A 44770-nucleotide genomic window follows, 5' to 3' on the forward strand; every position below is an offset into this window, starting at 1 on the left:
CCTAGGCAGAGACTCCCCCTCGCTGCGCTCGGGCGCGGGCCGCTTCGCGGCCCGAAGCCGGCCCTTTGGGCCGGTTGGGCCTTCGCTTCGCTCTGGCCTAGGTAGAGATGCTGCCTCGCTGCGCTCGGCGCAGGGCCGCTTCGCGCCCCAAAGCTGGCCTTCCGGGCTGGTTGGGCCTCCGCTTCGCTCCGGCCTTGGGCAGGGACGCCTCCTCGCTGCGCTCGGAGGAGAGCCGCTTCGCGCCCCAAAGCCAGCCCTCTGGGCTGGTTGAACCTCCGCTTCGCTCCGGACCTAGGCAGAGATGCCGCCTCGCTGCGCTCGGCGCAGGACCGCTTCGCGGTCCGAAGCCGGCCCTTCGGGCCGGTTGGGCCTTCGCTTCGCTTCGGCCTAAGGAAAGATCCCCGCCTCGCTGCGCTCGGCGCAGCGCCGCTTCGCGGCCCAAGGCCGGCCCTCTGGGCCGGTTGGGCCTCCGCTTGGCTCCGGGCCTTGTGGAGAGGTGCCGCCTCGCTGCGCTCGGCGCAGGGGCGCTTCGCGCCCCAAGGCCGGCCCTTCGGGCCGGTTGTGCCTCCGCTTCGCTCCGGCCTAGGCAGAGACACCGCCTCGCTGCGCTCGGCCCTTGGGCCGCTTCGCTCTGGCCTCGGGGAGGGACTCGGCCTTGCTGTGCTTGAAGGAGCTCGGCTTCGCCTCCGAAAGCCGCCCTTTCGGGGCGTTGGGCCTCTGCTTCCTCCGACCTGGGAAAAGACCCCGCCTTGCTGCGCTCGGAGGAGCTCAGCTTTGTGGCCCGAAGCTGCCCTTTCGAGGTGGTTGGGCCTTCGCTTCGGCCTGAGGAAAGAGGCCGCCTCGCTGCGCTCGGCTTTGGGCTGCTCCGAGGCCAACCGGCCCTTCAGGCCAGTCGGCCCTCCGCTTCGCTCCGGGCTTGGGTAGAGCCTCCGCTTCGCTGCGCTCGCCACCGCAAGGCCGGAGGCCTAGAAGTCGGCCCTTCGGGCCGGTCTGGCCAAGACAGGCACCAGCCACCGCTTCGCGGTGGCTGGTCAGTTCGCTTCGCTCTCTGACCTGCGGGGAACCCGCTTCGTGGCTCCCGGGTGGGCTTCGCCCTGGGCGGGCCGCTGCGCTCCCCTGCTCCGGGCCGAGCTCTTGCCCCCTCCGCCCGGCACCTCCGCTGCTACCAGCCGCCCGCGAAGCGGGCCCGGGGCCAACGGGACAGGAATAGTGAGAAGCAGCTCTGACAAACCGTCTAAAGGCCTCTGAACTGGGCTGATCGCCGCGGATGTTCCCGGAGACGAACGGCGGCACAGGACCACACTCGCCTTCTGGTCCTCCCCGACTCCCCACCCAGCACGAAAACAGACCTGGCTGACGAACTGTTCGAGAAGTTCAGAACGTCGCCCCAACAGATTCAGAGGGCCTCACCCAGAACCACTGAATAGCGCTCGGATTCTCGTTCACCTGCTGCTGAAGAAGAAATCCGGGCTAGCCGTACAGGGGACTTGCCCGCCTTATATCCGAGTCACGCAACCTCAGACAGCAATCCGGCCGCCTCCGGCCACGACTCCGTGTGAAGCGTTCGCGGGTCCGCCCGCCAGCCACCTTGGCGGCCTTCTGATCAGGCACGAAACAGAAATTCGCGAGAGCTCGACCCCGGCGCCCGTAGATCTCACAGGTACCCCGATCCACCCCGCAGCCCGGCACCGTGCCGGCCCAACCGAAGGGACACAACCACCATGACCACCACCACAACCCAGACGACCGAGACCAGCGCTCGGGCCATCGAAACGAGCTCGCAGGAGCTCGCACGGCTGCGGCACCAGCGGCTCGTGCTCCTCCTGATGCTCACCTTCGCCCTCGCGATGCTCGGCACCATGCTGGCCGTCGGGGCAGCACTCTTCGTCCGGTGGGCGCCGGCTTGGGCGGACCCGTTCGCGGTCGGCGCCGCCACCCTCGCCGTGTTCCTGACCCTGGCACTGCCCGTCCTGCGGTACCTCTGGCGCCAGTAGGACACGCGGTACACGAGCCCGGCCCAAGCTGTGGAGGGGCTCGGTGTCGGGGATCTCGCTGCTGCGGACGATCGCCGGCGCATCCTCGCTGCCGAATGCTGCCTCTTCGTTCCTGTGCCGCGGTTTCCTAGCCGGCGCTGTGGGCGTTCAGGACGGCTGTCAGGTAGGGCATCGAGGTCGGGGCGCAGCCGATCAGCACCGTGGCTTCAGTGTCTCGGCACTCGGCCACCTGCCAGCCGTGCTGCACCAGGCGGGAATCCGTGCGGGTTCTCGGTCGGACCCGAACCAGCTGCCATCGGGCTGCGGGGAGTGGGCTTCGATGGAGGTCCCTGAACTCCGTCGGCGTGGCATGGAGCGTGGAGCCCGTGGCCCAGAGGAAGACCAACGCCTCATCTCGGCAGTACGGTCGGTCGCCGAGGACGCAGGCGACGAAATTCACCTCTGTCCCCTCCGTGAAAGCCCGGGCCTTCCTCTTGGCCCTGCGGCCCTCATGACCCCACGTCAGCAGACCGCCGAAAACGAGCTCCAGCAAGAAACCCAGCACGCGGCACCCCCGTCTGCTTCACCCTGCGGTTGGATCCAAGCAGGTGCGATCGAAGAGCGCACTCCTCCTTGAGGAGGAGTGCGGGACACGGTCCTCTGCGCGCGTGCAGGAGGCAGGATCTTCCCTGGTGGGGTGCTTCATTTTGGTGTGCGGATAGGTTCGGGAGCCCGGCCACGCTGCCGGGTGGCCCGCCCCGTGTCGGCCCGGGGCGGCCGGGTGGGGCAGGTCAGTAGCGGACCCAGAGGGTGGTGAGGTCCGGGCGGGCGGGGCCGAAGGGCTCGCAGAAGAAGACGGGGCCCCAGATGTTGTAGCCGGCCCGGCCGGCGGCCACGCATTCGGTGTACGAGGCGTGGTTGCTGCGCGCGTAGAAGCCGGTGCCGGGGACGGCCTCGGCGGTGCCCGCGGCGCCGAGCGCGAGGGCGCCGGCCGTGAGCGCTGTGGCGAGGGCGGCTGCTGTGCGGCGGTACATTGCATGTCCTCCTGAAAAATGCCGGGATGCCCGGCAGGGTGCCTGACGATGCGATGTGGTGCGGTAAGTGCGGGCTGCGCAGCCGGACATGAACGTACCGTCACGGACCAGGGCACACAATAGGTCTAGGCCAATCTGTCCTCCGGAGCGGAGAGGCTCACCACGTCACCGTGGCGCCGCTCCCGCGGCGCGGAGGGCGTCGATCGTTTCGGGGTGGGGGCCGGTCATCGCCCATTCGAGCGGGGTTCGGCCCGTGCCGTGATCTTCGCGGAGGTTGGGGTCGGCGCCGTGGGCGAGCAGGGCCCGGACGGTCTCGGTGTGGCCCCAGCAGGCGGCCGCGCACAGGGGTGTGCCTTCCGTGCCGCGTCCGCTCTCGGTGTCGGGCAGGGCTCCGGCCGCCAGCAGGCGCAGGACGTTGTCGGTCGCTCCGTTGACCGATGCCGCGTAGAGGGGTGTGGTGCCTTCGGAGTCGGTGGTCCGCGGGCAGGCTCCGGACCGCAGCAGCTCGGTGACGCGGGTGGGGTCGCCGAACATCGCCGCCTCGACGAGGCGCTTGGACAGTTTCTTCTGCCGTCGTCTGTTCACGGGCGCTCAGGCTAGTCGACGGGTACCGGGCACCGGTCCGGTCACGTGCCGGCCGTCGAGCTGGGGGGAGGCGCGATCGGGTCGGGTGTCCGCTGCGCCTGGTGGTGGTTGGCGATCAGCACCAGCGCGACCAGGGCCGCGACCGCCACCCAGCAGGCGGGGGCGCTCCAGCGTCCGTGCGGCCCGCGGCGGCGTACGAGGCCCGTGCGCGGTTCCGTGTGCCGTCGCGTGTGCATCCTGCCCTCCGTCCAGCGGCTACGTCTCTTCCGATCAGGTTCCCGGGGGCGGGGGAAGTTCGCTTACGTTCGCGGAAGTTCGGTGTCTTCGAGGCTCTGAACTGCGCGAATGCGCACGTGGCCCGGCGAACGAACGGTTCGGGGCGCAGCGTCTTCTCCGACCGTACCGCCCTGACGTTCCGGAAAGGGATCACCATGCATACCCGTGCCACTCATCGGGCCGCCGCGTTCTGGAGGAGGCTGCACGGCGGCGTCCGCCTGTTGTGCCTGCTCATGATCGGCGTCCTCGCCCTCGGGGTCGCCGCCAACGCCGCACCCGCCTCCGGCTCCAGGCGGTCGGCCCATGACGCCTCACCCGACCGCGTGGGCTCGCTGGTCTCGGCGGGGACCGAGGTGTACGCCCTGGCCCGCAACGGGACGGAGGTGTACAAGGCCACCCGGCAGGACTCCTGGGTGAAGATCAACGACGGTGTCCGGGAGATCCACGGCGGGCGCGCGGGGTTGTTCGCCGTACTGACCGGCAAGGGTGACATCGCCCGGTACGACGGGGGCAAGTGGGAGACGATCGGTGCTCCCGGGGCCGAGTTCGCCGTCACCGACGACGCGTTGTACGGGCTGTCCCTCGACCGGACCTCTCTGCACCGGTGGACCCGGGACGCCGGCTGGTCGACCGTCCGGCTTCCCGTCGAGGGTCGTGTCGAGCGCATCCACGGCGGTGGGGCCGGGCTGTTCGCCGTGCTGCCGGGCGGGAAGGAGGTCGCCCGGTACGCGGACGGCGCCTGGCGGACGGTCGGCGGCAACGGGGTCGAGCTCGCCGTCACCGGCAGCGCGTTGTACCGGCTCTGGGCGGACGGGTCCGTCGCCGAGTGGACGCCCGGGGGCGGCTGGCAGAACATCGCCGACCGGATGCAGCACCTGTACGGCGGTGGTGAGGCGTTGTTGGCGACCGCCCCGGGGAGCGGCGTCGTGAGCCGGTTCGATGCGGGCACGCGGAAGTGGAGTGTGGTGGGTGGACCCGGCGAGTCCTTCGCCGGCACGTCCGACGGGTGGGTGTACGGAGTCTGGCCCGGCGGCGCCGGGGTGTCGCGCCGTGGCCTGCTCGGCGACTGGTTCGCGATGCCCAGGCTCACCGATCCCGGTCCGGCGCTGCCCGCCGAGCAGAAGGTGCGACGGCTGAACGAGCTGACGGAGCCGGGTGACAAGGCCACGGTCGCCTGGATTCGGGCGCGGAGCAGTCACCTCGCCGGCGAGCCCGACCCGTACGCCTTCCGCTGGGAGAAGACCGAGTGCAACGTGATCGGGAACTCCCTGCACACGTTCGGGATCGAGTTCGAGTCCGCGTGTGCCCGCCACGACATCGGCTACCGGGGCTACCGCGACGCACTGGGTGAGGAGGGCTTCCGCAAGGGTGTCGCGGGGGTCACCGGGGTCGGCATCGCCGGCCCGAAGAACCGGGTGGACGAGGTGTTCAAGCAGGACCTGTACCGGGCGTGCGCCAACGGGCCCGAGCGCGGCGGCCGGTACGGCGGTCCGCCGAAGTCTCCGGGCTACGACTTCGCGTGCCGGCAGGCGGCCGACAAGGTGTGGTTCGCCGTGGTGGCCCTCGGCTGACCGACGGCGGGGGTGTGGGGCGGGGGTGGGGCGGGCACGGGTCCGTCGCGCCCCCGCCGGCCGGTGTGGCGGGGGGCACCATGACGGGGTGCGGAGTGGTCGTCGGAACCCATGGGTGCTCCCCTCGGTCGCCCGGTCGTCAGCAGTGCCGATCGCCCGTGGGCCTTGGGGAGGCTACGGAGCGGGGGACTCCTCGATGTGTCGTTCCAGGCGCTCCTTCGCGGGGCGCGGATCGGCGAGGAGCCCGCGTGTGGTGCGGGCGACTTCCGCCAGCGCCGATGTGACGATCAGTGCCGCGAGGATCCTGAGCGGCCACCACCCCTGCTCCCACGCCGCCATGCCGCTGACGGCGACCAGCAACCACCAGAGCGCGGTCTTCCTGACCCACAGCTCGATCCAGTCCCCCACGACGCGCCTTCCCACTCCGTCGTCTCGGGCCGCGACGGGTACGGAGCAACTCTAGGCCGCCGCTCGACGGGGGTCGGACCGCCCCGGTGGGCCGGGGCGGTCCTCGTGCGGTGTCAGAGGGGGCGGACCTGTTCGGCCTGCGGGCCCTTGGGGCCCTGCGAGGTGGAGAACTCCACCCGCTGGTTCTCGTCCAACGACCGGTAGCCGGTGGAGTCGATCGCGGAGAAGTGGACGAAGACGTCCGGTGTGCCGTCGTCGGGGGCGATGAATCCGAAGCCCTTCTCCGCGTTGAACCACTTCACAGTTCCCTGAGCCATACCCGGGCCTTCCCCGTCAGGAGCCGGCGTCTGCTCGCGCCGGTTCGCAGCGCTGATCCTCCCCCGCCCCCTCGGGGCCGAAACGGGCGGATGGCGCGAGGGCCGTCGTGCCCTCGCCGGTGTCGTGGTCGCCCGTGCGCGCGTACGCGATGTCGGTGCGGGCGTTGTCCACGTGGAGGTGGAGGCGTCCGTCGTCCGGGCAGCGCAGGACGACGGTGAGGGTCCGGGTGCGGTGGTCCTCGGTGAGGAGGCGGGCGATGGCGACTTCGAACACGCGGTGGCCGTCGGGGCAGTGGGTGGAACCCGCGGGCGCGGTGGAGGGGTGGAGGGTCCAGGGGAACTGGCCCGGGAAGCCCTCCTGGACGCCGTCCGGTACGCCCATGGGGAGGCAGCAGCCGAAGCAGAAGAGCTCGCCGTACGCCGCCTCGAACTCGTCGGCTTCACACCAGCGGCACACGAGGCGCAGGACGTCGAACGGGGCGTGGGGGGCGTCGGTGCGGGCCGCGCGCTCGGCCAGCGTCAGGAGGGCGGCGTGCCCCTCGGGCCCGGTCCGCGGTCCCTCGCTCCATGTGCCCGTGTCCCCCATGAAGCCGATCCTCGCACGTCAGGCCTGTACGTTGCGCATCATCCGTCGCAGGACCTTCAGGGTGGTGACGTAGTCGGCGTCGTCGATGCCCTCGTGGATGGCCTCGCGGATCGCGGGGCTGTGCCGGGAGAGGTCGACGCGGGCGCTCTCGCCCCGCTCGGTGATCGACAGCCGGCCTTCGGCGTCCCGGGTGAGCCAGCCGCGCTCCACGAGCGGTCCGGCCTCCGCCTCCAGGTCGTCCTCGGCCCTGAGGTAGGAGCTCATCGCCTCGTGGAGTTCGGCGATCGTCCTGCCCGGGCCGTGGGGGTGGAGGTCGTTCGGGGAGAGGTTGCGCAGCAGCCAGAACTGGGGCTGGGTGAAGCCGTGTTCGGCCTGGCGGGCTCGGGTGAAGGCGATCAGGGCCTCGTAGGCCATGCCGGTCCAGTAGGCGGCGGGCTGGGCGGCGAGCTGCGCGTCGGTCAGGGGCGCTTCGGTCAGGTGCGTGTTCGTCATGTGAGGTCTTCTCCCCCGGGCCGTTCTTCGCTGGTGGGATGAACGTATGACCTTGAGTTTGGTTGAGGTCAAGGGGGTGGGGTGGGGGCGGGGTCAGATGTGGGCGGGGAGTTCGATGAGCGCGGTGGTCGGGCCCGCGGGCGGGCTGTCGAGGGTCAGGGTGCCGTCGACGGCGGTGAGGCGTTCGCGCAGGCCCGCGAGGCCGGTGCCGGCTCCGATGCGGGCGCCGCCGACTCCGTCGTCGTGGACGCGCAGGCGCAGCCGGCCCGCAGTGAGTTGCGCGTGGACGGAGGCCCGGGTCGCGCCGCTGTGCTTGCTGATGTTCGTGAGAAGTTCGGCCACGCAGAAGTACGCCACGCGCTCGATCACCGCGTCGGGCCGTTCGGCGACGTCCACCTTCAGGGCGACCGGTACGCCGGCCTGGGACGTGAGGCGGGGCAGGGCGTCGGCGAGGCCCAGGTCGAGGGCGGCGGGGCTGATGCCGTCGATGAGGCGGCGCAGTTCGGCGATGGCCGCGTCGGTCTGGGTGCGGGCGCGGGCGACGAGTGCGCGGGTGCGGTCGGTGGGCGGGGCCTCGCCTTCGAGGGTGTCGGCGTCGAGGGTGTCGGCGGTCAGCGACAGGGTGATGGCGATGGCGACGAGTTGTGCCTGCGTGCCGTCGTGCAGGTCCCGTTCGACCTGGCGCAGGCTGCGGGCGCCTTCGGTGAGGGCGGTGCTGCGGGCCCGTTCGAGGGTGTGGACGCGTCGTTGGGCGGTGGTGGGGCCCAGCAGGGTGCGGGCGAGGCGGCGGTGGGCGTGCAGGACGGCGCGGGCCGCGAACGGGGTGACGGTCAGGGCGATCAGAGCGGCCAGGAGGGTGGCCGCGGCGGGGCGGGGCCCGGGGTGGGTGGTCAGGACCCACACGAGGGACCAGACGGCGGCCACGGGCAGGCCGACGGTGGCGGCGAGGGCGAGGACGTCGAGCGGGAAGCGGAGCATCAGGTACAGCACGGCGCGCCAGGCGGTCGTGTCGGTGAGGCTGTCGCGGATCCAGCGGATCCGGCGGTTCCCGCCCGGGGCGGCGGGCGGGATCGCGGGGGCTTCGACCGGCTCGTCGAGGAGGGCGCGGATCAGCCGGGCGTGGGCGCGGCCGAGGTGGCGGGCGCCCCGGAGGCCGACGGCGAGGAGGGGCAGCCCGATCAGGGTCAGCGAGAGCAGGCCGCCGACGTAGAGGACGGCCAGGACGTAGACGATGCCGAGGAGGGACAGGGGCAGGCCGGCGAGGGCGTACGCGAGCGTGGCGGGGCGCGGCGTGCGCCGGGCGGGGGTGGGTGAGGGGGCGGTGGCGGGTGGGGGTGCGAGGTCGGGTGCGGCGGCGGGGGCGGGCGCGGCGGCGGGTGGGGGTGTGGTCATGCGGCGGCCGCGGCCGAGACGGGGGGTGCGGAGGTGGCCTTCAGGCCGGTGAGGAGGATCGTGGCGGCGGTCAGCGCCATCACGCCCAGGACCAGGGTGGCGGAGGTTCCGGGGGCGACCGTGGGGAGGGCGCCGTCGGTGGCGGCCACCGCGAAGGCGACGGCGGGGGGTGCGGCGACCAGGAGCCCGAGGAGCACTCCCGCCAGGGCGGTCAGGGTGGCTTCCGCGCCGAGCATGCGCAGCAGTTGGCGTCGGGTGGCTCCGATCAGGGTGAGCAGTGCGTACTCGCGGCGCCTGGCGGCGGTCAGCGAGACGAGGGTGTTGACGGTGGCGACGGTGCCGAAGCCGGCGAGCATGGCGAGTTCCACTCCGCGCAGCCAGACGTCGCTCTCGGCGTACGCCCCCGGCGGGGCGACCTCGCGCAGGGTTCCCGTGATGGCGGCGAACGTCGTCGAGAGCCCGACCAGCAGGGTGATCGGTACCACGGCGGAGGACAGCCGGTGGGCGTGGCCGCGCAGGTTGTCGGCGGCGAGCCGGCCGCCGGCGTCGCCGCGGTGGCGGCTGCCCGTCAGCCGGAACGGCAGGCCGAGCAGGACCATCGCGAAGCGGGCCAGGAAGGGGCCGAGGAGTCCGACGGCGACCAGGAGGAGCAGCGAGGTGAGGAGGGCGGCCTGGGCGGCCTTGTCCAGGGGCTGTCGGGCGGTGAACGCGCACAGGAAGCCGGCGCCGGCGAGGACGAGCGTTCCCGCGACGGCGCGGAGCGGGCCCGATCGGCCCTGTTCGGCGGCCGTTTCGGCGGCGGCCTCGGAGGGCCTGCCGCGGACGGCGCGCCGGGCGGCGAGGCTCGCGGCGCCGACGGCGACGAGGAGGGTGGCCGCGGTCGCGATCAGGGCGGGGAGCGGCGAGGAGGGCAGGCCGGCGGTGGCGGGGGCCAGGCCGCGGGCGGCGAGGGCGGTGAGGAAGGCGTCCGCGCCCTGGACGCCGAGGGCCCAGGCCGGTGGTGAGACGAGCAGGGTCATCAGGAGCACCTGGCACCTGACGAGCCGTTTGACCTGGGCAGGGGTGGCTCCGGTGGTTCGCAGGAGGGTCATGTCGCGGGCTTGCCGGCGCAGGGAGAAGCCGAGGGTGTTCACGACGACGAACAGGGTCATCAGCATCGCGATCTCGCCGAACGCCCCGCCGATCATCGCGAGGCGGCCGTCGCCGCCGCCGGCGACGGCCGTGGCGATGAGGGAGGCGAACAGGGTGATGACGGTGACGGAGAGCAGGAGGGCGGTGGCGGGGCCGGCGAACGACGCGGGCCGGGCGCGCAGGGTTCCCAGGGCGAGCCTCAGCATGCGAGCCCGCTCAGCTTGTCGGCGACCTGTGCGGCGGTGGGGCGCAGGAGTTCGTCGACGAGGAGGCCGTCGGCGAGGACGACGACGCGGTCGGCGAAGCTCGCCGCGAAGGGGTCGTGCGTCACCATCACGCAGGTGCGGCCCTCGGCGTCCACGCGCTCGCGCAGCAGGCGCAGGACGTCCCTGCCGGTGGAGCGGTCGAGGGCGCCGGTCGGTTCGTCGGCGAAGAGGACGGGCGGACGGGCGTACAGGGCGCGGGCGACGGCCACGCGTTGTTGTTGCCCGCCGGAGAGGCGGCCGGGGCGCTCCCCGCCGCGGTCGGCCAGGCCGACCTGTGCGAGGGCGGCGGTGACGGCGGCCCGGTCGACGCGGGTGCCGGCGAGGCGGGCGGGGAGGGCGACGTTCTCCTCGACGGTCATGGCCGGCATCAGGTTGTACGACTGGAAGATGAACCCCGCCTCGGTACGCCGCAGGCGCGCGAGGCGTCGTTCGGGCAGGGCGGTGATGTCCGTCGGGCCCCAGTGGACGGTGCCGGTCGTGGGGCGGTCCATGCCGGCGACGCAGTGCAGCAGGGTCGACTTGCCCGAGCCGGAGGGGCCCATCACCGCGGTGAACGTACCGGGGGCGAAGGTGATGTCCACGCCGCGCAGGGCGTGGACCGCGTCGCGGCCGCGGCCGTGGGTGCGGTGCAGGTTCCGGGCGTGGAGGGCGGGGACCGGTCGCGGGGCGCCGGCGTCGGGCCCGGTGCGGGGGGCCGCGTGGGAGGCGGTGCGGGGGGCGGTGCGGGTGGTGGCTTCGGTGCTCGGTGACATGCTTCGATTCTCGAAGGCGCGGTGCGGGCGGACCATCGTGCCACCGCCCGTCTTCGGGGTTCGGATATCCGCCCCCCTGGGGGTGGACGTCAGGGTCCGACCTCGCGCAGGTAGGCGACGACGGCCTTGACGCGGCGGTTGTCCGCGTCGGTCGGCGGCAGGTCGAACTTGGTGAACACGGACGCCGCGTGCTTCTCCACGGACCGCTCGGAGACGACGAGGAGCGCCGCGATGGAGCGGTTGGAGTGGCCCTGGGCCATCAGGTCCAGGACTTCGCGTTCGCGGGCGGTCAGCCGGTCGAGCGGGCGCGTACCGCTGTTCAGCATGCGGCTGACGATCTCCGGGTCGAGGGCCACCCCTCCGGCGGCCACCCGGCGCAGGGCGTCGAGGAAGTCGGCGGTGGCGGCGACGCGTTCCTTGAGCAGGTAGCCGATCCCGGAGGCGTCGCCGGCCAGGAGGCGGGCCGCCCAGGACGGTTCGGCGTGTTGGGAGAAGACGAGGACGCCCACGTCGGGCTGGTCGGCGCGGAGCCGGACCGCGGCGCGGATGCCCTCGTCGGTGTGGGTCGGCGGCATGCGGATGTCGACGACGGCGACGTCGGGGCGGTGTTCGGCGGCGGCGGCGAGCAGTTCGTCCGCGTCGCCCGCGGTGGCGAGGACCTCGCAGCCGCGGGCGGTCAGCAACTCCACCATGCCTTCACGGAGGATCACCGAATCCTCGGCGATGATCACTCTCACGGCACGCTCCCCTGGTCACCGAACAGGTGATCCATTCAATCAGAGCGCGGACCGGGGTTCGGGGTCGGGCTCGGGTTCGGCAGGGGATTGCCCGCGCAGGAGGCGTCGGCGGCCGGCAGGCGGCCCCGCAGGAGGTGGTCCTCGACGTACGCGTCCACGCACGCGTTGCCGTTCTGGTGGTTGCCGTGGTCGCCGCCTTCGACGGTGATCAGCCGAGACCCCGGCAGGGCGCGGTGCGCGCCCAGGGCGCTCTCGTAGTGGGTCGCGGGGTCGCGTCGGGAGTTCAGCAGGAGGACGGGCGGTGCTCCCGCGGGGCCGCGTCCGCCGGGCCCGGTGGCGGGGTCGGGCCGGGTGGGGTGGTGGTCGGCGGGGCGGGGCCAGGCGGCGCAGATCGACGCGAACGTCAACTCGCGCGCTCCGGCGAGGGGATGCGTACGGGTGTCGGCGGCGCTCTTGTCGATCCAGTGGCGGGTGTCGCGCGTCCAGGGGTCGTCCGCGCAGACGTAGGAGAAGAAGGCCGCGGCGAAGTCGGCCGCCATCGGGTGGCGGAGCTTGCCGGCGAGGGCCTTGCGGACGCCGGGGTCGGCGGTGTCCGGGTCCCTCAGGACGCCGAGGAGGAGGGCCAGGTCGGGGAAGCTCGCGCCGTTGTAGACGAGGCTCGCGGCCGCCGCGTCGAGGTGGTTGGCGGTGACGACGGTGCCTTCGAGGTCGAGCGGGTGGGCGCTGAGCGCCGCGCGGATCCGCTCGAAGGAGGCGCCCGTCTCGGCGGGGGTGCGGCCGTGGTGGTACGTGGCGTCGTGGGCGGCCAACCACGGCAGGAAGTCCTGGTCGAAGCGGCGTTGGAAGCTGAGGGGCTGTCCCGTCATGAACCGTTCCCAGGTGCCGGAGGGGTCGATGACGCTGTCGAGGACGACGCGGTCCACGCGGTGCGGGAAGCGGTCGGCGTAGCGGGCGCCGAGCAGGCTCGCGTACGAGGGTCCGTAGTAGGAGATCCGGTCGACGCCGAGGAGGGAGCGGTAGAGGTCCAGGTCGCGCGCGGCCTGGTCGGTGGTGAGGTACGGCAGGAGTGCGCCGGAGGCGCGCCGGCAGTCCCGTACGAAGGCGTGGGCGCGGGCGACGGTGTCGCGTACGGCCCGGGGCGAGCGGTCGCGCAGGTCGCCGCTGGTGAACAGGGCGTCGACGGCGGCCTGGTCGGCGCAGGCCACGCGGGTGCTCGCGCCGATGCCGCGCTGGTCGAAGCCCGCGATGTCGTAGGCGGCGGCCAGGTGGGGTGCGTACGAGGCCAGGCCGGCGGGGCGGGCGAGGCCGGAGGCGCCGGGACCGCCGGCCGCCACGACGAGGACGCCGCGTCGTGCGGCCGGGTCGGTGGCGCGCAGGCGGGACACGGCGAGGGTGAGGGAGGGGCCGGAGGCGGGCCGGTTCCAGTCGCGGGGCACCGCCATGGCGGCGCATTCCAGGGCGGTGGTGGGCGGGCCGGGGGCGCAGGGGGCCCAGTGGAGGCGTTGGTGGGCGTAGCGGGCGGGGACGGGGGGCGCGGCGGCGGCCGGGTGCGTGGGGGCGGCGGTCGCGGGTGGGGCGGGGAGGGTGAGCAGGCCGATGAGGGCGAACACGGTGAGCAGGGTGAGACGGGCGCGGAGGGTGAGACGGGCGCGCGGGGCGGGCGGGGTCGGTCGTGCGGGATTGCTGAGGGCGTGCATGCGGAGTCGGCCTCCCCGTGGGAGCGGATGCGGTCGCTCCCAGCCTGTCGGCCGCGCCGGCCGGTCACGATCCCCCTGGGGCCCGTCCGCGGGGTGGTGCCGGTGCCACCCCGGGGCCCCGAGGGGGTGCGGTCACTCCGTGCGCAGGGCGGCCAGGCGCTGCTCGAAGGGCACGATCCCGAAGCCGGCCGACGCGTCCACCGAGGTGATCGCGCCGGTCGTCGAACGGGGGGCGATCGCGGCGGTGGTGTCCACGTCCGGGGCGGTGTCCCGGGGGGTGGGGACCGCAACCGGGGTCGGGGTGGGGGCGGTGCGGGTGGTGGGGGCGGGGGCCGCGGGAGCGAGGAAGCTCGCCAGTTCCGCGCCCGCGCGGGCGATCCGTCGGTCCAGGCCCTCGTCGCCCCAGTCCTCCGAGGCCGCGTACACGGCGGTCGGCGGTACGACCGCGCGCAGGTAGGTGAACAGCGGGCGCAGGGCGTGTTCGGTGACCAGGGAGTGGCGGGCCGTTCCGCCGGTCGCGCCGAGGAGGACGGGTTTGCCGGTGAGGGCGTCCTTGTCGATGACGTCGAAGAACGACTTGAACAGGCCGCTGTAGGAGCCCGCGAACACCGGTGTCACGGCGATCAGGCCGTCCGCGGCGGCCACCGCGTCGAGCGCGGCGGCCAGCCGGTCGGAGGGGAATCCGGTGACGAAGTGCCGGGCGATCTCCGTGGCGAGGTCGCGCAGTTCGATCACCTCGGGCTCGGCGTCGACGTGGTCGAGGGTCGCGGCCGCGAGGCGGTCGGCGAGCAGGCGGGTGGAGGAGGGCGAGCTCAGGCCCGCCGAGACGATGACGAGCTTCATGCCCGCGGCTCCCGCTTCGTGGTCTCCCGGGCCGCTTCCACGCGGGCCGAGTGGGTGGGCGCGTCCGGTACGCCGGCCGGGCGCAGGTTCGCGAACTCCTTGCGCAGGACCGGTACGACCTCTTCGCCGAGGAGGTCGAGCTGCTCCAGGACGGTCTTCAGGGGCAGGCCGGCGTGGTCGACGAGGAACAGCTGGCGCTGGTAGTCGCCGGCGTAGTCCCGGAAGGACAGGGTGCGCTCGATGACCTCCTGCGGCGAGCCGACGGTCAGGGGCGTCTGGGAGGTGAACTCCTCCAGGGAGGGGCCGTGCCCGTACACCGGCGCGTTGTCGAAGTAGGGGCGGAACTCGCGCACCGCGTCCTGGGAGTTGCGGCGCATGAACACCTGGCCGCCGAGGCCGACGATGGCCTGCTCGGGGGTGCCGTGTCCGTAGTGGGCGTAGCGCTCCCGGTAGAGGTTGACCATCTGTCGGGTGTGGGAGGCCGGCCAGAAGATGTTGTTGTGGAAGAAGCCGTCGCCGTAGTACGCGGCCTGCTCGGCGATCTCCGGGGAGCGGATGGAGCCGTGCCACACGAAGGGCGCGACGCCGTCCAGCGGGCGCGGGGTGGAGGTGAAGGACTGCAGCGGCGTACGGAACTTGCCCTTCCAGCTGACGACGTCCTCGTCCCACAGGCGGCGCAGGAGGGCGTAGTTCTCGATGGCGAGGTCGATGCCGTCGCGGATGTCCTTGCCGAACCAGGGGTAGACCGGGCCGGTGTTGCCGCGGCCCATCATGACGTCGACGCGGCCGTCCGCGATGTGCTGGAGCATCGCGAAGTCCTCGGCGATCTTCACCGGGTCGTTGGTGGTGATCAGGGTGGTCGAGGTGGAGAGGATCAGCTTCTCGGTGCGGGCGGCGATGTAGCCGAGCATCGTGGTCGGCGAGGACGGGACGAACGGCGGGTTGTGGTGCTCGCCGGTGGCGAAGACGTCGAGGCCGACCTCCTCGGCCTTCTGCGCGATGGCGAGCATCGCCTTGATGCGCTCGTGCTCGCCGGGTGTGCGTCCGGTCGTCGGATCGGGCGTGACGTCGCCGACGGTGAAGATTCCGAACTGCATGGCTCCCCATTCCCAAGATTGTTTACAATTCAACTATACCCCGGAACGGAAGGGCCGGGCGACGCATTCCCGGGACGGGCCCGGAGGGGGTGACGCGACAGGCCCCCGTCCGGTCGGACGGGGGCCTGTCGGTCGGACGGGGGCCTGGCGGGCGAACGGGTCTCACTGGCGGGCGCGGCGGGCCGGGCGGGGGGCTTCGGCCGGTGCGTCCAGGGGGCCCTCGGCGAGGGAGGCCAGCGCGCGCAGGAGGGTCTCGCGGTCGGCGGGGGCGAGGGAGGCCAGCGCCTCGGCGTGCACCTCGTCTACGATGCGCCGGCTCGTGACGCTGAGGGCCGCCCCCTTCTCGGTGACCGAGATGATGCGGGCGCGGCGGTCCTTGGTGGAGGGGCGCCGTTCGGCCAGGCCCGCCTTCTCCAGGGCGTCGACCGTGACGACCATCGTCGTCTTGTCCATGTCGCCGATCTCGGCCAGTTGGATCTGGGTCCGCTCCTCCTCCTGCGCGTGAACGAGGACGCAGTGCATGCGTGCGGTGAGTCCGATCTCCCCCAGGGCCGCCGCCATGCGGGTGCGCAGGGCGCGGCCGGTGTGGTCCAGGAGGAAGGAGAGGTCGGGCTGGGTTCGGGTGGACGCCATAGCGGTCATGCGTCGAGTCTAACAATTCGATCCGTTGAATATCGTCTGCAACGAAACCATCTGCTACGGTCTCACTCAGTTGCCCGCCGACCGCTCTGGCGATGCCTCGAACGGAGAGTCCTGTGCCCGCTGTTGCCCCCGCCTCCCCCGCGACCGGGGAAGTCCCCGCCTCCTCACCCGCGCCCTCACCCGCGTCCCCGTCGATCCCTGTTGCCGCTGTCACGGCTCCCGGGGCCGGGGCCCGCGGGCTGCGCTCGCGCTGGACCGCCCTCGGCGTGCTCTCCACCGGCATGCTGATGACGGTCCTCGACGGCAGCATCGTCACCGTCGCGATGCCCGCCATGCAGGACGACCTCGGGTTCACGCCCGCCGGGTTGAGCTGGGTCGTCAACGCCTACCTGATCGCCTTCGGCAGCCTGTTGCTGCTGGCCGGCCGACTGGGCGACCTGATCGGACGCAAGCGCGTGTTCCTGGCGGGGACGGTGGTGTTCACGGCCGCCTCGGTGCTCGCCGGGTTCGCCGGCTCCCCCGCCCTGCTGATCGCCGCCCGGTTCCTCCAGGGCATCGGCAGCGCGATGGCCTCCGCGGTCGGACTGGGCATCCTGATCACCCTGTTCACCGAAGCCCGCGAACGCGCCAGGGCCATCGCCGTCTTCTCCTTCACCGGGGCGGCCGGGGCCTCCCTGGGCCAGGTGTTCGGCGGTGTCCTCACCGACGGGCTCGGCTGGCACTGGATCTTCTTCATCAACCTCCCCATCGGGCTCGCCGCCCTGCTCCTCGCCCTGCCCGCGCTCCCCGCCGACCGGGGCCCGGCGAAGGGCGCCGGGGCCGACGTACTCGGTGCGCTGCTGGTCACCGCGGGGCTGATGCTCGGCATCTACACGGTGGTCGAGGTGGAGCGGTACGGCTGGGCCTCCGCGCACACCCTCGGCCTCGGGGTGCTCACCCTGGCCCTGCTGGCCGGCTTCGTCCTGCGCCAGTCACGGGCGCGCACCCCGCTGATGCCGCTGCGGATCCTGCGTTCGCGCACCGTCGTCGGCGCGAACCTGGTCCAGATGCTGATGGTGGCCGCGCTGTTCTCCTTCCAGGTGCTCGTGGCGCTCTACCTCCAGAAGGTCCTGGGCTACGGGGCCGCCGCGACGGGCCTGGCGATGCTGCCGGCCGCCGTCGTGATCGGCGCGGTCTCGCTGGGCCTCTCCGCCCGCCTGGGCGCGCGGTTCGGTGACCGCAGGCTGCTCGTCGTCGGTCTCGCCCTGCTCGTCCTGGCGCTCGGCCTGCTGACCCGGCTGCCGGTGCACGCCTCCTACGTCTCCGACCTGCTGCCGGTGATGCTGCTCGCCGCGAGCTTCGGCCTGGCCACGCCCGCGCTCACGAACCTGGCCATGTCCGACGCCGGGGAGGAGGACGCGGGGCTCGCCTCGGGCCTGTTCAACACCACCCAGCAGATCGGCATGGCGCTCGGCGTGGCCGTACTGTCCACCCTCGCCGCCTCCCGCACCCGGACCCTGGCCGCCACGGGCCGCGACGCGGCCGAGGCCCTCACCGGCGGCTACCACCTGGCGTTCGCCACGGGTACCGGCCTGTTGGTCGCCGCGATCGCGCTGACCGGGATCCTGCTGCGGGAGCGGGGGTCGCGCGATGCCTGACGGTGCGGGGCCGGGGGCGGGGCCTGGGCCGAGCCCGGGTCCGGGCCCGCGGCCCGCACCGTCGTTCCCGGGGCGTGGTCGATCCCGGGGTGGCGCGTGCGGGTCACAGGGTGTGGGCGGTGATGTCGCCGTAGGCGGTGGTGGCGTGGATGTCGAGGGCCGCGCCGGAACCGGTGGTGTTGGCCAGGGCGTTGTGGACGCGGCCGTAGGAGGTGCCGGCGTCGAGGGTGGCCGAGACGCCCGCCGCCGCGCCGACGGTGATCGCACCGTGTTCGGTGCGCAGGTTCACCGCCCCGCGCACGGCCTCGGCGACGTGGAGGTCGCCGTGGCGGGTGGTGAGGGTGGCCGGGCCGTCGAGGCGACCGATGCGGATGTCACCGGCCTCCAGACCCACCCGGGCCCCCGCGACCTCCTCCAGGTCGACGCGGCCGTGGGCGGACTCGACGACGACCTCGCCCAACCGGCCCACCCCGCGCACCTCGGCGCTCGCCGTCCGGGCCTCGACCCGGGAGCCGGCCGGCAGGTGCACGGTCACCTCGACCTCGCCCGCGTCCTCGCCGAAGAGGCCCTTGCCGGACTTCTCGGCCCGGACGCTCAGGATCCCGTCGGCGTACTCGACGCCCACCCGCTCGGCCGCCTTCACGTCACGCCCCTTCGACGCGTCCGCCGGCAGCACCTCGACCGAGACCTCGTCCCGCCCGACGGCCACGAACCGCACCCGACCCGCCGCGACCTCCAACACGGCGGTCACAACAGCGGCGGCGTCAGCGGTGGCAGCGGCGTCAACGGTGGTGGTGGTGAACTGCATGGTGTCTTCCCCTTCTCTCGCGGCGGGCACTCTCCGGCCCGCCGCTTTCCGATGAAGGAAAAGCTACGTTGCGTTCGAAGATTCGGCAACATATTCATTGCGTCGTATCCATGTTTACACAGTTCAAAGCAGGTATTTCGTTGCAACTAGTCGAGAGCTAACGCAATGAACTTACGTCAGGGGATTGCAATGAACTGTCAGTGAACGCTATTCGGTCGTTGTGAGGAGGTGGGGTTTCGGCGGCCGACCGAGGCCGCGGCTTGATGAACCAGGCGCCGAGGAAGGCGGCTGCCGCGAGGGCCGCGGCGATCAGGAAGGCGGCGTGGGTTCCCTCGGCGACGGCTTCCGCGTAGGCGGCGCGGACCTGTTCGGGCAGGGCGGCCAGGCTTTCGGCGGACAGTTGCGCGTGGCCTTCACCGCCGGCGGCATCGGCGCTCGGGGCCGCGCCCCGTACCCGGTCGGTGAAGCCGATGCCGGCGAGGGAGACGCCGAAGGAGCCGCCGATGGTCCGGCTCAGGGTGACCGTGGAGGAGGCCACGCCCAGGTTCATCGTCTCCACGCTCTCCATCGCGACCGAGAGGGTGACCTGCATCAGCAGGCCCAGTCCGGCGCCGAAGACGGCCATGGAGAGGCCGGTGGTCAGGCGGCTCGTGGTGGTGTCCATCAGCGAGAGGAGGAAGGCCCCCGCGAGCAGGAGCGCGCCACCGATGACGGCGTACAGCCTGAAGTCGCCGCGCTCGGCGATGAGTCGGCCGGCGAAGGTGTTGACGCCGACCAAGGCGAGCAGGAGGGGCAGCATCAGGATGCCGGCGCCGGCGGCGGAGGCGCCCTGGACGGTCTGCTGGTAGATCGGCAGGAAGGTCATCGCGGCGACCATCACGAAGCCGAAGAGGAAGGCGACGACGTTGGCCCGGCTGAAGTTGGCGCTGCGGAAGATGTCCAGGGGCAGGATGGGCGCTGCGGCCCCGCGCTCCACCGCGAGGAAGGCGGCGGTGCCCGCCACGGCGACGACCGCCAACCCGATGACGACGGGCGAGGTCCAGTCGTAGCGGGTGCCGGCCCAGGTGGTGATGAGGACCAGGGCGGTGATCACGGCGGTGAGCAGGGCCGCGCCCAGGTAGTCGACGGGGGCCTGCGCGCGCTTCTTCGGCAGGTGCAGACCCGTGGCGATCGCGAGGAAGACGATCAGCCCGAGGGGCACGTTGAGGTGGAAGCACCAGCGCCAGCCGAAGTGGTCGGTGAGGAAGCCGCCCGCGAGCGGGCCGCCGACCATGGCGGCGCCCATGACCGTGGAGGCCATGGCCTGGAACCTGCCCCGCTCGGCCGGGGTGATCAGCTCGCCGATGAGGGCGAGCGCGCCGACCATGAGGCCGCCCGCGCCCAGGCCCTGGAGCACGCGGAAGCCGATGAGTCGTCCCATCGACTGGGCCAGGCCGGCGACCACGGAGCCGGCCAGGAAGAGGCCGATGGAGGTGAGGAAGACGGTCTTGCGGCCGTACATGTCACCGAGCTTGCCCCAGACGGGGGTGGAGGCGGCGGTCGCGAGCATGTAGGCGGAGGCCACCCAGGACAGGTGTTCCAGGCCGCCCAGCTCGGCGACGATCGTCGGCATCGCGGTGCCGAGGATGAGGCTGTCGAGTGCCGCGAGGAGCATGGCCACCACCACGGCGCTCATCACGAGCAGGTGGCGAGGACGCGGGGGCGTGCCGGCGGGCGGGCCGCCCCGGGCGGGGTCGTGCGCCATGGTGGGTTCCTTTCGGACGGGATCAGTGCCGCGCCACCTCTCCTTACTTACTGACCGGACGGTAAGTAGAGTGGGCGACTGGGAAGCTAGGACATTTACTGACCGGCCGTCAAGTAGAATGGCGACCCGGAGCCCGCACAGGAGGACCCCATGCCCGGCAGACCGACCGCCAGGACGAACACCCGCGAGAGGATCCAGGAGGTCGCCCTGGCGCTGTTCGTCGAGCGGGGTTACGAGAAGACCTCGATGCGCGAGATCGCGGAGGGCCTCGACATCACCAAGGCCGCCCTCTACTACCACTTCAAGGCCAAGGAGGAGATCCTGCTGTCGATCTCCCAGGGTCTGGGCGCGCCCGTCGACGAACTGATCGCGTGGGCCAGGACCCGCCCCCGGACCCTGGAGACCAAGCGCGAGGTCCTGCGCCGCTACAGCGAGGTGCTCAAGGACGCCACCCCGCTCTTTCGCATCATGCAGGAGAACCAGGCGGCGCTGCGGGCGCTGGGCATCGGGCAGACCCTCAACGACCGGGTGGCCGCGGTCGCGGAGCTGCTGTACGAACACGGGGCGTCCGTACGCACCCAGGTGCGACTCTCGGACGCCCTCGTGAGCGTCCACTTCGGCGCCTTCTCCCTGCACGCCCTGGCCGGCAGCCCCGAGGAGAAGCGCCTGGCCCTCCTGGAGTCGGCCCTGGAGACACTGGATTCGGTGTCCGAGGAGTGCGGCTGAGCCGACCGCGCGCGCTCAGCCGCGCACCGGCCGGCAACGGACGGCTTCCTCAAGGTCCGCCACGATCCGCGCGATGGAGCCGACACCGAGGCGGCGCACCTCCATTGCTGCCCCACCGCGTGTATCGGGGCCTCCGGGCGGTCGGCGACGCTCCGATCATCTCCGGCACAGCACGTTGCGCGGCAGGCTCGGCTCCAGCAAGTGGATCACGACGGCGCGGGGGCGGCTTCCGTCTCGGGCGTGCCTGACCTCGTACGGGGCGACGATCCCTCCATCGGCGGCACCGGTTCCGGAACTCGTTTCGGTACAGACACGTCTGTCAAAATTCGGGCTCACGATTCGGGCAGGAAAATTAAGGGTCTGGTCTGCCATGGCTCAACAGGAGCGCGGGAAGCGTTCGAGGCGGGCGATCCTGGAAGCCGCCGCCCAGCTGTTCGACGAGTGCGGGTACGAAGCGGCCGGCACCAACGAGATGGGTTTGATCGGACGGCTGCGCCTGGAGCTGCCGCCCGAGCCCGCGAAGGCCTGATCCGCCCGGGGCCCGTCACCGCGCCGGCTCAGATCGGGTCAGGTCGGGTCAGGCCCGTCGCGGATCCGGTTCCACCGACTCGAAGAGCGGACGCATGACCTCCCACAGCCGGGTCGAGGTCTTGTCCTCCCACCAGGCCGGGTCCGACCTGCCGAGGGACTCGATCCCCGCGGCCACCACCACGGCCAGGTCCGCCAGGTCCGCAGCCTCGCCCGTGGAAGCGGTCGCGTTCGCGTGCGTGGCGACGACGCGCTGACGCACCATGGCCAGCAGTTCGTCGCGCAGGCACGGTCGGGCGTCCGAACCGTCGGCTGCCAGCTGCATGCCCGCGCGCACCACCTTCTCGTTCCCCATGGCCGCGCCCAGGGCCGTGAAGAATCGCTTCGGCGCGTCCGACTCGGCGCCGTCGAACGCCTCCTCCGTGAACGACCAGGCCCGTGTGCGGGCCTGGTCGTAGACGGCGGCCGCCAACGACGCGGTGGAGGGGAAGTGGTGGTAGAGGGCACCTCGGGTCACGCCCGCCCGGTCACAGATGTTCACCAGGCCCGCGTCGGCGACGCGACCGTCGGCGATCAGCTCCGCCGTCGCACGCACGAGGGCCTGACGGGTCTGATGGGACCGTTGCGTCATGGGGTTGCACCCGCCGTCTCTCGCTCGATGTGTCGACTCTCCGACAACCCCCGCTACACACTTTGGTTGACGGTGCAACTAAAATCATACAGGCATGCCTGTTTCGCCCTACCCCTTCCGGTGGCACTTCTCACTTCTTTCGCACCTCGCGTTCCGAATGGCGGGACACAGGTGGGTAGTTGGCTCATATCGAACCCTTCGCTCACCTGCGAGACGGGTTCTGAATCAGACCGATCTGTTTGGCAATGCCGATCTCGGCCCTTCACCCCCGCATCCGCCGTCGGGGAGCCCGGCTCAGCGGCGGGTGCGGCGGCGGTGGTTGGCGTCGGTGCGGTAGAGGCGCTGTTCGGTGGCGGTCAGTTCCAGCGCCGCCGCGATGCCCGGCCGCGCACCGACCTTGATCAGGTACTTCCCCCGGCCCGGGTGGTGGCGGGCGCCGGCGCCTTCGATGTCGATGGCGTCGACGGCTTCGGTGTCGGCGGCGGCGTCGGTCGGGGCGATGTCGAGGCCGGTGGAGGTGGCCGAGGACCAGGAGCCGATCATCATGCGTTCCTGCTCGGTGAGGGAACGTTTGCCGGTGACGCGGCGCAGTTCCTCCTCCGAGGAGGCCCCGATGACCCAGGTGTCGCAGCGGTCCATCAGGCCCCGGGCCTTGGCCCGGTCGGCCTCGGTGGGCAGGGCCTCGACGTCGAGGAGCGAGTGGGTGACGTAGATCGTGACGTCGTCGGTGGTGCGGTTGAGGCGCGAGATCGCGTCCATCGCGTCGACCAGGCCCGGACCGGAGCGCAGGGCCCGCCACATCTCGTCCATGGGCAGGACGAGTTTGCGGTCCATCAGCCCGATGGAGCGGGCCGAGTCGATGGAACTGTACGTGTACGCCCAGGTGGCGATCATCCCGGCGGAGACCACGTCGTTGCCGCGGGCCCGCAGCGCGGAGATGTCCACGGACACGGCGGGCGCGTCGATGTCGAGGGGCGTGGTGGTCGGGCCGTCGAAGAGGCCCTTGAGCGGGCCGCCGATCAGGTTGTCGAGGCCCGCGACGACGGAGCGGGTCAGATCGCGGTAGCGCTCTCCGTCGGCGGCGAGTTTGCCGCGCAGTTCCTCGGGGGCGGCGCGCAGGACCTTGACGACGTCGGCGACCACGGGATCACTACCGGGAGGTTGCGCGGCGGAGGCGACCTGCACGGCGGTGTCGAGGGCGGAGCGTTCGATCTCGTCGGGGGTGCGGCCGAGGCCGTGCTGGGTGGACAGGAGCGCGACGAGGGTCTCCAGGCGGCGGCCGTTGAGGACGTCGAGGAGGGCCCGGCGGCGGTCGGCGGGCAGGGTCCGGGCGCGGTCCTTGAGGGGGCCGGAGTCCAGGGGGTTGAGGCGGCCGATGCCGTCGCCGATCCGTACGACCGAGCCGCCGAGCTCGGCGACCAGGGTGGAGTACTCGCCCTTGACGTCGCCGGGGACGCACACCATGTGCCCGTACGCCGAGTAGACCAGGCAGACCCGCTTGACCAGCGCGGACTTCCCCGCGCCCGGCTGCGACATGACCCACATGCCGGGGTTGGTCGTCAGCTTGCCGGTCCAGCCCGACGGGTCGACGCAGACGAGTTCGCCCGTCAGGACGTCCCGGCCGACCGGGACCCCGCGCGGCGGCAGGCCCGAGCCGAGGAGGAACGGGTAGAGGCCGCCGGCCTGGGTGGTGGGACCGGTGTGGACGGTGCCAGCGTCCTCGACGGGAGCGCGCCCCCCGAACCGGCCGCCCCAGCCGGGGCGGGGCGCGAAGCGGCCCCGGAGCCTGCGCCGGTGGCGGCGTTCGTCGCGGCTCGGGAGGGTGTCGGCGGGCAGGAGCAGGCGCCGGGGGGTGCGCAGGACCGGCGGCTTCGGCTTGCGGGTCATCGGGGGCACCGGAGGAATCGGGGGAACAGGGGGGATCGGGGGGATCGGGGGTCTTCGGCCTCGGTCTTCAGGGGGTCACCGGTCCTTGACGAGGGGGTGGTAGCCCAGGGGGATGCCGGCCGCGAAGACGGCGGCCTGGGCTCCGTACGCGGGGCGCATGCGGATGCCGCGCATCGCCTTCACCGCGCGTTCGAGTTCCTGGCGGGCGGCGGGCAGGTCGGCGGCGGCGCGTGCGGTGACGGTGACCATGAGGGTCCAGTCGACGACCTGCGCGCCGCCCGCCATCTGCGCGGCCGCCTGCTCGGCCCGCCGGGTGTCGGCCCGCTGCGTCCACTTCGCCCGCCCCTTCACCTCCGCGGTCGCCTGGGCGCGTTGGTGGGCGTTGCTGATCTCCCGTTCGAGTACGGCCTCCCCCTCGTACGGGTCGAGGACCCGGTAGGCGAGGGTGACGCGGCGCTGGAAGCGGCCGGGGGCGAGGAGGGGGAGGAGCACGCTGTAGGCGAGGGGGCGGCGCGGCATCTCGCGCAGCACCCAGGAGGTGGAGACGGCGCCGTCGTGGGCGTACTCCTCCCAGCCGTCGTCGGCGGCCTGCGGACCGCACTCGCCCCAGGAGAGTTCCTCGAAGTCGGCGTCGCGGGCGTTGAAGACGGCGGGGTCGTAGGCGCTGCGCACCAGGCGTCGCAGGTCGACGTCGGTGGCGCGGCGTTCGATGTCGGTGCCCGTGCCGGACAGGTCGAGGGAATCGACGACCTTCAGCGCCTCGGCGACCTGTTCGGCGAGGTCGGTGGGCGGGTTCGCGGACGCGGTCGGGTCGACCGTGACCGACATCCAGGGCGCCACGGAGGCGGTGGCGTGCGGGGTGGTGCGGACGAGTTCGTCGATGATCCGCCGCGCGAGGAGGGGCGCGCCCGGGTCCTGACGGAGTTTCACGTCGTCGGCCAGGGCCTCGCCGGCGCCGGGGGTGATCTGGATGGTGACCGAGGCGCCCTTGATCTGCTCGTCCGTGCTCATGGCGTCCAGGACGGACGCCCAGGTGCGCAGGTTTCCCCGGACGGTGGAGGTCGGGGCCATCAGGCTGCCGCCGGGTGCGAGGAGCGTGCTGACGGTCATCCGTCCGGTCGCCCGGTCGTGGACGACGCCGACCTTCCTGCCGGTCGTCGGGTCGTGCGCGCGGATGAGGGTGGAGGAGGCGCCGACGCCGGGCAGGTCCAGGGCGTAGGGGTGCGGCAGGAGGAGCCGCCGGTAGGCGGTGACGTCGAAGCGGGCGGCGCGGCGCCAGGCGAGGCGCGCCCAGTAGTAGGACAGCGCGGGCATGCCGTGGCGGCGGGCAGCGGCCAGGGCGAAGACGGTCAGCGTGACCGGGAGGGTGAGCAGGAGGGTGGCCGGGGCGCGGGTGGCGATCAGCCCGTCCAGCAGCAGGACCAGGGCGGCGGTGATCGTCGCGCCCTTGGAGAGCCCGCCGAGGCCGAAGGAGCGGCGGGCGCGGAAGCCCTCGACCATGAGGGTGTCGGGCACCTCGTGGGTGGTCACCGGCGCGACCCTCCGATCGGTTCGTGGGCGGTGTCGTTGACGCCGTCCATCACCTCGATGCCGATCTGGTCGGGGACCCGGGCGGCGGCTTCGGTGCGGGAGGTCCGCGTGGGCGTCGTCGCGCCTTCCGGTGCGGGGGTTCGGGCGGTCCCGGTGGTCCGGTCGGCCATGCTCCGCTCGACGTAGCGGGCGTGCTGCACGGCGGTCGAGGGGGCGGCGCCCTCCCCGTCGGGTGCGGTGTCGGCGCCCTTGCGGCGGCTGAGGTGGTCGGCGACCGCACCGAACGCCCCGCCCGCGCCGCCGGTGGCCATGCCCTCGCCGACGGCGGTACCGAGCGGCGCGAACAGCCGCATGAGGGGGCCGGGCGCGAGGACCCCGAGGACGAGGGTGGCGCAGCCGCGGAGCCACTGCGCCAGGGTCTGGGCCGTGCCGAACTCGGTGAAGCCGATGCAGATGAGGACGGCCAGCAGGGGTTTGTAGGCGATGACGGCGAGGCCGGTCGTGACGAGGTTGGGCAGCCACCTGCGGGTGGCCGCGCCACCGGTGCGGCCGCCGCTCGCGAGGGGGAGCAGCAGGCAGATGACGGGGATGGCGCTCTGGCGCAGGTATACGAGGACGAGTTGGACGAAGCCGACGACGAGGATCACCTGGAGCAGGCCGAGGACGAGGACGGGGTTCACGACGCGGGCGGGGACCATCGTGGTCAGGACCCGGTCGAAGAGGTTCTCGCCCTTGAAGGCGGCGTTCACGAGGCCGACGGTGAGGGCGTCGCCGGCCTCCAGGAGCAGCCCGAACAGGCCGACGCCGCAGGCGGCCACGACGAGGTTCTCCACCCAGCCGAACAGGGACCGCCCGGCGTGGCGGGCCTGACCGGTGAGCGCGGATCTGGCGAACTGCCAGACGACCCCGGCGGCGGCGAAGAGGAGCCCGAGCCAGGTCAACATGCCGGCGAGGGTGGCTCGCGGCCCGAAGAGGCCGGTCGCTTCGAGGTCGAGGGAGGGGCCGAAGAGGGTGAGGAAGAGGACCTTCTGGAGCATCCAGCGGGTTGCGTCCTGGGCGGACTCGATGATGTCGCCCAGCAGGGAGTTCTTGATGTTTTCCCAGCCTTTGTCCAGCTGGACACCCACTGCTTCACTTGCCCGGTAGCACAGTTTCCGGGAGGACTGGTTTGCGGCCTCGGAAAGCGCACCCGGAATGGGCGCCAGACCTACTTTGCAGATGAACTTTACGCCGTCGCCCAGTCCGTCGGCCGCAGCAACCTGTGGCGTGTGTAGGGCTACTCCCAGCGTCAGCGCGAATGCCAACAGAAACCTCACAATCCGCTGCTTCATGAGGCTGTCCTAATGGCAGTCCAACCAGCCTCATCGAACGCGGGGTCGCCTGGAGCGACCAAGGAAGGCTCAGTCTCCGCTTCGGTTTCTTTCTGAGCCTGGACCGTCGCTGCTGCCGATAGCTTCCAGTCGCCGTCCTGCCAACGCAGACCGAGCAAAGCTCCGGTGAAAGAGCTCTCCTCCTGTTTCTCGCTGACTCTCTGAATCACTCTGGTCAGAAGCCAAAGAGCAACCGCATCCTTCGACTCGCTGATGATCTTGTAGCCAATCACGTTATTTCGCATGTAGACACCAGCCGGCAGCAATTCCCCCATCTTCACGCCTGCCTGCTGAGCCATGAACTCGTCAACCTCAACTGCTTGCTGTTTGATTTTCTCAGGCGCCTCAGGCTCACGGTCGCCCGCGAAGAGATAGGAGTTGTAGAGGCGCATCTGCTCATGAACGGTCGACCGGCCAGCTTCAACGTTGATGGAGTTAGCAGCCATTGCCATGGCCACCGCGCCTTCAGTCGTGTGGGGGAAGCCCACCTCGCTGCCTTGTTCATCCTTGTGGGTGCCGCGGGGTAGGGAGGCCCAGCGGGTGGGTTCGGTCCAGTCGGGGGGTGGGGTGTACGTCGGGACCGGGGTGGGGGGTGGGGCGGTGGCGGTGGCCGTGGGGGTGTGCTCGGCGGGGGTGAGCAGGGCGTAGGCCGTGAAGGCGAGGAGGGCCGCCAGGGCGGCGAGCGCCGGCCAGGTTCGCCTGGTCCGTGGCATCTTCGGTGCCCCTAGCCGCTGATGCCGTTGAGGATGCTGATCAGGGAGCCCGCCAGGAGGATCGCGAGGACGCCCCCGCCCATCCACTTGAACGCCTCCGATCCGGCGCCGCCGCGGCTCTTGTCGACGACCGCGAGCTTGTAGACGCCGAAGCCCGTGCCGCCCACGCCGGAGAGGACCAGCAGCCACAGCCCGTAGCCGAAGATCCGGCTCACGGTCGTGTCCAGGTTCGGGATCGCGGTCGGCTTCGCGCCCGGGATCAGGTCCCCCGCGAGCGTGAAGAGGTCCGTGCTCATCGCTTGTTTCCTTCCATCGCGTGCCGCAGCCTCTCGGCGGCGGCCCGTACGTCCTTGTGTTCCAGGGCCTCCGCGGGCCCCCGCACCGTTCGCAGGACCGGCAGGTACGGCACCCTCGCCACCCCGGCCAGGCGTCCCTCCAGGGCGCGGACCAGGTAGCGCGCGTCCGCGACGGGGCGGGCCGGGGCGTCGGCCACCAGCACCAGCCAGGGTTTGGGCAGGGAGCCCCAGCGCAGCAGGAGTTCCTCGACGCGGGTCGCGCCGTAGACGGTCGTCTCCGCGACCAGGACGGGCTGGGCTCCGTACGGGAGCGGTTCCGGTCCGGTGAGGACGCGGGCGCGGGCGCCGCCCGCGTCCCCGTCGAGCATCCGCGCGACGGTCACCACGGCGATCCCGTGGCCCTCCACGGGGATCAGCGCATACCGCAACGGTGCCTGCGAGTGCGTGGACACGCCCCAACTCCCCTCTACCCCCGGCGTTCGGTCACGCATTTGGCCTCACGCGATCACGAAGAGTAGCGTGCGGGGCCGGTCGGTCGGCGCGGTCGTCACCCCATCGGGGAACGGTTCGAGGGAGGGGAACGGGATGAGGGCGCTCGTCGGAGCCGCGGTCGTGGCGCTGGGAGGTCTGCTGCTGCCCCTCGCGGCGTGCGTCGGGGTCGGCCTCCTGGACTCCGACGCCAGGGCGGCCGGCGCGGCGGGCGGGTCCGGCGCGGCGGGGTTGCGGAACGTGCCCGCCGCGTTCCGGTCGTGGATCCTGGCGGCCGACGCGGACTGTCCGCGGCCCGAGTTGACGCCGGCCCTGCTGGCCTCGCAGCTGTGGCGGGAGTCCCGCTTCGAGACGGGTCGGGCGCGGGCGACCTCGCGCGCCGGGGCGCAGGGACCGGCCCAGTTCATGCCGGGTACGTGGAGCACGTGGGGCCGTGACGCCGACGGCAACGGGCGCGCTTCGCCGTGGGACGTGGGCGACGCCGTCACGGCGCAGGGGCGGATGATGTGTTCGCTGCTCGGGGACGCGAGGTCGAGCGGGTTCGGGGGTGATCCGCGGGCGTTGGCGTTGGCCGGGTACAACGCGGGGTGGGGGCGGGTCGTGGAGTTCCGCGGGGTTCCGCCGCGGTGGTTCGCGGGCGGTGAGACGTACGCGTACGTACGGGCGGTCCTCGCCGGCACGGCCCGGTTCGGGTTCGAGGGGCCGAGGGTGGCGAGGGTGCCCCGGGAGTACGGGGCGGCCGGGGCCGGGGCGGGTGTCGCGGCGCTGCGGCGGGCGGAGGCGTGGCGGGGGACGCCGTACGCGTGGGGCGGTGGCTCGCCGGCGGGTCCTTCGACGGGATTCTGCGACGGGATCAACGGATACCTGCGCGGCGCGTGCGTCGCGCGGTCGACGGTCGGCTTCGACTGTTCGAGCCTCGTGCGGTACGCGTACTGGCCGTCGCGGCGGCTGCCGCGGGTGGCCTCGGCGCAGTACGCGGCCACGTCCGGGCGGACGGTGTCGCGTGGGGAACTGCGTCCGGGTGACCTGCTGTTCTGGTCCAGGGGCGGGGCCGACGGCATCTACCACGTGGCCTTGTACGCGGGGGACGGGAACGTGCTGCACGCGCCTCGTACGGGGCGCGAGGTCGACGTGGAGCCGCTGGCCTCCGCGATGCCGCCGGGCGACTGGTTCGGGGCCACCCGTCCCTGACGTCCGGAACCGGCCCGAAGTGACCTGCGTCACATCGTGTCACGGTGCCGGGACGCGCGGTGTCTTGTGGCCGAACCCCCTTTGGAGCGGGGTCGGAGCCGAGGAGACACCATGACTGAGAAGACGACCGTCGTAGTGATCGGTGGCGGGTACGCCGGGGTCATGGCGGCGAACCGGCTGACGGCGCGCGACGACGTGAGCGTGACGCTGGTCAACCCCCGCCCGGACTTCGTCCACCGCATCCGTCTGCACCAGCTCGCGGCCGGCAACGACGACGCGGTCGTCGCGTACCGGGACGTGCTGGCGGAGGGCGTACGGCTGGTCGTCGACCGCGTGACCCGGATCGACGCGGCCGGGCGCGCCGTGGACCTCGCGGGCGGCGACACGGTGGGCTACGACTACCTCGTCTACGCGGTGGGCAGCGGCAGCGCCGATCCGGGTGTGCCGGGGGCGGCGGAGTTCGCGTACCCGATCGCCGATCTGGAGGAGACGCTGCGGTTGCGGCCGGCCCTCGACGCGGCGCCCGCGACGGCCCCGATCACGGTGGTGGGGGCCGGTCCGACGGGTATCGAGACGGCCGCCGAGCTGGCGGAGGCGGGGCGTCGGGTGACGCTGGTGTGCGGTGGGGTGCTCGGGCCGTACCTGCACGCGCGGGGTCGGCGTTCGGTCGCCCGGCGGTTCGCGGCGCTCGGGGTGACCGTGCTGGAAGGCCCGGGGACGAAGGTGACGGCGGTGCGGCGCGAGGCCGTGGAACTGGCCGACGGTCGTGAGGTGGAGAGCGCGCTGACGATCTGGACCGCCGGGTTCGGGGTGCCGGACCTGGCGGTGCGCAGCGGGCTGCGCACGGACGCCCTGGGCCGGCTGCTGACGGACGAGACGCTGACGAGCGTGGACGACGTACGCATCGTGGCGGCGGGCGACTCGGCGGCGCCGTCGGGGATGGCGCTGCGGATGAGCTGCCAGGCGGCGATGCCGCTCGGCGCGCGGGCCGCCGACACGGTGGCCGACCGGATCGACGGGAAGGTGCCCGGGGAGCTGAACGAGAAGTTCGCCGGGCAGTGCATCAGCCTCGGTCGGGAGGCGGGCATCTTCCAGTTCGCCAAGCACGACGTCGCGGTGTGGTTCCACGTCGGGGGTCGCCCGGGGGCGAAGCTGAAGGAGAAGGTGTGCTCGGGGGTCGTGAAGCACCTGGCCGACGAGGCCGGCAAGCCCGGTTCGTACGGCCTGCACCGCATCAAGGGCAGCGCCCGGCGGCGGGAGCTGCTGGCGGCCCGCGGCGAGGAGGCCCCGGCCGGGAACCCCGAGCGGGTCGCGTAGGCGGGAGGGGCGACCGCCCCGGGGTGCCCGTAGTGGATCTTGCACGGGCACAATGGGCGGTCGCCAACGAGAGGGGATTGCCGTGGACGGGCGTTCGAGGGCCGTCGGAGACCGGGGCCGGGCGCGCAGGGGTGGGGGCGGGAGATGAACGACCACGTCACCTCCGATCCGGCGACCGAGGCGTTCGTCGCGCACCGGAACCTGTTGTTCACCGTCGCCTACGAGATGCTGGGATCGGCGGCGGACGCCGAGGACGTCCTCCAGGAGACCTGGCTGCGCTGGGCCGACGTCGATCAGGAGAAGGTGGAGGACCAGCGCGCCTACCTGGTGCGGATCACCACCCGGCAGTCCCTGAACCGGCTGCGCACGATGACGCGCCGCAAGGAGTCCTACGTCGGCCCCTGGCTGCCCGAGCCGCTGCTGACCACGCCTGACGTGGCCGAGGACTTCGAGCTCGCCGAGAGCGTGTCGATGGCGATGATGCTCGTCCTGGAGACGCTGTCGCCGACCGAACGCGCCGTCTTCGTGCTGCGCGAGGCGTTCGACGTCGGTTACGAGGACATCGCGGTCGCCGTCGACAAGACCCCGGCGGCCGTGCGGCAGATCGCGATGCGCGCCCGCCGGCACGTCGACGCCCGTCGCCCCCGGCAGGTGGTACCGCCGAGCGTGACCTCGGCGGCGATGGAGTCGTTCCGCCTCGCGATCGAGACGGGCGATCCGCAGGGGCTGTTGGACGTGCTGGCCCCGCAGGTGGTGCTGGTGAGCGACGGCGGGGGCATCAAGCAGGCGGCGCTGCGGCCGATCTCCGGAGCCGACAAGGTGACCCGCTTCATGCTCGGTGGCCTGGGCAAGCACGAGAACGCGGTCACCTTCTCCCCCACCGAGGTCAACGGCGGTCCGGCGTTCCTGGTGCACGTGGACGGCGCGTTCGACGGGGTGCTGGCGGTCCGTCTGGAGGACGGCCTGATCAACGGCCTCTACTACGTGCGCAATCCCGAGAAGTTGGGCCGCGTCGCCTCGGGGGTCCCGCTCACCCGGCGGTGACCGGTGCCCGACGCCCGCCGGGGCCGTGGTCGCCCGACCGGTTCGGTCGTCCGTCCTCACCCCGGAAGGAGGTTGCCGGCGGGCAGGGTCCGTACGGTCGGGCGGGGCGGAGTGGTGGAGCGCAGGGCGAGGGCGGTCGGCGCTCCCAGGCCCGGGAGGTCGTGGATGTGCCAGCCAGGGGGGTGGCCGGCGGGGTCGGCGCCGAGGTAGTCCGCGGCCGTGCCGCGCGCGAGACCGGTGCCGATGCCCTTGAGGTAGGCCTCCTTGCGCGCCCACAGGCGGGCGAAGGCCTCGGCGCGTCCGGGGTCGGGCACGGCGGCCAGTTCGTCGCGTTCCCCGGGGTGCAGCGCCGGGGCGCAGTGCGCGACCGTCCCGGCGGGCGGAACGTGCTGGACGTCGACGCCCACCGGGGCTCCGGCGACCGCGACGACGGCCAGGCCGCGGCTGTGCGAGAGGGAGAAGTGTGGTGCGCCGTCGACGCCGGTCAGGACGGGGCGGCCGTGCGGCCCGCCGCAGCCGGGGCAGGGGGCGCGGCCGAAGGTCAACGCCGCGGCGGGCAGGTCGGCGTAAGCGGACAGGACGCGTCGTAGGGCGATGTGGGCCGCGACGTAGCGCGCGCGGTGGCGGGGATCGACGAACCGGGCGGCCCGGGCCCGCTCGGTGGCGTCGAGGGCCCGGGTGTCGTCGAGGGCGTCGTCCCGGTCGGACGGGCGTAGTTCCCACACGTCGACCGCGCCGTCCCGGGGTGTGGGGTGCGCCCGGGTCACGGGGCCGCGGGATACGTGGAGAGCAGCTCGAAGGGGGCGGGGTCGGCGGTGGCGAGCTTGCGGAGCTCGGCCACCGGGCCCTGGAAGCCCTCGCCGGCGAGGGCCTGGCGGTGGGAGTCGGGGTCGGTCCATTCGGCGAGCTCGACGAACGTCCGCTCGTCGCGGCGGGAGCGGTAGAGGCGGTGGGAGTGGAAGCCGGGCTGGGCGCGCATGTGCGCGGAGAGCCGTCCGAGCAGGGTGCGGAACTCCTCCAGGTCGCCGGTGACGGTGTAGCGGTTGATGAAGACGTGCACGGTGGTGGCTCCTTCGATCGGTGAGGGCGGGTGGATGGGGTGGTCAGGGGCGGTGGGTGGCGAGGTGGGCGAGGTGGGCGTCGCGCAGGGCTCGGCGTTGGACCTTGCCCGTGGCCGAGCGGGCGATGTCCTCGACGAGGGAGACGTGGTGCAGGTGCTCGTAGTAGGGCAGCCGGGAGTTGACGTGCTCGATGAGGTCCGCGACCGGGTGGTCGGGGTCGGTGGCGACGACGAGGGCGTGGGCGACGGCGCCCCTGGACTCGTGGGGGGCGTCGACGACGACGCAGTCGGCGACGGCGGGGTGGCGCAGCAGGACGCGTTCGATCTCCGTGGGTGACACCAGCCAGTTGTCGCACTTGAAGACGTCCTTGATCCGGTCCACGACGAAGAGGCTGCCGTCCGGGTCGGTGTAGCCGATGTCGCCGGTGGAGAACCAGCCGTCGGGGTCCACGTCGAGGGCGAGGTCGCGGCCGAGGTAGCCGAGCATCAGCTGGGGACCTCGAACCTGGATCTCCCCGCGTTCGCCGACGGGCAGGGTGGCTCGGGTCGTGGGGTCGACGACCCGGCTCTCGGCGCCGGGGACCAGGACGCCGGAGGATCCCGCGCGGGGTCGGTCGAGGTCGGACAGGTGGGTGGTGGGGGAGGTCTCGGCGAGTCCGTAGCCCTGGACGACGGGGACGCCGAAGTGTTGGCCGAGGACGCCGGCGGCGTCCGGGGAGAGGGCGGAGCCGCCGGACAGGACGGCCCGTAGGGCCGGGGCCTCCAGCTCGCCCAGGCGGGGGTCCGCCGCGAGTGCGGCCAGGCGTACGGGCAGGCTGTAGTAGTGCGTCGCCCGGTGGGCGTCGGCGGCGGTGACGGCGGCGGCGACGTCCGCGCCGCGCCACAGGACGTGGGTGGCGCCGGCGGTGGCGGCGACGGTGACGTGCATCAGGTGCAGGGTCGGCAGGTGGTTGAAGAGCACGGAGTGCTCGTCGACCTGGTGCATGTGGGCGGTCTGGGCGGCGTTGACGGTGAGGTTGCGGTGGCTGAGCCGGACGGCCTTGGGTGCTCCGGTGGTACCGCTGGTGAACTGGAGGCAGGCCACGTCGTCGGGGGCGGGCGGCGGGAGTTCGGTGAAGGCCGGTGCGTTCGCGGCGAGTTCCTCGACGGTCATGAGGTCGGCGGCGTCCGCGGGCATGTCGGGCTCGCGGTGGGTCAGCAGGATGTGTTCGAGGTCCGCCAGACGGTCTCGGACCGCCGTGATGACGGGCAGCATCGAGGGGCTGACGATCGCGACGCGGGCCCGGCAGGAACGCAGGACGTGGGTGATGCGCTCCTGCGGGAGCAGCGGGTTGACCAGGGCGCTGGTGTCGCCGGCGCGGGAGATGCCGAAGAAGGCCGTGACGAAGACCGGGTCGAGTACGGAGGCGAGGGCGACGACCGCGCCGGGGCCGCCGGTCAGGGCCCGCAGGGCCGCGGCGAAGGCGTCGACCTGGGCGTCCAGTTCGGCGTAGCCGATCTCGCCTGCCGGTGAGCGCAGGGCGGTGCGGGCGGGCCGTCGGGCGGCGGCGCGGCGCAGGACGTCGTCCACGCGGGGGCCCGCGATGAGGTGGGCGATGGTCGCGAGCGGCGGTCCGGCCATCTCCGAGCTGGTGGTGGTGACGGGATCGGTGGTCGTCATGGGGGCACTGTGCCGCCGGCGGTTCGAAGGCGGTTCGACACGGATCGGAAGCGGCGTGCCGCGGGCGGCGCGCCGCGTGTGGGGGCCTTGAACGAGGTTCCGAACAGCGTCCAAACGGGGCGGGCAGGGTGGCCCGGATCGCAGGGCGAAGGGAGAGCTGATGAGCGCGGGAACAACCGGTGGCGCCGAGGTGCTGATCGCCGGGGCCGGTCCGGTCGGGCTGACGACGGCCCATGAACTGGTCCGCAGGGGCGTACGGGTGCGGGTCGTGGACCGGGCCGCGGGGCCGGCGACGACGAGCCGTGCCACGGCGACGCACGCCCGGACGCTGGAGGTGTACCACCAGATGGGCGTCCTGCCCGATCTGCTGGCACTGGGGCAGAAGGTGGACAACTTCACGGTGCACCGGGCCGGGCGGGCGTTGACCACGCTGGGCACGGACTACTCGCGGCTCGTGACCCGCTTCCCGTTCACGTTGCAGGTCGACCAGGTGTTGACGGAGCGGGTCCTGCGCGAGCGGCTGCGGGCGGCCGGCGTGGACGTGGAGTGGGGGGTGGAGCTGGAGGGCCTGGACAACGGGGCCGACCGGGTCACGGCGCACCTGCGGCACGCCGACGGTCGGGTCGAGGAGTACGGGACGGACTGGCTGGTCGGCGCCGACGGGGCGCACAGTACGGTGCGCAAGCGGATCGGGGTCGAGCTCCTGGGCGATTCCTCGGAGCGCTGGATGGTGGCGGACGCCTTCATCGACACGGAGCTGCCGCGCGACAGCCTGCACTGGATGCACCTGTCGCGCGGGACGATCCTCATGGTGCCGTTCCCCGAGTCGGGCAAGTGGCGGCTGCTGGACACCGACGACGTCGGCGACGAGGACCCGCCGGAGGTGGTGCGGGCCCGTTTCGAGGCGAAGATGTCGGAGGGGCTCGGCAAGCCGGTGACGGTCAAGGAGCTGACCTGGACGTCGGTGTTCACGATCCGTCAGCGGATGGTGGAGAACATGCGCTCGGGCCGGTGCTTCCTGGCCGGTGACGCGGCCCACGTGCACAGTCCGGCTTCCGGCCAGGGCATGAACACGGGCATCCAGGACGGCCACAACCTGGCGTGGAAGCTGGCGGCCGTGGTGCGCGGGCAGGCCGACGAGGGTCTGCTGGACACGTACGGCGCGGAGCGGGTGCCGGTCGGGGAGATCCTGCTCGGTTCGACGCGGACCGCGACGAAGCTGATCGCGTTGCGCAACGCGGCGGCGCCGGTGGTGCTTCCGGTGGGGACGGCCCTGCTGAACCTGGTCGGGCCGCTCAAGCGGCGGCTGGAGCGGAAGATCCTGCGGGGGATGTCGGGGCTGGCGTTGCACTACCGGTCCAGTCCGCTGACCGTCGCGCCGTCGGCGGCCGCGGTCGCGGCCGTGGGGTCCGGGTCCGGTTCCGAGGGAGTCCGGGCGGGCGACCGCGTGGCCTGTTCGGACCTGGAGCTGAGTCGCAGCGCGGGATGGCGGGCGGTGTGCGAGGAGCTGACCGACCCCCGGTGGACGCTGCTGGTCTTCCCCGGCGCCCAGGCCGTGCCGGACGTGGTGGGGCGGGTGTGCGGCGCCTACGGCGCGGCCGTGTCCGTACGGGTGGTGCGCGGGGAGGAGTCGGCCGCGCCGGACGGGTCACCCGCGCCGGACGGGTTGCCCGCGCCCCTGCACGACCCGCAGGACCGGGTGCGGCGGGTGCTGGGACAGGGCGCGGGCCCGTCCTTCGCACTGGTGCGGCCCGACGGATATCTGGCGGCCCTGGGGCCGCTCGACGAGGGTGCCGGGCTGGAGAACCTGCTTCGGCGTGTCCATGTGCTGCCCGCCCGTTCGGGCGCGGCGGTCTGAGAGGGAATCATGCGGATCATCGACCTGTCCACCCCCATCGATGCCGGGGTGTGGGAGCCCAATCCCGTCGAGCACGTGGTCATGTCACCGGCCGAGGGCGGCCGGCACATGGCCGAGGGCATGCGGGAGAGGTACGGCCTGGAGTTCGACCCGGACGATCTGCCGGGCGGTGAACTCCTGTCGCTGGACACGGTGAAACTGACCACGCACACGGGGACGCACGTGGACGCGCCCTCGCACTACGGGTCCTCGGCGGCGTACGGGCAACCGCGCCACATCGACGCGATGCCCCTCGACTGGTTCGTGCGGCCCGGGATGGTGCTGGACCTGACGGACCGGCCGGTCGGCGCGGCGGGGGCCGACGTGCTGCGCCGCGAGTTCGAGCGGATCGGGCGCGAGCCGCGCCCGATGGACATCGTCATGCTGAACACGGGGGCGGACCGGATCGCGGGGACTCCGAAGTACTTCACCGACTTCGTGGGACTCGACGCGTCGGCGACGCACCTGCTGCTCGATCTGGGGGTGAAGGTGATCGGTACCGACGCCTTCAGTCTGGACGCGCCCTTCACCCACATGATCGAGGAGTTCCGGCGGACCCGTGACCGGTCCGTCCTGTGGCCCGCGCACTTCGTGGGGCGCGAGCGCGAGTACTGCCAGATCGAGCGGCTCGCGAACCTGGACGCGTTGCCCGCGCGGGGGGAGTTCACGGTGTCGTGCCTGCCGGTGAAGCTGGTGGGAGCGGGCGCGGGTTGGGCGCGGGCGGTCGCGTTCGTCGACTGACCGCTCGCGCGGGTGGCGCGTCCCCGAGGGCCGGGTCGGGCCGGCCGGCGCGCGGTCCGGCCGGCCGGCCGTCGGGGACGCGGGTGCCGGCGCGGGGCCGCGGCCGGTCGCGGCGGCCGTCGGTCACATGGCGGCGGAGAACTTCAGCAACACCGCGCCGGCGATGATCGCGGCGAAGGCCGCGATCTTGGGCAGGGTGATCTTCTCCTTGTAGAGGACGGACGCCAGCACGACGGTGCCGACGGCCCCGACTCCGGTCCAGATGGTGTAGCCGACGGCGACGTCCAGGGTCCGCAGGGCGAGGCTCAGCGCGTACACGCCGCAGGCCGCCGCGAGGACGGTGAAGACGGAGGGCCAGAGTTTGGTGAAGCCCTGGGTGGCGTTCGTACCGAGGGCGAAGGCGATCTCGAAGACGATCGCGATCGCGAGGAAGAGCCAGGCCATGATGGTGCTCCTTCGGGTCGGTGGCGCGAGGGGTTCGTGGTGATCGGTCGTCAGACCGCCACCGGCTCGGGCTCTGCCGCCTTGCGTTCACCGGACTTCCGGTCGGCCAGCTTGAGCCCCAGGACACCGCCGATGATCAGGACGAAGGCGATGATCTTGCCCGCGTTCAGTTGCTCGTCGAAGATGATCGTGCCGAGCGTGACCGTGCCGACCGACCCGACTCCGGTCCAGATGGTGTAGCCGACGCTGACGTCCAGGGTGCGTAACGCCAGGCTCAGGAAGTAGACGCCGGCCGCGGCGGAGACGAGGGTGACGACCGACGGCCAGAATTTGGTGAAGCCCTCGGTGGCGTTCGTGCCGAGGGCGAAGACCACCTCGAAGACCGAGGCGATGAGCAGGTGGATCCAGGCCATGGCGGGCCCTCCGTTGGGTGTGCGACGGTGTGCGGTGTCGATCCCCCGAAGAGGGCCCGTCAGGGCTCCGGGTGTGGGCGGCGCCGGCGGACGGGGTGCCGGGCCGCGGCGTGTGGGTCCGGCGCGTGTGCGCCCGGTTCCCGCACGCGCGCGGGTGGTCTTCGCCCCGTGCCGGCTTCGCGCGGCGGGGTGCGCGTCGGCCGCGCGGTGGTCCTTCCCGCGCGGCGGACGGGCGCTTCGTCACGCCGTCCCGGGCGCACGTCCCGTCCGGGCACGGCCCGTCATCCCGCCCTGGCTCCATGGGCCCTCCTCGTCGGGATCGGCTCATGGTAGGGAGCGGCTCGGGGGCCTGCCAATCACGTCCGGCGACTCAGCCAAGTCCGTTCTGTGGGCCGGCTGTTCGGCCGCTCGTGCCGCGCCGGCTCTCAGGCGGGCAGGTCGTCGCGGGTGACCTTGCGGGTGCGGACCAGGAGGCGGCCGTCCTCACGGACCAGGACGTCCTCGCAGACGCAGACCCGGTGCAGTTCAGGCTGCCCTCCCAGGGTGGTGGAGAAGACCAGCGCGTAGCAGCGCACCCGCAGGGTGGCGTCCTCCTGCGGGAAGACGGCGACCATGCCGTGCCAGTGCCTGCGCCGGATCCCGGCTTCGGCCAGTTCCTTCGCGGTGCGGCGCAGCGACTCGCGCAGGGCCTCGCGCCCGCGCAGCGGTTCGGGAAGCGTCGGTACGTCGAAGACCGCGTCCTCGGTGAACGTCGCGGCCCAGGCGTCGACGGATCCGGCGTCGAGCAGTTGCATGTGCTCGGCGTAGAACTGCTGGACCATGGCGTGGTCCTCGGCGGACACGTGCCCGCCCTCCTGCTGGATGGTCACTTCGGTCTCCTGTGCGTCGGCTGGCGTGAACGGTCACCGGCACCGTCCCCGACCGTTTTCGAGCGTGCTTGGAGCCCTCCCGTTTTGACGTGGCCTCGAAGTCGTCTCCAAGTCCGGCGGGCATCGTGCCGGCACAGATGACCTTCGGAACACGGATCAGAGGACGCCTCATGTCAGCAGGGAAGACGTACCAGGTCGAAGAGAAGGCGCTCGTGACCGCGCCCGTGGACGTCGTGCGCCGGATCGTCGTCGACGTGGAGGCCTGGACGCAGTTGCACGGCCCCGCGGTGCACGCCGAGGTGTTGGAGAGCGACGGGCGCGGCGAGTTGATCCGCCACTGGTCGGTGGTCGACGAGCACACGGTGCGCACGTGGGACGCGCGGCGCGAGGTGACCGACTCCGGTGACGTCCGGTTCGCGCACGAGCCGGCGAACGCCCCGTTCGCGGCGGTGAGCGGCGGCTTCGACTTCGAGGAGCAGCCGGGCGGCCGGACGCTGGTGCGCATGCACCACCGGTTCGAGCTGCTGGAGGACGACGAGTCCGTGGCGGCGGAGCGGGCGGAGTCGATGCGGCTCGGCAGCCGCGCGTACCTGAACACGCTGCAGTACGCGGCGGAGAACGCCGACGAGCTGGAGGAGCTGATCATCTCCTTCGAGGACCCGCTGTTCGTGGCCGGGTCGGTGGAGGACGCGTACGCGTACCTCTACGAGGCCGACAAGTGGCCCGAGCGCATTCCGCACGTGCTGGCGCTGGACCTGGAGGAGAACACGCCGAACATCCAGTTCTTCGACATGGACACGCGGTCCTCGGACGGATCGGAGCACACGACGCGTTCGGTGCGCATCTGCCTGCCGAACCACAAGATCGTTTACAAGCAGACGCGTCCGCCGAAGACGATGTTCGCGCACACGGGCCACTGGCTGTTCACCGAGACGCCCGAGGGCGTCGTCGTCAGCTCCCGCCACACCGCGACGATCCGTCCCGAGGGTCTGCACCTGCTGGGCGAGGGCATGACGGTGCAGGGCGCCCGCAAGTACCTGCGGCGCATCCTGAGCGCCAACAGCATGGGCAACCTGCGGCTGTCCAAGGAGTACGCGGAAGAGCGTGCCGGGCACTGAAGCCCCGGACGGGGCACTGCCGGGCGCCCTCGTCCGGGCGGGCGTCCCCGACCGGGCGGGTGCTCCTGTCAGGGTGGCGTTGCTGCTGCCCGGGCAGGGCGCCCAGTACCGGCGGATGGCGGTGGGCCTGTACGACGCCGAGCCGGTCTTCGCCGCGGCGATGGACGAGGTGTTCGAGGCCTTCGGCCCGGCGGGGCCGGGGCTGCGCGCGGCGTGGACGGACGACGGCGCGCCGACGGAGACGGCCGCGTGGGCGCAGCCCCTGCTGTTCGCGGTGGACTACGCGCTGGGCCGGCTCGTGGCGGGCTGGGGCGTCGCCCCGTCGGCTCTGCTGGGCCACAGCGTCGGCGAGATGGCGGCGGCGGCGCTCGCGGGGGTCTTCTCCGTGGGGGACGCCGCGCGGCTCGTGCTCGACCGGGTCGAACGGGTCGCCGCCGCCCCGGCCGGGGGCATGCTCGCGGTGGCGGCAGGCGTCGCGGAGGTCGGGCCGTACCTGGAGCCGGAGGTGGTCGTCGGGGCGGTGAACGCCCCGCGGCACACCGTGCTGGCCGGGCCGCGGGAGGCCCTCGGGCGGGTGGCGGAGCGGCTGGAGGCGGCGGGCCTGGTCACTCTGCCCGTCCCCTCGGACACCGCGTTCCACAGTCCGGTGCTCGCGCCCGCCCTGGCGGGTTCGCGGGCGGTGTTCGCGCGGGTGGCGCCGCTGCCCGCGGCGGTTCCGTTGTACTCGGGCGTCACGGCCGCGGTACTGGCCCCGCACGAGGCCGTGGACCCGGGGTTCTGGGCCGATCAGCCCGTGCGGCCGGTGCTGTTCCGGGCCGCGTTGGACGCCCTGTTGTCCGACGGCCCGTACCTGCTGGTGGAGGCGGGCCCGGGCGGCGGGCTCGCCGGCATCGCCCGCCGGCACCCCGCGGTGCGGCGTGCGGGCGGTGCGGTCGTCCCGCTCCTTCCGTCACGGCCCGGTGGCGACGCGGCGGACCGTACGGCGCTGGCGCGCGCGGCCGAGGTCCTGCGGTCGCGGGGGCTGCCCGTGCCGCCCTCCGGTGCGGCGGTCCGCGCCGGAGGTTCCTGAATTTCGATTCCGTGGCGCGCCAGGGGCGGGCCACCGACTGCTCTGGGGGTTTCACCTTGCGGATCCTGGTCACGGGCGGGGCCGGTTTCATCGGCTCCTGCTACGTCCGCGGACTGCTCGACGGCGTCCATCCCGGCTACGAGGACGCACGGGTGACCGTCGTCGACAAGCTCACCTACGCGGGCAACCGCGCCAACCTGCCGGAGCGCCACGAGCGGATGCGGTTCGTGCGGGGGGACATCACCGACGCGGAGTTCATGCGCGAACAGGTCGCGGGCCACGACGAGGTGGTGCACTTCGCCGCCGAGTCCCACGTGGACCGGTCGCTGCACGCGGCGTCCGAGTTCGTCCGCACCAATGTGGAGGGCACACAGAGCCTCCTGGAGGCCTGTCTGCGAGCGGAGGTGGACCGGGTGGTCCACGTGTCCACCGACGAGGTGTACGGCTCGATCGACGAGGGCTCGTGGTCGGAGACCCGGCCGCTGCTGCCCAACTCCCCGTACTCCGCCTCCAAGGCGGGGGGTGACCTGATCGCCCGCGCGTACTGGCGCAGCCACGGGTTGGACGTGCGCGTGACGCGGTGCAGCAACAACTACGGGCCGTACCAGCACGTCGAGAAGCTGATCCCGCTGTTCGTCACGAACCTGCTGAACGGGCTGGACGTGCCGTTGTACGGGAACGGGCTCAACGTGCGGGAGTGGGTGCACGTCGAGGACCACTGCCGGGCGGTCCAGGCGGTGCTCACCGGCGGTGAGGCGGGCGGGATCTACAACATCGGCGGTACGGCCCTGTCCAACCGGGACATCACCGACCGGCTGCTGGACCTGTGCGGGGCCGATCGCGGCCGGGTGCGTCACGTCGAGGACCGCAAGGGCCACGACCTGCGGTACGCGGTCGACGACTCGAAGATCCGGACCCTGCTCGGCTACCGTCCGCGGATCTCCTTCGAGGAGGGCCTGGCCTCCGTCGTGGACTGGTACCGGGACAACCCGGGGTGGTGGAAGCCGCTGCTGCCGGCCCCGTCGGCTCCCGGCGGGGAAGGGGCGGGCGCGTGACGGCCGGCCTGGAGACGCCGCCCGTCGGCGCGTCCGTGGGCGCGTCGGTCCTGGCACTGCGGCTCACCGAATCCGCGGCGGCGACCGACAGCCCCGTCTGTCCGAACGCCTCCTTCGACACCTGGTTCGCCCGGCACCGCGAGGCCAACCGCTTCACGGTCGCCCGGATCCCGTTCGCGCAGCTGTCGGGCTGGTCCTTCCGGGAGTCCGACGGAAATCTGGTGCACACGAGCGGAGGGTTTTTCTCGGTCGTGGGGCTGGAGGTGAATACCGACTGGCAGGGCCGGGGCACGTGGGCCCAACCGATTCTCGACCAGCCGGAAGTCGGCGTTCTGGGCATCCTCGTCAAGGAGTTCGACGGGGTATTGCACTGCCTGATGCAAGCCAAGATGGAACCCGGAAACCCCGATACCGTCCAGCTGTCACCGACCGTACAAGCGACCCGGAGCAACTACACGGGGGTGCACGGTGGACGTCGGACGACCTTTCTCGAGTACTTCACCGACCCCGACCGCAGCACCCTCGTCGATTCCCTCCAGTCGGAACAGGGCTCGTGGTTTCTGCGGAAGCGGAACCGGAACATGGTCGTCGAAGTGACGGGTGAGGTACCGGACCACGAGAATTTCCGCTGGCTCACTCTCGGGCAGATACACCGCCTCCTCGGCGATGACAACGTAGTCAACATGGATACCCGTTCTGTTGTCGCGTGCATGCCCTTCACGGCGCCCGCCGGGCCCCGCCGCCTCGACGCGGGCGCCGGCTCCGGAGCCGCGGCCGCCTCGCGGTACCGCGAGGTGCTGGGACTCTCCCTGTCGGGGCGCGGCGGGGCCCTGCACGACATGGAGGGGATCCTGGGGTGGCTGACCGAGGCGAAGGCCCGACGGGAGTTCTCCCGGCGCCTGCTGCCGCTGTCGGGGGTGTACGGCTGGCACCGCTCCGATACGGAGATCTCCCATGCGGAGGGCAGGCACTTCACGGTGGTGGCCGTCGACGTACGGGCCGAGACGCGTGAGGTCACCGACTGGAGCCAGCCCCTGATCGCCCCGGTGGAACAGGGGGTGGCGGCCTTCGTGGTCCGCCCGATCGACGGGGTGCTGCACGTCCTGATGCACGCCAAGGTCGAGGCGGGGCTGCTGGACGTGTGCGAGCTGGCTCCGACCGTCCAGTGCCTGCCCGTCAACTACGCGGACCTGCCGCCGGAGCGCAGGCCCGCGCATCTGGAGACCGTCCTGCGGGCGCCGGCCGAGGCGGTGCGCTTCGACGCGGTGCTCTCGGAGGAGGGGGGCCGCTTCCACCACGCCGACAACCGCTACCTGGTGGTCGAGGTGGGCGAGGACTTCCCGGTGGAGCAGGGTCCCGACCACCGCTGGATGACGGTCCACCAGCTCATGGACCTGGTCCGACACAGCCGCTACCTGAACGTGCAGGCCCGGAGTCTGCTGGCCTGCCTGCGGACGACGTGGTGAGTGGCGCCGCGTCATCGGGGCCGCTGCGCCTGGGGGTGTTGGGCTGCGCGGACGTCGCCGCCCGCCGGACGCTGCCCGCCGTGGTGCGCCGGCCCTCGGTGGAGCTGGTGGCGGTCGCCGGACGAGACGGCGACCGGACGCGCGCCTTCGCCGAGCGCTTCGGCTGCGAGGCGGTGGTGGGCTACGACCGGCTGCTGGCCCGACCGGACATCGACGCGGTGTACATCCCCCTGCCCACCCGGATACATGCCGAATGGTCGGTACGGGCCCTGCACGCGGGCAAGCACGTCCTCTGCGAGAAGCCGGCCGCGACCGGCTCGCGGGAGGCGGCGCGGATGGTGGCGGCGGCCCGCGCCGGGGGGCTGTTGTTGATGGAGAACTTCATGTTCCTGCGCCACGGACAGCACACCCGGGTGCGGGAGCTGCTGCGGGAGGGGGCCATCGGGCGGCTGCGCGAGGTGTCGGCCGACTTCGGCATCCCGGCCCCTCCGACGGGCGCCGCCGAAGGGGCCCTGAGCAGCCTGTCGGAGACGGGCGTCTACACCCTGCGGGCGGCGCGCCTGTTCGCCGGGGAGGACCTGGCCGTCGTGGGGGCCACCCTCACGACGGCGTCCGCGGGCGGACCCGACACCGCCGGCGCGGTGCTCCTGCGTTCCCCCTCGGGGGTCACCGCTCGGCTCGGATTCGGCTGGGACCGCGCCTACCGCTGCGCGTACGAGCTGTGGGGCAGCGAGGGCCGACTGTCCCTGGACCGGGCCTTCACCACCCCCGACGACCACTCTCCGGTCCTGCGCCTGGAACGGCCGGAAGGTACAAGGGAGTTGACCCTACCGGCGGAGGCCCACTTCGAGAACGCCGTCGACGTGTTCGCCTCGACGGTGCTGCGCCGGGCGGACTTCGAGCCGCACCACGAGGACGTGTTGCGCCAGGCGGCGCTCGTCGACGCCGTCCGCGCGAGCGCCGTGACCGCGCGGGAACGGGCCTGACGGACACCCGCCCGGGGACGCGGACCCGACGGGCCGGGGCGCCCACGGACCGGGCCGCGGACCCGCCCCCGCCCGTACGGGAGGCGGGTCCGCGGCGTACCCGTGGGCGCGCCGCGGACGGGGTGACATGCCGGTGGCGGGACATGCCACTTGCGACGTATCACCCTTGAGGACCGCTCGAATGCCGGGCTAAGGGTTGTCCCGTAAATGATCTTTGAGTTGCCTCGGGGATAGTGGGCTGCTGTACCGCCCGTAGGCCTATCCGGCGAGGGCGAGGTTGTG

The 44770-nt window shown here is 72.5% G+C and carries 44 protein-coding genes and 1 pseudogene; 15 read left to right on the top strand and 30 right to left on the bottom strand.

Annotated features, from left to right (window positions below; genetic code table 11):
- The first annotated feature begins 1721 nt into the window (after positions 1 to 1721).
- Complete coding sequence (locus tag AB0D01_RS35570) at positions 1722 to 1994, top strand: hypothetical protein (protein WP_363062780.1); 273 nt, start codon at positions 1722 to 1724, stop codon at positions 1992 to 1994.
- Positions 1995 to 2764: 770 nt separating this feature from the next.
- On the opposite strand, the gene AB0D01_RS35575 is transcribed toward AB0D01_RS35570, so the two are convergent.
- The 3 genes from AB0D01_RS35575 to AB0D01_RS35585 form a co-directional block, all read right to left on the bottom strand.
- Positions 2765 to 3007: a hypothetical protein gene (locus AB0D01_RS35575; RefSeq protein WP_363062782.1), complete on the bottom strand. Its 243-nt coding sequence runs from the start codon at positions 3005 to 3007 to the stop codon at positions 2765 to 2767.
- 165 nt (positions 3008 to 3172) lie between these two features.
- Complete coding sequence (locus AB0D01_RS35580; protein ID WP_363062784.1) at positions 3173 to 3592, bottom strand: ankyrin repeat domain-containing protein; 420 nt, start codon at positions 3590 to 3592, stop codon at positions 3173 to 3175.
- Between the two features lie 41 nt (positions 3593 to 3633).
- The gene (locus AB0D01_RS35585; protein ID WP_363062786.1) at positions 3634 to 3828 is read right to left on the bottom strand and encodes a hypothetical protein; all 195 of its coding nucleotides are present in this window, start codon (positions 3826 to 3828) and stop codon (positions 3634 to 3636) included.
- 195 nt (positions 3829 to 4023) lie between these two features.
- Here AB0D01_RS35585 and AB0D01_RS35590 point away from each other — a divergent pair, with 195 nt between their 5' ends.
- Positions 4024 to 5439: a hypothetical protein gene (locus AB0D01_RS35590; protein ID WP_363062788.1), complete on the top strand. Its 1416-nt coding sequence runs from the start codon at positions 4024 to 4026 to the stop codon at positions 5437 to 5439.
- Between the two features lie 174 nt (positions 5440 to 5613).
- On the opposite strand, the gene AB0D01_RS35595 is transcribed toward AB0D01_RS35590, so the two are convergent.
- The 12 genes from AB0D01_RS35595 to AB0D01_RS35650 all read right to left on the bottom strand — a co-directional run bounded on the left by AB0D01_RS35595 (position 5614) and on the right by AB0D01_RS35650 (position 15799).
- Positions 5614 to 5847, bottom strand: a complete 234-nt coding sequence (locus AB0D01_RS35595; RefSeq protein WP_363062790.1) for a hypothetical protein — start codon at positions 5845 to 5847, stop codon at positions 5614 to 5616.
- Positions 5848 to 5960: 113 nt separating this feature from the next.
- Positions 5961 to 6164, bottom strand: coding sequence for a cold-shock protein (locus tag AB0D01_RS35600; protein ID WP_356883022.1), 204 nt, complete (start codon positions 6162 to 6164; stop codon positions 5961 to 5963).
- Positions 6165 to 6180: 16 nt separating this feature from the next.
- Entirely contained in the window at positions 6181 to 6750 is a 570-nt protein-coding gene (locus AB0D01_RS35605) for a hypothetical protein (RefSeq protein ID WP_363062792.1), read from the bottom strand.
- A gap of 18 nt (positions 6751 to 6768) precedes the next feature.
- Complete coding sequence (locus tag AB0D01_RS35610) at positions 6769 to 7242, bottom strand: MarR family winged helix-turn-helix transcriptional regulator (protein WP_363062794.1); 474 nt, start codon at positions 7240 to 7242, stop codon at positions 6769 to 6771.
- 93 nt (positions 7243 to 7335) lie between these two features.
- Complete coding sequence (locus tag AB0D01_RS35615) at positions 7336 to 8634, bottom strand: sensor domain-containing protein (RefSeq protein ID WP_363062796.1); 1299 nt, start codon at positions 8632 to 8634, stop codon at positions 7336 to 7338.
- Positions 8631 to 9971 (bottom strand): FtsX-like permease family protein, encoded by a 1341-nt coding sequence (locus AB0D01_RS35620; RefSeq protein WP_363062798.1) that lies wholly within the window; start codon positions 9969 to 9971, stop codon positions 8631 to 8633. The genes AB0D01_RS35615 and AB0D01_RS35620 overlap by 4 nt, the downstream gene beginning before the upstream one ends.
- Positions 9965 to 10783 (bottom strand): ABC transporter ATP-binding protein, encoded by an 819-nt coding sequence (locus AB0D01_RS35625; RefSeq protein WP_363062800.1) that lies wholly within the window; start codon positions 10781 to 10783, stop codon positions 9965 to 9967. Before AB0D01_RS35625 ends, AB0D01_RS35620 begins: the two co-directional genes overlap by 7 nt.
- An 89-nt stretch (positions 10784 to 10872) precedes the next feature.
- Positions 10873 to 11514, bottom strand: coding sequence for a response regulator transcription factor (locus tag AB0D01_RS35630; protein WP_363062858.1), 642 nt, complete (start codon positions 11512 to 11514; stop codon positions 10873 to 10875).
- 41 nt (positions 11515 to 11555) lie between these two features.
- Complete coding sequence (locus AB0D01_RS35635) at positions 11556 to 13217, bottom strand: alpha/beta hydrolase (protein WP_363062802.1); 1662 nt, start codon at positions 13215 to 13217, stop codon at positions 11556 to 11558.
- Positions 13218 to 13349: 132 nt separating this feature from the next.
- Entirely contained in the window at positions 13350 to 14060 is a 711-nt protein-coding gene (locus AB0D01_RS35640; RefSeq protein WP_363062804.1) for a CE1759 family FMN reductase, read from the bottom strand.
- On the bottom strand, positions 14057 to 15157 hold the full coding sequence (locus AB0D01_RS35645; RefSeq protein ID WP_363062806.1) for an LLM class flavin-dependent oxidoreductase: 1101 nt from the start codon (positions 15155 to 15157) through the stop codon (positions 14057 to 14059). The genes AB0D01_RS35640 and AB0D01_RS35645 overlap by 4 nt, the downstream gene beginning before the upstream one ends.
- A gap of 162 nt (positions 15158 to 15319) precedes the next feature.
- Positions 15320 to 15799, bottom strand: coding sequence for a MarR family transcriptional regulator (locus tag AB0D01_RS35650; RefSeq protein ID WP_363062808.1), 480 nt, complete (start codon positions 15797 to 15799; stop codon positions 15320 to 15322).
- Positions 15800 to 16038: 239 nt separating this feature from the next.
- Here AB0D01_RS35650 and AB0D01_RS35655 point away from each other — a divergent pair, with 239 nt between their 5' ends.
- Positions 16039 to 17436 carry an MFS transporter gene (locus tag AB0D01_RS35655; protein ID WP_363062860.1) on the top strand — a complete coding sequence of 466 codons (1398 nt, stop codon included), beginning with the start codon at positions 16039 to 16041 and terminating at the stop codon, positions 17434 to 17436.
- A gap of 103 nt (positions 17437 to 17539) precedes the next feature.
- On the opposite strand, the gene AB0D01_RS35660 is transcribed toward AB0D01_RS35655, so the two are convergent.
- Positions 17540 to 18244 carry a DUF4097 family beta strand repeat-containing protein gene (locus tag AB0D01_RS35660; protein WP_363062810.1) on the bottom strand — a complete coding sequence of 235 codons (705 nt, stop codon included), beginning with the start codon at positions 18242 to 18244 and terminating at the stop codon, positions 17540 to 17542.
- A gap of 157 nt (positions 18245 to 18401) precedes the next feature.
- Positions 18402 to 19988 (bottom strand): MDR family MFS transporter, encoded by a 1587-nt coding sequence (locus AB0D01_RS35665; RefSeq protein WP_363062812.1) that lies wholly within the window; start codon positions 19986 to 19988, stop codon positions 18402 to 18404.
- 150 nt (positions 19989 to 20138) lie between these two features.
- On the opposite strand from AB0D01_RS35665, the gene AB0D01_RS35670 reads away from it, so the two are divergent.
- Positions 20139 to 20714, top strand: coding sequence for a TetR/AcrR family transcriptional regulator (locus AB0D01_RS35670; protein ID WP_363062814.1), 576 nt, complete (start codon positions 20139 to 20141; stop codon positions 20712 to 20714).
- A gap of 370 nt (positions 20715 to 21084) precedes the next feature.
- Positions 21085 to 21189 (top strand): annotated as a pseudogene (locus AB0D01_RS35675) (TetR/AcrR family transcriptional regulator); the annotation flags it as partial.
- 102 nt (positions 21190 to 21291) lie between these two features.
- On the opposite strand, the gene AB0D01_RS35680 reads toward AB0D01_RS35675, so the two are convergent.
- The 7 genes from AB0D01_RS35680 to AB0D01_RS35710 all read right to left on the bottom strand — a co-directional run bounded on the left by AB0D01_RS35680 (position 21292) and on the right by AB0D01_RS35710 (position 28121).
- On the bottom strand, positions 21292 to 21873 hold the full coding sequence (locus AB0D01_RS35680; RefSeq protein ID WP_363062815.1) for a TetR/AcrR family transcriptional regulator: 582 nt from the start codon (positions 21871 to 21873) through the stop codon (positions 21292 to 21294).
- Between the two features lie 294 nt (positions 21874 to 22167).
- Positions 22168 to 23760 carry an ATP-binding protein gene (locus tag AB0D01_RS35685; protein ID WP_363062816.1) on the bottom strand — a complete coding sequence of 531 codons (1593 nt, stop codon included), beginning with the start codon at positions 23758 to 23760 and terminating at the stop codon, positions 22168 to 22170.
- A gap of 75 nt (positions 23761 to 23835) precedes the next feature.
- Positions 23836 to 25290 carry an SCO6880 family protein gene (locus AB0D01_RS35690; protein ID WP_363062818.1) on the bottom strand — a complete coding sequence of 485 codons (1455 nt, stop codon included), beginning with the start codon at positions 25288 to 25290 and terminating at the stop codon, positions 23836 to 23838.
- The gene (locus tag AB0D01_RS35695; protein WP_363062820.1) at positions 25287 to 26417 is read right to left on the bottom strand and encodes a hypothetical protein; all 1131 of its coding nucleotides are present in this window, start codon (positions 26415 to 26417) and stop codon (positions 25287 to 25289) included. Before AB0D01_RS35695 ends, AB0D01_RS35690 begins: the two co-directional genes overlap by 4 nt.
- 200 nt (positions 26418 to 26617) lie before the next feature.
- The gene (locus AB0D01_RS35700; protein ID WP_363062822.1) at positions 26618 to 27148 is read right to left on the bottom strand and encodes a hypothetical protein; all 531 of its coding nucleotides are present in this window, start codon (positions 27146 to 27148) and stop codon (positions 26618 to 26620) included.
- A 236-nt stretch (positions 27149 to 27384) separates the two neighbouring features.
- Entirely contained in the window at positions 27385 to 27669 is a 285-nt protein-coding gene (locus AB0D01_RS35705) for a hypothetical protein (RefSeq protein WP_363062824.1), read from the bottom strand.
- Positions 27666 to 28121 (bottom strand): hypothetical protein, encoded by a 456-nt coding sequence (locus tag AB0D01_RS35710; protein WP_363062826.1) that lies wholly within the window; start codon positions 28119 to 28121, stop codon positions 27666 to 27668. Before AB0D01_RS35710 ends, AB0D01_RS35705 begins: the two co-directional genes overlap by 4 nt.
- Positions 28122 to 28254: 133 nt before the next feature.
- On the opposite strand from AB0D01_RS35710, the gene AB0D01_RS35715 reads away from it, so the two are divergent.
- From AB0D01_RS35715 to AB0D01_RS35725, 3 genes are all read left to right on the top strand, one after another.
- Complete coding sequence (locus AB0D01_RS35715) at positions 28255 to 29349, top strand: bifunctional lytic transglycosylase/C40 family peptidase (protein ID WP_363062828.1); 1095 nt, start codon at positions 28255 to 28257, stop codon at positions 29347 to 29349.
- Positions 29350 to 29460: 111 nt separating this feature from the next.
- Positions 29461 to 30666: an FAD-dependent oxidoreductase gene (locus AB0D01_RS35720; RefSeq protein WP_363062830.1), complete on the top strand. Its 1206-nt coding sequence runs from the start codon at positions 29461 to 29463 to the stop codon at positions 30664 to 30666.
- Positions 30667 to 30810: 144 nt separating this feature from the next.
- A complete protein-coding gene (locus AB0D01_RS35725; protein ID WP_363062832.1) occupies positions 30811 to 31710 on the top strand; it encodes an RNA polymerase sigma-70 factor in 900 nt (299 codons plus the stop codon).
- A 56-nt stretch (positions 31711 to 31766) separates the two neighbouring features.
- Here AB0D01_RS35725 and AB0D01_RS35730 read toward each other — a convergent pair whose 3' ends face one another.
- From AB0D01_RS35730 to AB0D01_RS35740, 3 genes are read right to left on the bottom strand one after another with little or no spacing between them, the layout of a single operon-like run.
- Positions 31767 to 32477, bottom strand: coding sequence for a 4'-phosphopantetheinyl transferase superfamily protein (locus AB0D01_RS35730; protein WP_363062833.1), 711 nt, complete (start codon positions 32475 to 32477; stop codon positions 31767 to 31769).
- A complete protein-coding gene (locus AB0D01_RS35735) occupies positions 32474 to 32770 on the bottom strand; it encodes an antibiotic biosynthesis monooxygenase family protein (protein WP_363062835.1) in 297 nt (98 codons plus the stop codon). Before AB0D01_RS35735 ends, AB0D01_RS35730 begins: the two co-directional genes overlap by 4 nt.
- A 43-nt stretch (positions 32771 to 32813) precedes the next feature.
- Positions 32814 to 34430 (bottom strand): class I adenylate-forming enzyme family protein, encoded by a 1617-nt coding sequence (locus tag AB0D01_RS35740; protein WP_363062837.1) that lies wholly within the window; start codon positions 34428 to 34430, stop codon positions 32814 to 32816.
- 160 nt (positions 34431 to 34590) lie between these two features.
- Here AB0D01_RS35740 and AB0D01_RS35745 point away from each other — a divergent pair, with 160 nt between their 5' ends.
- Positions 34591 to 36288 carry an FAD-dependent oxidoreductase gene (locus tag AB0D01_RS35745; protein WP_363062839.1) on the top strand — a complete coding sequence of 566 codons (1698 nt, stop codon included), beginning with the start codon at positions 34591 to 34593 and terminating at the stop codon, positions 36286 to 36288.
- 9 nt (positions 36289 to 36297) lie between these two features.
- Positions 36298 to 37068 (top strand): cyclase family protein, encoded by a 771-nt coding sequence (locus tag AB0D01_RS35750; RefSeq protein WP_363062841.1) that lies wholly within the window; start codon positions 36298 to 36300, stop codon positions 37066 to 37068.
- 123 nt (positions 37069 to 37191) lie between these two features.
- Here the strand turns inward: AB0D01_RS35750 and AB0D01_RS35755 are convergent, their stop codons facing one another.
- The 3 genes from AB0D01_RS35755 to AB0D01_RS35765 form a co-directional block, all read right to left on the bottom strand.
- Entirely contained in the window at positions 37192 to 37512 is a 321-nt protein-coding gene (locus AB0D01_RS35755; protein WP_363062843.1) for a multidrug efflux SMR transporter, read from the bottom strand.
- A gap of 50 nt (positions 37513 to 37562) precedes the next feature.
- On the bottom strand, positions 37563 to 37925 hold the full coding sequence (locus AB0D01_RS35760) for a multidrug efflux SMR transporter (RefSeq protein ID WP_363062844.1): 363 nt from the start codon (positions 37923 to 37925) through the stop codon (positions 37563 to 37565).
- 425 nt (positions 37926 to 38350) lie between these two features.
- A complete protein-coding gene (locus AB0D01_RS35765; RefSeq protein WP_363062846.1) occupies positions 38351 to 38794 on the bottom strand; it encodes a nuclear transport factor 2 family protein in 444 nt (147 codons plus the stop codon).
- A gap of 170 nt (positions 38795 to 38964) precedes the next feature.
- Between AB0D01_RS35765 and AB0D01_RS35770 the strand changes: the two genes are divergently transcribed.
- Genes AB0D01_RS35770 through AB0D01_RS35790 form a run of 5 tightly spaced genes read left to right on the top strand, consistent with a single transcriptional unit; the run spans position 38965 to position 44488 of the window.
- Positions 38965 to 39912, top strand: a complete 948-nt coding sequence (locus AB0D01_RS35770) for an SRPBCC family protein (RefSeq protein ID WP_363062848.1) — start codon at positions 38965 to 38967, stop codon at positions 39910 to 39912.
- Entirely contained in the window at positions 39899 to 40981 is a 1083-nt protein-coding gene (locus tag AB0D01_RS35775; RefSeq protein WP_363062850.1) for an acyltransferase domain-containing protein, read from the top strand. Before AB0D01_RS35770 ends, AB0D01_RS35775 begins: the two co-directional genes overlap by 14 nt.
- Positions 40982 to 41037: 56 nt before the next feature.
- The gene (gene rfbB / locus AB0D01_RS35780) at positions 41038 to 42036 is read left to right on the top strand and encodes a dTDP-glucose 4,6-dehydratase (RefSeq protein WP_363062852.1); all 999 of its coding nucleotides are present in this window, start codon (positions 41038 to 41040) and stop codon (positions 42034 to 42036) included.
- Entirely contained in the window at positions 42033 to 43502 is a 1470-nt protein-coding gene (locus AB0D01_RS35785; protein WP_363062854.1) for an NDP-hexose 2,3-dehydratase family protein, read from the top strand. Before rfbB ends, AB0D01_RS35785 begins: the two co-directional genes overlap by 4 nt.
- Complete coding sequence (locus tag AB0D01_RS35790; RefSeq protein WP_363062856.1) at positions 43499 to 44488, top strand: Gfo/Idh/MocA family oxidoreductase; 990 nt, start codon at positions 43499 to 43501, stop codon at positions 44486 to 44488. The genes AB0D01_RS35785 and AB0D01_RS35790 overlap by 4 nt, the downstream gene beginning before the upstream one ends.
- The last annotated feature ends 282 nt before the right edge of the window (positions 44489 to 44770 follow it).

It is taken from the genome of Streptomyces sp. NPDC048606, from assembly GCF_040650855.1.
GTDB lineage: Bacteria > Actinomycetota > Actinomycetes > Streptomycetales > Streptomycetaceae > Streptomyces.

Excerpts from the sequence above, each read along its gene's own strand:
- AB0D01_RS35570 (WP_363062780.1), top strand. The coding sequence starts at position 1,722 with ATGACCACCACCACAACCCAGACGACCGAGACCAGCGCTCGGGCCATC.
- AB0D01_RS35575 (WP_363062782.1), bottom strand. The coding sequence starts at position 3,007 with ATGTACCGCCGCACAGCAGCCGCCCTCGCCACAGCGCTCACGGCCGGC.
- AB0D01_RS35585 (WP_363062786.1), bottom strand. The coding sequence starts at position 3,828 with ATGCACACGCGACGGCACACGGAACCGCGCACGGGCCTCGTACGCCGC.
- AB0D01_RS35590 (WP_363062788.1), top strand. The coding sequence starts at position 4,024 with ATGCATACCCGTGCCACTCATCGGGCCGCCGCGTTCTGGAGGAGGCTG.
- AB0D01_RS35600 (WP_356883022.1), bottom strand. The coding sequence starts at position 6,164 with ATGGCTCAGGGAACTGTGAAGTGGTTCAACGCGGAGAAGGGCTTCGGA.
- AB0D01_RS35605 (WP_363062792.1), bottom strand. The coding sequence starts at position 6,750 with ATGGGGGACACGGGCACATGGAGCGAGGGACCGCGGACCGGGCCCGAG.
- AB0D01_RS35610 (WP_363062794.1), bottom strand. The coding sequence starts at position 7,242 with ATGACGAACACGCACCTGACCGAAGCGCCCCTGACCGACGCGCAGCTC.
- AB0D01_RS35615 (WP_363062796.1), bottom strand. The coding sequence starts at position 8,634 with ATGACCACACCCCCACCCGCCGCCGCGCCCGCCCCCGCCGCCGCACCC.
- AB0D01_RS35620 (WP_363062798.1), bottom strand. The coding sequence starts at position 9,971 with ATGCTGAGGCTCGCCCTGGGAACCCTGCGCGCCCGGCCCGCGTCGTTC.
- AB0D01_RS35625 (WP_363062800.1), bottom strand. The coding sequence starts at position 10,783 with ATGTCACCGAGCACCGAAGCCACCACCCGCACCGCCCCCCGCACCGCC.
- AB0D01_RS35635 (WP_363062802.1), bottom strand. The coding sequence starts at position 13,217 with ATGCACGCCCTCAGCAATCCCGCACGACCGACCCCGCCCGCCCCGCGC.
- AB0D01_RS35640 (WP_363062804.1), bottom strand. The coding sequence starts at position 14,060 with ATGAAGCTCGTCATCGTCTCGGCGGGCCTGAGCTCGCCCTCCTCCACC.
- AB0D01_RS35645 (WP_363062806.1), bottom strand. The coding sequence starts at position 15,157 with ATGCAGTTCGGAATCTTCACCGTCGGCGACGTCACGCCCGATCCGACG.
- AB0D01_RS35650 (WP_363062808.1), bottom strand. The coding sequence starts at position 15,799 with ATGACCGCTATGGCGTCCACCCGAACCCAGCCCGACCTCTCCTTCCTC.
- AB0D01_RS35660 (WP_363062810.1), bottom strand. The coding sequence starts at position 18,244 with ATGCAGTTCACCACCACCACCGTTGACGCCGCTGCCACCGCTGACGCC.
- AB0D01_RS35665 (WP_363062812.1), bottom strand. The coding sequence starts at position 19,988 with ATGGCGCACGACCCCGCCCGGGGCGGCCCGCCCGCCGGCACGCCCCCG.
- AB0D01_RS35670 (WP_363062814.1), top strand. The coding sequence starts at position 20,139 with ATGCCCGGCAGACCGACCGCCAGGACGAACACCCGCGAGAGGATCCAG.
- AB0D01_RS35680 (WP_363062815.1), bottom strand. The coding sequence starts at position 21,873 with ATGACGCAACGGTCCCATCAGACCCGTCAGGCCCTCGTGCGTGCGACG.
- AB0D01_RS35685 (WP_363062816.1), bottom strand. The coding sequence starts at position 23,760 with ATGACCCGCAAGCCGAAGCCGCCGGTCCTGCGCACCCCCCGGCGCCTG.
- AB0D01_RS35705 (WP_363062824.1), bottom strand. The coding sequence starts at position 27,669 with ATGAGCACGGACCTCTTCACGCTCGCGGGGGACCTGATCCCGGGCGCG.
- AB0D01_RS35715 (WP_363062828.1), top strand. The coding sequence starts at position 28,255 with ATGAGGGCGCTCGTCGGAGCCGCGGTCGTGGCGCTGGGAGGTCTGCTG.
- AB0D01_RS35720 (WP_363062830.1), top strand. The coding sequence starts at position 29,461 with ATGACTGAGAAGACGACCGTCGTAGTGATCGGTGGCGGGTACGCCGGG.
- AB0D01_RS35725 (WP_363062832.1), top strand. The coding sequence starts at position 30,811 with ATGAACGACCACGTCACCTCCGATCCGGCGACCGAGGCGTTCGTCGCG.
- AB0D01_RS35740 (WP_363062837.1), bottom strand. The coding sequence starts at position 34,430 with ATGACGACCACCGATCCCGTCACCACCACCAGCTCGGAGATGGCCGGA.
- AB0D01_RS35745 (WP_363062839.1), top strand. The coding sequence starts at position 34,591 with ATGAGCGCGGGAACAACCGGTGGCGCCGAGGTGCTGATCGCCGGGGCC.
- AB0D01_RS35750 (WP_363062841.1), top strand. The coding sequence starts at position 36,298 with ATGCGGATCATCGACCTGTCCACCCCCATCGATGCCGGGGTGTGGGAG.
- AB0D01_RS35755 (WP_363062843.1), bottom strand. The coding sequence starts at position 37,512 with ATGGCCTGGCTCTTCCTCGCGATCGCGATCGTCTTCGAGATCGCCTTC.
- AB0D01_RS35760 (WP_363062844.1), bottom strand. The coding sequence starts at position 37,925 with ATGGCCTGGATCCACCTGCTCATCGCCTCGGTCTTCGAGGTGGTCTTC.
- AB0D01_RS35770 (WP_363062848.1), top strand. The coding sequence starts at position 38,965 with ATGTCAGCAGGGAAGACGTACCAGGTCGAAGAGAAGGCGCTCGTGACC.